We start from the raw sequence: 57671 nt of genomic DNA on the forward strand, positions 1-57671 counted from the left end.
TACTCATTACTTATAATCTGCCTAGCCCTGATAGGAATGGTTACCCCGCAGCAGGTGTTGGAGCGTGGGAGAGTTTGAGGGTGGGAGACGCTGGCGCGAGGAGTAAAAATGTATAGCAGGAAATAGCTCCTGAAAAGTTTGAGAGTCAGAGTGTGGGAGAGTTGGAGAGTTTGAGAGTGATACCTTATAAAGAAAAGGAAAGTAACAATCACAAATCTTAACTACTTCTAGTAATGGTTTTCTTTTTATGATTCAAGTTTTCAACTATAAGAATAGATGTAATAATGATAAAAAGAGACTGACATTTTTTTTGATTCCTTACATTTGCAGTGCATTCCGGTTTCTAAGGAATGAAATGAGTTTATATATGGCAGACAGAAAATATAAGGAAACAGTTCATACAGATAATAACCACTACGAATATATTACAGTAACAAGCGACGAGAACAGCGTCAGAATCTATACTTTGAAGAATGGATTAAAGGTTTTTCTTGCTCAGAATTTTGATGCTCCGAGAATACAGACCTTTATTCCCGTAAGAACAGGAAGCAACAATGACCCTGCTGATAATACAGGACTGGCTCATTATCTGGAGCATATGATGTTTAAGGGGACTTCAAAAATCGGAACCCAGAATTGGGAAAAAGAAAAGGAACTTCTTGATCAGATCTCAGCATTATATGAAGAGCATAAAGCAGAGCAGGATCCTGAGAAAAAAAAGGAAATCTATAAAAAGATAGATGAAATCTCACAGGAGGCCAGTCAGTATGCCATTGCCAATGAGTATGACAAAGCAATTTCTTCTTTGGGAGCAAGCGGAACCAACGCACATACCTGGTTTGATGAAACGGTTTACAAAAATAATATTCCGAATAACGAGCTTGAAAAATGGCTGAAAATAGAAAAGGAAAGGTTCTCTGAAATTGTACTTCGTCTTTTCCATACTGAGCTGGAGTCGGTATATGAGGAATTCAACAGAGCACAGGACAATGATACGAGGCTTGTGAATTATGAGCTGATGGATGCTCTTTTTCCTACCCACCCTAACGGACAGCAAACTACCCTTGGAAAACCGGAGCACCTGAAAAATCCTTCAATGAAGGCTATTCACAAGTATTTTGACGAATACTATGTTCCTAATAACTATGCCATGGTATTGGTTGGGGATCTTGATTTCGAAAAAACGATTCAGTTGATTGATCGGTATTTCGGTACTTTACCTTATAAAGAACTTCCTAAAAAGAACCCTGTTATTGAACAACCTCTAACAGAAATTGTCACAAGAACAGTAAAAAGCCCTACTACTCCACGGACTCAGATTGCATGGAGAACGGAAAGCTATGGGACAAAAGAAGCTATGCTGGCCGATATTGTAGCCAATATACTCAGCAACAGAGGGGAAGCCGGATTATTGGATTTACATATCAATCAAACGCAGAAAATGCTATGGGCACAGGCCTTTTCTGTTGGATTAAGACAATACGGCTACTTTTCCATTGTTGCTGTTCCTAAGGAAACACAAACGCTGGAGGAGGCGAAGAATATGGTACTTGATGAAATTGAACTGATCAAGAAAGGAGATTTTCCGGATTGGATGCTGCCTGCTATCATCAATGATTTTAAACTTCAGAGAATGAAAGGGCTTGAAACCGCAGAAGGACTCGCCACTACACTTTATGATTCTTATATAAAAGGAAGAACCTGGGAACAGGAACTGAATGAAATGGATGAATACGCCTCTTTCACCAAGGAAGATGTGGTGAATTTTGCCAATGATTTTTTCAGGGAAAATTATGTTGTTGTTAATAAAGAAAAAGGGGTAAACGATAAATTGATCAGAGTTGAGAACCCCGGCATCACTCCTGTTAAGATCAACCGTGATGTTCAGTCTGAATTTTTAAAAGAGATTCTGGCAGATAAAACTGAGGATATTAAGCCTGAATTTATCGATTATCAGAAGGAAATCATCACTGATCAGCTGAATGGCAAAAAATTAAGTTTTGTAAAGAACAAGTACAACGATATTGCACAGCTGCATTTTATTTTTCCTATGGGAAGTGATCATGACAGAGATTTAGGAATTTCAACTCAACTGCTTCAGTATTTGGGAACCGATACGCTTTCGCCGGAAGACCTGAAAAAGGAGTTTTTCAAAATAGGAATCAGCAATGATTTTAAAACAACGAATGATCAGCTGACCATATCTTTAAGCGGACTGGAAGAGAATATTGAAAAGGGAATTGCCCTTCTTCAGCACTGGATGCATGATGTAAAACCTGATCAGGAGATCTATAATCAGTTTGTAGGAACAGTACTGGAAAACCGCCAGGCTGTCAAGAAAGACAAAAACCGTATTATAACGGCTCTGAATAACTATACAAAGTTGGGAAGCAATTCACGTTTTACGGATGTTATTTCTAAGGAAGAACTTGAAAACAGCAATGCGGAAGTTTTTACAGACAGAATGAAAAAACTATTCAAATATCCTTACCAGGTATTTTTCTATGGTAAAGACTTTGAAAACTTCAAGGGATATATCGGAAAGTATGTAGAACCTGAAAGTCTTCAGATCCCTGATGCCAAGCAATATCCTGAACCTGCAACAGGAGGAAACGTCAATTTCATCAATTATGATATGGTTCAAATGGAAATGAGCAAGATCGGGAAAGGAAACGAGGTGAACCCCAATCATTTTGGAAAGATCAATGTATTTAATGAATATTTCGGAAGAGGATTGTCTTCGATTGTGTTCCAGGAGATCCGTGAAAGTAAAAGTCTCGCCTATTCAGCGTATGTTTCCTATGCAGCGAATTCTGAGCTTAACCATCCTGACTACGTGACCACTTATATCGGCACCCAGCCGGACAAACTGATGATTGCAGTGGATACTCTGAATGAACTGATGACAGAACTTCCTGAAGTACCTATTCAGTTTGAAAATGCAAAGAACGCAGCCCTGAAACAGATTGCATCGACAAGAGTTACCCGAAACAATATATTTTTCAACACCTTAAGATTGAAAAAGCTGAATATTTATCATGATTTCAGAAAGGATATTTATGAGCAGATCCAAAGCCTGAAATTTGATGATATCAAACATTTTTATCAGACAGAAATAAAACCGGTACAATTTAATACGGCCATTATCGGAAAAAAAGAAAATCTCGATATGGAAGCCGTCAATAAAATGGGAACATTCAAAGAAGTAAGTCTGAAAGATATTTTCGGACATTAAAAAACAATCGCCTGGTAGTATTATCAGGCGATTGTTTTTTTAATAAATGATGATCGATAATTGATAAGTTATAATACCTTATTATTCTACTTACGTCATCATACAATCTCCATCGCCATCCTGATAGTTTGGGTTAAAATTATCGGGTAATAATGCCAAAAGGTTCGTATGGAAAAGATATTCTCTTCTGAAATCACGCTCGTAGATATGGGAAAATACTTTTGAGTTTTGTATCGCTTTGTTTAATCCGGTTTGATAAGAGGTGAAGCCTTTCACTTTATGGGTAATGATGAAGTAATTTAAAAAACGGACAACCTCATCTGAATTACTATCCGTAAAAAGATAAGGTATTTTAAGATAGCCATCACGGAGCTGCAACAGAAAACAAGATGTAAGTTTATTGGTTTGATCAAAGATTTTAATCCAGAAGTATTTAAATGTCCCAGCAAAACTCGAAAAAAAGTATTGGTCATCTTTTTTGCCCTCCAGCACCCAGGGGTTGTCTATAAAGATGTTGATCTCATCTGCGTTCCGTCTGTTAGGAAATCCATTAATAAAAACAGCACTTTCCTGATCGATTCTATCCAGCATTTCATACTTGAAATCCGGTTTTTGTGTGGAAAGATTTTTTATTGAAATCAGCCCATTGGCTGCAACATCCAGCAATTGAAAAAGTGGCTTCAGGGATTGCGTTCCCGGTTTTTTTTCGGGAATCATTTTAGCAGCATCTGTTCTGAAATAATAGCGCTTTCCTTCTTTAGGAAAGACATACTCAAACACTCCCATAATATTGTAAAGTGCTTCTGCTTCTTTGGTAAATTCTGTAATGGCAATTCTTCCTTCGTACTCTTCAAAAACTTTTTTCAATAATGCTTTTGCTGGTCTTTTCTTTCTGTATTCCGGATTTACATACAGCGTACTGAGCCATGCATAGCGGATTTTTTTTCCATCAATGTCAAAATGATCCGGAAAACATCCTACATAACCCACCAGTTTTTCTTCATAGAAAGCCAGAATAAGAAGTGTGTCTTCAGCTGATGCTTTTGGATTCTGAATATGAGACAACGCACGATGCCTGGTAACCGGAAGAAAATCATATTGCTGAAAATCTCCGGATGATATAAAATCTCCCAGTTCTTTTCTGTTGTATGTTTTCAGTGTTATCATTTTCTCACAATCGTATTTTTATTGATCAGCTTTTTCAGCCTGAAATAAGCGATTTCCTTTTTCAATATCTGTGCCCCGCTCTCTCCCATTTCCATCGGAATTCTTTGAAAATTTTTCTTTACACTGTCGAGCTTTATGCCGGCACATCCGAAGCTGCAGTAAATTTCTTCATTTTTATAGAGTTCATCAAAAAAATCTTTCCGCACTCCAAAATCGGTAAACGGGAATGCAAAACTTTCATACAGGAAACCATTTTCTTTTACATAAGCAAAAGCTTTATCTGTTGTTTCCATCTGTTCTTTCAGAGATAAATCCCCGTATTTCGGGTGGTCCCAGCTGTGCGATGAGATTCCAAAGCCTTTGCGGGTAAGGTCTTTTAATTCTTCAGTACTCAAATAAGGTTTATAATCTTTGGAGTAAGCTTTAAAGTCTACCTCAAGTTTTTCCGCAAGCCAGTCCAGGATATCTTTTTCCTGATAATTAACCGATAAAATTTTCTTTTGTAAAATGTGTCTTTCAGTATTTTTAAGTGATAAGGTAAAATAAATTTCAGGATCTATGGTTTTTATTTTTTCAACAGCATCTGCCAGCAGGCTTGCCTTACACCTGAACATCATTCCTTTATTATCAATGAAAGCAGGATTGATAAAATTACAGGCATAAATTCCTTTACGTTCCAAAACGGGAGCAGCTACCTCATAAAACTCCCTGAAACCGTCATCAAAAGTAAGCAAAGCAATCTTTTTCGCAGGTTTAAAGTTCCCTGACATAAAATCTTTGAACTCCTGCCAGTTCACAAACTGAAAATTCTTTGAGAGATGGTCCAGATCTTCTTCAAACTGCCTGGTATTCTTATAGCGGATCACGTGCTTTAAATGAGGAAGTTCCCTGTCTGAGACACTATGATAAAGAGGCAGACAGTAATCCAGCGGAAAAGATTTTCCGATATTCTCAGATCCGAAGGCTGCCAGTACATTGATGATCCTGTCTTTCATCTTATTTAAAATAAAAAAGAATCTATTCAAAACTCAATTCAAATAGATTCTTAAAGGTATAACTTTTAAATTATTTTATAATTTTCATTTCATCAATAAGCCACTTTGAGTCAGCAAACTTATCAATGATGAAAAGGATATATTTCGTGTCTACCATGATATTTCTGCTGAAACGCGGATCATAGTTGATATCACTCATAGTCCCTTCCCACTGCCTGTCGAAGTTAAGTCCGACAAGGTTTCCGTTGGCATCCAAAGCAGGACTTCCTGAGTTTCCTCCGGTGGTATGGTTTGTCGCAGTGAATCCTACAGGAACATCACCTGTTTTATCTTTATAAATTCCGTAGTCTTTTTTGTTGTAAAGATCAATCAGCTTCTTTGGAACATCAAATTCATAGTCTCCCGGAACATATTTTTCCATTACTCCTGCCAGGTGGGTCTGGTATCCGTAAGAAACGGCATCTCTTGGTGTAGATCCTTTTACTTTACCATACGTCACACGAAGCGTTGAGTTGGCATCCGGGAAGAACTTTCTGTCCTTATCCGTCTGCATCTGCTGGGCCATGAACGTTTTCTGTAAAGCATCGATTTTTGCCTGCATTGAAGTATATTGAGGATCTGCAGTTTTCATATAGGTTTCCTTCATGGCAACATACAGCTGATACATCGGATCTTTCTTTAAAGTTTTAATCAATTTATCCTGGTTGGAAAACGCTTTATCAATATCTGTAGTCAATGTTGCTCCGTTGACAGCAGTTCTTCCTGTGATGACAGAGTTTTTAGACATATCTTCCACTACAGGAATGTTGGCATTCTCATCTTTATATTTGCTGAATCCTGCCGGTAAAAACTGTGGTGCTGTTTTATTAACGTATAATGCCAGTAATTTTGCTGTTACTTAGCATCAAGTTCTGCACTGTAGTCTTTGTAGAAAGAGGTTAATTTTGATTTTAATTTTGTAAGTTCCTTTTCATCCATTCTTCCGGCTTCCACAGCAGCTACGAAATCATAATAGTCTCCCGCAAGCTTTAAAGTCTCCGCATTTCTGGTCACTTCCGTATAGTAAGCATTGTTTAATGCATAAGGAGCCTGATCATTGTACAGTTTATTCAGCTGGTCCAAAGTATTCTTGATCTCAGGATTTTTAGCAACCAAAGAGCCTTCGTACATTACTTTCTTTTCTACAGCGTTGGATTTTTTCAATCCTTCTACTTCACCAATCCACTTTTTCCAGTAATTGGCTACTGAAGCATATTTTGAGGCATATTTGATACGTGTTTCATTATCAACGCGCATTTTCTCATCCAATGTTTTTAAAGCAACATCACGTACGGCAATTTTTGCAGGATCAATATCTTTCATGATCTTCTCTACAGCAACGGCAGGAAGATATTCCGTAGTTCTTCCCGGGAATCCGAATACAAAAGTAAAATCGTTTTCGTTTTTATCTTTTATTGAAACCGGTAGGTAGTGCTTAGGTACGTAAGGTACGTTGTCTTTTGAATATTCCGCAGGTTTGTTGTTTTTGTCTGCATAGATTCTGAACATAGAGAAATCTCCGGTATGTCTTGGCCAAACCCAGTTGTCCGTATCACTTCCGAATTTCCCGATGCTTTGAGGCGGAGCTCCTACAAGCCTGATATCTTTATAAGTTTCGATGGTATAAGCATAGTATTTGTTACCATAATACATAGGCTTTACCATGATCGACTGGTAAGATTCGATTTTCTGAGCGTTTTTATATACCTCAATATTATTATTGATCTTTTTGGTAAGTTCCGGTTCTGTAAGATGATCCGTACCTTCTAAAATTTGATCCGTAACTTCTTTTATATCTACAATAAAATCTACTTTTAGTCCGGGATTAGAAAGTTCCCCTTCTGTATTTTTTGCCCAGAATCCGTTTGAAAGAAGATCATTCTGAACGGTAGAGTGCGCCTGAATCTGACCGAAACCGCAATGATGATTGGTTAAAAGCAGCCCTTTAGGCGAAATAATTTCCGCAGTACATCCGCCGTTAAACTGTACTACTGCATCCTTAATGCTCGGTTTCTGAGGGTTGAAAATATCTTTTGCAGAAATCTTCATTCCCAAATCCTTCATTTCCTTTTCATTCAGCTCTGTAGGAATCCACATTCCTCCATATTGTTGTGCAAATGCCATTGCAGCTGGCAAAAGAAATACAGATAAAAGTATCTTTTTTGTCATAATCAAAATTTTGCCCCAATTTACGAAGAAAAATATGAACAGGCTTTATAAAACAGATGGAAAAGTTGTTAAGAGTAGGATTTTGAAAATAAGGATAGTCAAAGTGAATTTTGCTTCGCAAGTGAATAGTGAATTTTTATAATCAAACGATAAGTAATTTCATTAAGAATTGACAAGCAAAGCGAATTGACTATTCACCATTCCTTAGATCTGCTGTTTAATGCTCTTCTGGCTCAGTTTTTGTTGATTGGAAGTAACTTTATTATTAAAAACATACTTAAATCTATTATTATGATGAAAAGCAAAATGCTCATGTTGGGAATGGGAGCCGCTCTGTTACTTGCTTCATGTTCTAAAAAGGAAACGACTGAAACAACGGCGACAACAGATTCTGCTGCGGCTGTTCAACCAGCAGCAACAGACAGTATCATAAAAGCAACTCCTACTGCTGTCGGAGATACTTCAGAGAATGCACTGGACTGGGCCGGAACTTATGAAGCCACTGTTCCATGTGCGGACTGCCCGGGAATCAAGACTTCTTTAACGTTGAACAATGATAAAACATTCAGCATTACAGAAGAATATCTTGACAGGAATTCAAAGAATCAGGATAAAGGGACTTTTACATGGGATGCAACAGGAAGCATAATCACTTTAAAAGGTAAATCTGCAAACTACAAATATAAAGTGGGTGAAAATATACTGATCCAGCTGGATATGGAAGGAAAGGAAATAGACGGTCCGAACAAGGATCTTTATGTATTCAAGAAAAAATAAAAATAAAGGCTCCGGCCTTTATTTTTTTGTTCTTACAGCGTCTAGAACTGATAAGCAGTAATTTTAGGATCATTTATCAGACTCCGTATTACTTCTTCATGGTGCCTGTTTTTTCCCACAAGCCTCCAGATAACAGTAAAACTGTCCTGTGAATACTGCTGTTTAATCATCTGATATCTTAAATGATGTTCTTTAAAGATATGCTCACAGTAGCTGATGTCTTCTGCCCTGGTTACAGCAATTCTGTATTCCCTTACTTTATTATAATCATCAATAAAATTCTGAAGATAGGTTAAGGCACTCAAAACGATCAGTACCAAAGCGGTTCCCAGCAGGGCAATATAAACATATCCTGAACCAACTGCCATTCCTATAGAAGCTGTAGCCCAAATGGTTGTAGCGGTGGTAATACCTTCAATTTTATTATCTCCTTTGAAAATAACTCCTGCTCCCAGAAATCCGATTCCGGTAATGATATTGGCAGCAAGGCGGTCCGGGTTTTCAACTCCTATTTTTATAGAAAGAATGGTAAAAAGACAGGCTCCGAAACAGACCAGAATAAAAGTTCTGAGGCCGGCAGACTTATTCCGGTATTCACGTTCAGCACCAATGAACAGTCCCAGAATAACAGAAATGAGGATCAGCAGTAATTCATTTTTGACAATATAATGGTCCTGAAGGAAATCCATAGCTTTTTAATTTAAACCAGGAATAAATTTACAATAAAATACAATTAAAGAACTACTTTTGCCACTCGGATTTTGTCTTGTACATTAAAAAAATATTTCACGAAAAACTTTTGTAATATTACACCTTAACAGCAACAATTCTTGAGATAAAGAATTACGAAGATAATCAACGGCAAATTCGCTCAAAAAAGATCAAAAAATAATACTTATATACATTATGGATAAAGAAATTTCACACTTCTGGTTAGGATATTTTAAAAATGAAGAAGACTTTTACAGTTTCGTGGAAGAAGACGAAAATTATTATATCGAAGAGGAAAGCGAAGATCAGTACGTTTCCAAGTTTGCAGAATCACAGAACATTAAATGGTTTGATGATGATTTTATAGAATATGGCTTCGAAGATGAAAGCCTAAGTCTTTATGACAAGTTTGCAGAATATTCTTATGCTGACCAGTGGCTCCCGATCCTGGAAAGAAAACTGAATGAATTAAGCCTGGATACACCTGTAAATGCCATTATTTTTGCTACAAGATTTGTGATTCCTAATCCTGTTTCTGTGGAAAATGACGATTTTTCGCTGCATTATGTGGGAGAAATAGAGTACGATATTTAATATCAACTTCAGTTCGGGGATATTTGGATTTTACATTATCAGGAAATAAAAGCTAGATTTGTATTTTGTAAAAATAAACACCATTGAAAAAAAACATTTCTATTTTACTTTTTGCTTCTTTAATTGTTTATTCATGTAATAAAACCAAAACAGATGCACCGAAAGCTTCTTTGACGGTAATGAAAAAAGATTCAGTGCAAAACATTATACAAGGAAATCAAGAACTATCAAAAATAGGAAAACAAGTGTCAGATTTTGTTTCCAAGGAGTATGAAATCCAATATGAAACAGAAGGTGACCTCAACCAGGATGGATTTCCCGATAAGGCTCTGGTTCTCAGAAAAAAAGAAGACACTTTAGCACAGAGAACAATGATTGTTCTTTTAAAGAATCCTGATAAAACCTATCGGTTATTTAAAACCTCAGAAGAAGTACTCCCCGCCGAATATAATGATTCAGGTTATAAAATGCATGATCCGGAAGACATCAGTATTGAAAAAGGAACACTGAATATCAATCTCTATGACATCGGACCTTACGGCAATCAGTTCAGTAAATTCAAATATATGAATGACAACAACCTCGTTCTCACCTATATTGAAACTTATAATATGGGAGCTGGTTCTCACTCTGCCCTCTATTACGAACCAATGAAAGGTAAAGTAGCACTTGAAACGGTAAATACTATGGAAGAAGCAATGCCTTCAAAAACTAAAAAGGTATTTGTAAAGAAAGAAAGATTCTTATTTGAAAACATTTCTCCTGATAATGTTGTCACCAATGCTTATAATTCTGTAGAACAAGAGTAGGCTGCCACAGTTCTAATAAAATAAAACTTCCGCCTAAAAAGACGGAAGTTTTTTATATTAAGGTATTATTTTAGCCTGATTAATGCGCTTCCAGCCAGTTATCTCCTACTCCAATCTCCACCAATAACGGAACCTGTGTTTTTAAGGCATTTTCCATTTCTGTTCTGATCAGTTGGGAAGCAGATTCAATTTCATCCGTCGGGGCTTCAAACACCAATTCGTCATGAACCTGAAGAAGCATTTTTGTTTTCAGTTGCTGCTCTTCCAATTCCCTGTCAATTTTAATCATAGCAATCTTAACAATATCTGCTGCGCTTCCCTGAACCGGAGCATTTACAGCATTTCTTTCAGCATGACCTCTTACCACAAAATTGTTGGAGTTAATGTCTTTCAAATGACGTTTTCTTCCCAATATTGTTTCTACATAGCCTAACTGACGTGCTTTATTCACCTGTTCTGCCATGTATTCCTTCAGCTTCGGATAAGTCTCGAAGTAGGCTTCGATCATCTGCTTGGCTTCTGTACGGGATAACCCGGTTTGTTCTGCCAATGCAAAAGCTCCCTGTCCATAGATGATCCCAAAGTTGACGGTTTTGGCCTGGCTTCTCTGGGTTTTGGAAACTTCAGCTAATGGAATTTTAAACAGCTTCGCGGCTGTAGAGGCGTGAATATCCTCTCCATCCTGGAAGGCTTTGATCATGTTTTCTTCTCCTGAAATTTCAGCAATCAGACGAAGTTCAATCTGTGAATAATCGGCAGAGATAATCTTTTTTCCTTCTCCGGAAACAAAAGCTCCACGAATCTGCTGTCCTCTCAGAGTTCGGATCGGGATATTCTGCAGGTTCGGGTTTACACTCGCCAGACGGCCTGTTGCAGCTGTAGTCTGTGAGAAATTGGTATGTACTCTGTTATCATCTTTATCGATCTGCGACGGTAAAGCGTCTACATAGGTTGATTTCAATTTCTGGTAAGTTCTGTACTCCAGAATATGTTTGATGATCTCATGTTTTGAAGAAAGCTTCTGAAGAACATCTTCTGAAGTTGCATATTGCCCGGTCTTTGTTTTCTTTGCTTTCGGATCCAGCTGCATTTTTTCAAAAAGGATTTCTCCCAGCTGCTTTGGTGAATTCATGTTGAACTCTTCTCCTGAAAGTTCAAAGATTTTTGCTTCTAATCCTTTCAGGTCGTTTTCAAGATCCACACTTTCCTGTGCCAGCCATTTTTCATCCAGGGAAATACCGGCCAGTTCAATTTTGGCAAGTACTTCCATCAGAGGCATTTCGATATTGTAGAAAAGTTCTTCCAGGTTTTCTTTTTTAAGCTGTGGTGCAAAAAGTTCGTACAACTGGAATGTTACGTCTGCATCTTCTGCCGCATAATCTGTCTGGGTTCTGAGATCAGCATCTCTGAAGTTCCCTTGCTTTTTTCCTTTCTTTCCAATGATGGTTTCAATGGATACCGGCTTATAGTTCAGGTATACTTCAGAAAGATAATCCATCCCGTGTCTTCCGTCCGGATTCAGCAGGTAATGGGCAATCATGGTATCAAACATGGCCCCTTTCACCGTAATATCGTATTGTTTTAAGACTTTATAATCAAATTTGAGATTGTGCGCCACTTTCAGCAGGTCTTCCTTTTCAAAAACCGGTCTGAAGATCTCCAGGGTCTGCAAAACTTCTGCCCGGTCTTCGGAAAGCGGAATATAATAGGCAAGCCCTTTCTTATATGAGAAGCTCATTCCTACCAATTCAGCTTCCAGCTCGTTCAATGAAGTGGTTTCCGTATCGAAACAAACCACTTTTTGCTGTAAAAGGTTATCTACAAGCTTTTTCTGAGCTTTCGGATTATTGATAAACTGATACAGATGATCGTTATGCTCAATGGTTGATTTTGTAGAGGTAGCCTGCTCCAGTTCTTCAAAATTAGCGAAAAGGTCAAGCTGCATTACCTGTCCTTTAACTTCTGTTCCAGCCGGAGTCTGTTTTACTTCTACCTCGCTTACGACAATAGTTTCTGCCGGCGCCGGAGCAAAAGCTCTGTAAAGGTTTTCGTACAGCCTTCTGAATTCTATTTCATCAAAGACTTCTTTTACTTTTTCAAAATCCGGAGTTTCAAGATCATATTGTTCCTGATGGAATTCTACCGGAGCGTCACAGATAATGGTTGCCAGTTTTTTAGACAAAATCCCACGTTCTGCGGAGGCTTCTACTTTTTCCTTCAGTTTTCCTTTCAGTTTATCCGTATTGGCTAACAGGTTTTCAATGCTTCCGAATTCTTTAAGGAACTTCATTGCCGTTTTTTCTCCTACTCCTTCCAGTCCCGGAATATTATCTACCGCATCTCCCATCATGGCAAGAAAATCGATAACCTGTTTGGGGTCTTCAATTTCATATTTTGCCTTTACTTCTTCTACTCCGAGAATTTCGATATCACCTCCTTTTAAACCTGGCTTATAAATTTTAATTTTATCGGTAACCAGCTGTGCAAAGTCTTTATCTGGTGTCACCATATAGGTGGTATATCCTTCTTTTTCTGCTTTACAGGCAATGGTACCTATTACGTCATCAGCTTCATATCCTTCTACTCCAAGAATAGGAATATGCATTGCTTCCAGAATTCTGTGGATGTATGGAACAGCAATCTTGATCGCTTCAGGAGTTTCGCTTCTGTTGGCTTTATAATCTGAGAAATCATCCGTTCTTACGCTGGCTTGTCCTACGTCAAAAACTACGGCCAGATGAGTTGGTTTTTCTCTTCTGATCAGTTCAATCAAAGAATTGGTAAAACCGAAAATAGCAGAAGTATCCAGCCCTTTGCTGGTGAGTCTCGGATTCCTGATTAATGCGTAATATCCTCTGAAAATCATCGCATACGCATCGATGAGAAACAGCCTTTTATCTTGTGTTGCGTCCATATTATCTATAATGAACAAATATAAGAAAATAGGAGTAAAAGTTGATAGTTTGAGGAAGAGTTTCGGGAATGGAGATTCAGGGTTCGGGGATGCGGGTTGCGGGTTACGGGATGCCGGGTTAAGGTTTCGGACATGTGATATTACAATCACTTTTAGCAGCTATTTTTTTCAAAACTTATTTGTTCATTCTTATTTCAACAGCTTTCCATTCTTATGACAGCTATTCTTATAAAACAAAACAGCATACCCAAGGGCATACTGTTTCTTTTTTTATTTAAGTTTATGGGATTATTTACCAGATGTAGGCCATAGTCCTGCGTACTGAGAATTACCGTAATCAATGGTTTCAGCACTTACTACGAAGCTGATCAGCATACTGTTGCTGTCAATAGCATCAAAGTCTACTTCGTGCTGGATTACATATCCGTTCTCCCATTTCAGAGTGATCAGTGTTCCTTCTTCATGAGATTTGTTGAAGGTGATTTCTCCTACGGTCGGTTTGTATTTACCATTTAATAAACTTTCAAGGATGTCTGATTTTTCAGTAGCTTCTACCGTAACCTTGATGAGTGCATTGGAAGGATCTGATGCTACACGTCCTGATACGTCTGTAGATCTTGATACGCTGTAATTCATTTTTAACAGCTTCTGTCCTTCTCCGTTGTTGAATTTTAAGATTCCTCTTGAATTTCTTTCGGCCATGATTGTAAATTTTAATCGTTAATATTTTGTGATTCAGTGATTGTATAACAAAGATAGAGGCTCTTTACTGCTAAAAAAAACTTTTAAATATAAATCTGAAAAAGTGTAGTAATTCTACGATTTATTGTCGTAATTCTACGACATTAGATTTATACATCATATTAAAATACTGTTTATAAGCATATTACACAAATAAAAGAAGAATCGTAAAAACAAAACATTTCACATATAAAAGACAAATAACATCCGGAAAACCATATGATTAACCTTTATTATATTATTTTCCTTTAATTCTGTTCAAATCTTCCTGATAAAGGTTTTCTCCGTAACTTTTTTTGAAATTTACCGATAGTTTATCTTTAGGGCTTAACGATTCATATTGTTTTATTCTGAGTTTTGCTTCTTCCAATGTGTCCTTCTTATATGGGAACGAGACATTATATTTCTCAACCAGCTGTTTTTTAATTCTGAATAATTTTTCATAGTAAGGAGAATCAGGCAGATTACGTTCATTTTTCTGCTTTTCCTTATACTGAATATAATCTGCGATCGGACAAAGGTTCGTTCCTTTTATTTTAGGCAATCCTCCTTTAGTTAAAAAGTATTCCGCCATATCCAGATCGTCCCTGGCAGCGCTTTCCATAATGTTGCTTCCGTTATAAGAAACATTATTGATGTCAGCTCCATTCTGAAGTAAGTAATCAATCATTTTCTTTTCGGTACTTTCATCCCCTCCAAGGGTCATTGCATCAGATAGCGGGGAATTTCCTACAGCCGGGTTAGGATTGGCTTTATATTTAAAAAGCAATTGCAGCATTTCGTAATTATTAAGTGCGACGGCATGATTCAAAGGAGATTCAAGACCTTCATGAGGCACTATGATATTGGGATCAGCCCCCAGCTCCAAAAGCTTTTCCATTGCTTTTAAATCTTCAATAATGGAAGCATACATCAGTAAGGTATATCCTGTATTTTCCTGCAATTTATTGATATCGATATTTTTTTCCTTAATCAGTTCTTCCATGCCTTTAAGATCTCCGTCAAACATTTTCTGGGCAGCTGATAAAGCGTCTCCCGTAAACATTCTTGAAGGAGGATATTGATTTCTATTTTCGTTTTTACGCGATCTAAGATTAAAATCTGAACAGGAAAAAAGTGTCATGATGGAAAATATTATTAAAATAATTGGTTTCATATTATGTATTATTAGCTACAACATCAGTATTTATAGTGGCCAGCATCGCCTGAAACGCATCATTATATGCGCTATGTCCGCTTCCAATGGTTTTAATTCCAAGCCCTTCATTATCATCAATGTATCCGAAGATTTCATGCTGTTGTCCTAAAGCCCTTGGAACTCCTCCCGTAAGACCGCCAAAAATCGCAATTTTATTAAGCCCCGGAATTCTGGATAAAGCCAATGTAGAGAGCAGACCTTCCCTGTTATTTTGCAGCCCGTTAAGAATATCATTACTTGTACTGTAATTGATAATGTTTGAAGTTGATTTTACGGCACCTTTTTTATCAAGATAATCAAGTGTATTGCCATGTACTCCTCTTGCATTGAAGGTATATCCCGGAAGACCGGTATAATAGGAAGCCATGGCACTGTTTCCTCCTCCTAATGAGTGTCCTGTAAATTTCACTTTTCCTCCGGTAGCATTATCCATTTTTTCAGCGAGCATTCTCGTTTTTTCTATCTGAGGGGTTGCAAAGCCAAGAGCCTGCCCTCCATCTTCAATAAGCCAGTCATGATAAAACTGCATTCCTTTAGGCTCGGATCCCCTGAATGCTACAAAATAATCTCCTGTTTCTTTGTTATAGTATAAAGAGGAAAAGAAACCGTTATCTTTATTGGTGTTGAAATCTTTGCTGTTCAACACTCCGGGACCGAACAGCTTATCCAGCTCAGCCTGATCATCTGTATTGATTCTTGTATACCCTTCAATGTTGGTATTCTTCCCGTTATCTTCGTAAGAATCCTGAGCCATTCTACTGGCAATAGAGGCCTCCTGCAGCTGGGCAACAGGTAAATGAAAGGTAATTTTACCTCCTATGAAACAGTGTAAACTGGAATTTTGCAACAGAGGTTTTTTATTTTCAATTTTTACTTTGGGATGGGTATTTTGCCAGTCGCTTCCCTTGCATAAAAATGAACAGATATTGAGGCAGTCATCTATGAGGGCACTTCCTGCCCAGGCTGCCGCAGCCAAAACAAAAAGACCTCCGGAGAAAGCTGCCGCTACTGCCACACCTGCTAATGCTCCTGCCATCATCATTTCAGGACAAATAAAATTGTCTTTAAACCGGTCCTTTTCCGTAGCCATCAGCTTAGCTCCTTTTTTCAATTTTACTGAAGACTGGGAACTGACTCCAATTCCTATAAGTCTCCGGCCTTTACTACAAGTAAGCGGAGTATCCTGTGCAATATATAATTGACTCATAGTGATGGTATTAATTGTTATTTTTTATTTAACTTTATATGGTACCTGCAAACATAGATCATCTTTTCATTCAGTTCTTCTTTCATATGAAATATGACCTCTGATAATACAGAATCTTCATTATAAACATACTCTCCCTCAATGGCGTACTTATATTCCAGAGCATTTCCAAGTGTTCTCTGATATTTATCTTTATAAATACTTTCAAAACGGGACTGGTTCCCTTTACTTTCGCCATCCAGTTTAACAGTGAAACCTCCATCTTTATTGTTTGAAATTCTGTATAAGGAACTGTACTCAAGTTCTTCCCCCGGGAAAAGGGTTGACAACGTTGTTCTTACAGGAATTTCATCTGTAAAACTTCCTCCGCTGAATACAGGTAAAGGATAAAACATGATCTGATACAAAAAGTTTTGTCTGATATTACGATCTATATTGTTAAATTCCTGATCATAGATCTGAATAAATACTTTATAACTTTCTTTTACCAGCTCAAAAAAATGAAGATCCTTTTTTATCTCTTCCCACCTGCTTACAATTTCATTTTTATTGGTTACTTCATGAATACTTTTATCGGTATTTAAAGATAATTCAACAACCTCCGTCGCTTTATTTATTTGTTCAAGGATCTCATAAAACGGCTGCATCTGTCCGTCTGCCTGAATATATCGCTGGGTAGAAGACTGTATGGTAATATGATTGTATTCTCCCGGCATTACTACCCAGTCTTCTTCTATTTCTGTCTCGTTAGCCTTCCCTGTACCTAAAGTAAGATAGGATTTGATATTGATATGATATTCTCCTTTTTTATACCAGGCATATTTAAATCCTGACAACTGGTCATTTTTTTCAACTTTATTCGGGTCCAAAGTCATGTTTTAATACGTTTTAGAATACATTCGCGGCATCAGTTAATATCAACATTACTTCCGGTAATAAATATATCTCCCGTAGCATTCATTGAAGTGACTGCTTTACTGTGAATACTCAGATTATCCTGTGTTACCAGTAATGCATTTTTTAATGAATTCAAATCCAGCATTCCTTCTTTGGCAGATATAGTAATGCCTTCTTTAGTAATTGTGATACTGTTTTGACCTACCCTTATTTCAATTTTTGTTTTTCCTTCCAGAGAAATATTTCCGTCTGCATCCATTGTCAGGACTGAATTGGCTGCCCCACCTTCTTTTCCTCCGACATTAATGGAATTTGTACTGCCGGCATTTACCGTATTATTATTTCCTACGTTTACCGTTTTATTGTTATTGGCATTGGTCTGGACATTTCCTGCTCCGTCAAACTTCATATTGGCCCCGCCCTGATCCGTTAGAAATACCGAGCCTTCACCATCATTTAATTCTAATTTATTTCCGCTTCTGCTGCTCAGGCTTTTTATATTGTTACCGGCTCCGCCACCACCACCTATTCCACCATGGAACATTCCTCCCATCACAAACGGACGGTCCGGGTGCTGATGTACAAAATTGACAATAACCTGGTCGCCGACTTCCGGAACAGCCATAAATCCTCTGTTCTTACTTACTTTATCACTACTTCCGGCATCCGGGGTCATTACGCGGATAAATTCAGTAGTATCTGGTCCGCTTTGCCAATCAAACTGCACCCGTACTCTTCCCTGGTTTAAAGGATCTGTATTTGAAATTACTTTTCCAAACTGGGCTTCTGCTTTTGGCATCTGAAATTCGGGACGCGGGATAAATCCTGTATCTGCGGCAATTGCTTCAAATTTACCATCGTAATAGCCTCTGGCATCTACTTCGTGAGTAACTTCAATAATCATCAGCTTGGTAAAATAAGTCGTTTCATTACTCCCGGATTTGCGCATTTCGATATCTGCGGTACATCCCGGATATAAGAAAGGAACTGTTGTGGTTCCCGAAGTAACGAAGACTTCTGAAGCTTTGCTTCCTGCGGTTCCCTTCTGGGAAGCATCAATATCCATAAAGGAAGAAGCTTTGATAGGAGCAACTCTCAAAGAAGGGGTTGTAAAAGTTTTTTCTGATATTTCGTAAGCTCGTCTTGCAATATCTGATGTATGGTTAATTTTTGAACTGCCAGTTGTCAGCTTCTCATTTTTACTGCTGTTATAGCCATAAAAGGTAGGACTTACATGCTGGGCCTTCATTTTGATGGCAATATCACTTACACTGCTTCCATAAGTAAGCCTTACAGGCTTTTCCTGAGGCGGCAGTTTCCCGAAGTGCAGAACTTCACCATCATAATAAAACTGCTCTCCATAGGCTTCGGCCATTCTGGCGAGATAATTATAATGGGTTTCTTCATATTGTGAGCTGTAGGATATATTTCCATGTTGTGCATCTACTCTGAAATCGAATTTATGCTGTCCCAGTCCTTCTTTAATTACCTGATCAGCAATACTGTTCAGACTTACAGGCTGGCTTCCTCCAAAGCTCTGAATATGAGGAGCAGCATCTAAAAGTACAGTTGGGCTGTAGCCTTTGATCATAATATTTCCAAGACTTCCTTTTTCCTGGCTGAATCCCACTTCTGTAACCACTCCTACAAAATTACGTTCAGCTCCTTTTTCAATATCTTTATATTTGAAAACAACTGTGATTCTTTTTCCTAAAAATTTCTGAGCTTCTTCCAGATTGTGGTTTTCCGGTTTACCCAAGGTATCATGGGCCAGCATCAGACTGAATTCATGGTGCCTGGTAGCACTCTGCACCAGCTTAAAATGCTTGAAATGATTAATGATCTGTCCTTCAATAATGACATCGAGCCTGATAACCCGATTGATTCCTGCTATATAACTCTGAGAAATAGCTTCTGCATTATGTATTTTTGAAGTAGGCTGCTTGGCCCACACTTTTGTCTCAACAACGGAAGGATCATTGGAAACCAGCGTTTGATTCAGAAACTTACCTGTTTCTTGTACCGGGTTTAAATGTTGCGCAGTTTCTGCTGTTTTTTTTATTTTATCCCCTGCTTTGTGTACCTTTTCCTCTGCTTTTGCAACCGCATTTTCCTGTGCAGTTTTTTTGATTGTCTCTTTATCCTGGCTGATAGATTGTTGAGAATTCTTTACTTTAATTTTATCATCTTGAAACATAGTGTTGCGTGTTTAAGTTAATAAATATTGAATTGAAACTGTAGGTATTATTACCGGCTCTGTAAATTTCAGATATGGTTTCTATTGAGTGATTATTTATCTGAAACTTATTTTAAAGCAGAAAACAGAACAGCGTCTCTTGCCCGCTGTCCTGTACCAATTTTATTTTTACTAAGATGATGAATAGGCTTATTTACCTGCTGAAGGCCATAGTCCTGCGTACTGAGAAGTACCGTAGTCAATGGTTTCAGCACTTACTACGAAGCTGATCAGCATACTGTTGCTGTCAATAGCATCAAAGTCTACTTCGTGCTGGATTACATATCCGTTCTCCCATTTCAGAGTGATCAGTGTTCCTTCTTCATGAGATTTGTTGAAGGTGATTTCTCCTACGGTCGGTTTGTATTTACCATTTAATAAACTTTCAAGGATGTCTGATTTTTCAGTAGCTTCTACCGTAACCTTGATGAGTGCATTGGAAGGATCTGATGCTACACGTCCTGATACGTCTGTAGATCTTGATACGCTGTAATTCATTTTTAACAGCTTCTGTCCTTCTCCGTTGTTGAATTTTAAGATTCCTCTTGAATTTCTTTCTGCCATGATTGTAAATTTTAATCGTTAATATTTTGTGATTCAGTGATTGTATAGCAAAGATAGAGGCTCTTTACTGCTAAAAAAAACTTTTGAATATAAATCTGAAAAAGTGTAGTAGTTCTACGATTTATTGTCGTAATTCTACGACATTGGATTTAATAAATCTATTCAATACACGATTACTAAAGGATTTCAACACATTTAAAAGGATAAATAAAATCAACAATTTTCCACATTATTGAGAAATATTAAGATTCTTTTAATAAAATTAATATATTTTTAACAGGTAATGAAAAACGCAGCAAGTAAGAAACCTGCTGCGTCTTTTTATTCTATTCGATAGTATCTACTGTTGAGCCTTTCCGCCTTCTTTTATGGAACGAACCAATATTTTATTTTTTCTCAGCAGAAAATCAGGCATCAGATCAACCGGAAGATAGAAAGGGCTTTCCCCTTTTTTCTGCAGTTCTTCTACAATTCCCGGATTCCAGGCAAGAATTTTATCTACTCCTATATTCAGTTCAGCCGCAACAACATTCAGATTGAATCCGGCATTGATTTCTGTTTCTGAAAGTGCAGCAGCAGTCTCTTTCCGGTCTCCTTCAAAAAATACCTTATTGATTCTTGATGAATTATAGTTATTCAGGACACTCTGAAGTTCTCCGGTAGCATAACATGCATTCAGGTATTTCTTCACGTGATTAATGGTTTCTCCTGGAAGATATTTATAAAATTCATGATATTGAGAGGAACCTGCAGCTTCCATTGCCTTGGCTATATTTCCTTCGCCACAGTTGTAAGCAGCGACTACTGTCACCCAATTATTATACTTTTTATAGAGGTTACTTAAAGAAATAGCCGCTGTTTTGGTACTTTTATAAAGATCCGTACGTCCCTGCTCAGTAAGCCCGTACTGATTGGCATGTGCAGTCATAAACTGCCAAACCCCTACTGCTCCGGCTCCTGAAGTGATATTTCTGTCAAAATTAGACTCAATCAGAGCCAGGTTTCTCAAATGTTTGGGAAGTCCTTTCTGAAGAAGTAACTGCTCAATAAATTCTACCAGATCTTTATTGGCATTAATGATACTCCTGTACTTTTTCACACTGCTTTCCGAAGTATCGGAAGCGGCAAGAAACTGTCCGTTGATCATGATAACGGATCCTAATAATAGAAAACCTGTAAAGATATTTCTGACAATCGTTTTCATTTTAATTTTATTTATAAGCAAAAGGCAAAAAAACGGTTTGCAGATCTGCCTTTTTACTGTATACTTAATCTACTTTCCAGCTTAGTTTTTCTTCTTCTTTATTCCAATCTACATGTATAGTTTGTCCGGATTTTACTTCTTCTCTGACAATCATTTTAGAGATAGGTCTTGCAAGCTGTGCACGGATTACTCCAGAGATCTGTCTTGCTCCGTACTTACTGCTGAATCCACCTAATGCAAGGTTTCTCACAGCATCATCACTTATTTTTAAAGTGATACCCAGCCTTGTTAATGAAGTATGAAGTGATTTCAGTTGAATATTAAAGATTCTCTCCGCGATGGATTCTGTGATCGGTGCAAAAGGAATGATCTCTGTAATTCTTGCCAGGAACTCAGGTCTGAACCGTCCTGAATTTGACATAATCTGCATCAGTGAAGATGATTCCGGAATTTTCCCTTCTTCAAACTGTTTTACAATTTCTTCACTTCCGATATTGGAGGTAAACAGGATCAATGCATTACTAAAATCTCCTTCTTTCCCTAATTTATCATGAACTTTTCCTTCATCCATAATCTGAAGGAAGACATCAAAAACAGAATGGTGGGCCTTTTCAATTTCGTCAAATAATACAACAGTATAAGGCTGTTGTCTAATTTTATTTACCAGCATACCTCCTTCTTCATATCCTACATATCCCGGAGGCGCTCCATATAGCAATGCTGCGGAATGCTCTTCTTTAAATTCTGACATATCAAAGCGTACCATTGCCTTTTCATCGTTGAAAAGTAATTCTGCCATTGATTTTGCCAGCTCTGTTTTACCGGTTCCTGTAGGTCCCAGAAGGAAGAAAGATCCGATGGGCTGTCCCGGCTTATTCAATCCGCTTCGGTTTTCAACAATGGCATCGGAAAGGATTTTTAATGCATGGTCCTGTCCTACCACTCTGTTCAACAGAAGGGATTCCATATTCAGAAGTTTTTCTTTTTCCTGGGCCTGGATTTTCCCGATTGGAATATTGGTTTTGGCAGCCATTACCGCGGCCAGTTCCAATCTGTCTACTTTTTCTCTTTTCTTAGCTGCATGCTGTAAAAGCTCTGCGTAGGTATCTTCAATAATCTTCTGAATCTGATCTACGGGCATAGAGTTGTCAATCGAAGGCTGTTCACTCAGTGATCCCCACAGAATCGGGCTTATTTTATCTCTCAACAGATTGTAAGTCCAGATCAGCTCATCTGCTTTATCTTTGCTGTCAGCATATTCTTCCTTCAAAATTGCATCATAACTTTCTTTCCAGCTTTCAAGTTCTTTTTCGGAAAGTTCATCAAGCATTTTAATCGCAGCCATTGTTCTGTCTAACAAATCGATAGCTGCATCCGGTAATTTTTTACCTTTGGCATATCTTTTGGCAAGACGTACACATTCGGGAAGGGCTGTTTTTTCCACTTCAATACCGTGGTGTTTTTTGTACCCTTCAAGAAGTACATCTATCATTTTGACGCAGGTTTTCTCGTCCGGTTCAAGAACGGTTAACACTTCAAAACGACGGTTGAAAGCCTGCTCCGGCTCAATAATTTTTCTGTATTCTTCCTGTGTAGTAGCTCCGATTACGGTAATTTCACCTCTGGCAAGCTCGGGCTTCAGGAGATTGGCAACGTTTCCGATACTTCCTTTCGGGTCTAAAAGGGTATGAATTTCATCAATGAAAAGAATGGCTTTTTCAATTTTCTTACATTCATTGATGACTTTTTTCAGGCGGTCTTCAATTTCACCTTTATAAGAGGTTCCTGCCAGTAATGCTCCGGTATCCAGTTCTAAAAGGGTACCGTTTTTAAGCATTTCAGGAACATTTCCTTTAATAATTTCTGTAGCAAAGCCTTCTACCAAAGCTGTTTTTCCTACTCCCGGCTCTCCGATAATGATCACATTCGTTTTGCTTCTGCGGCAAAGAATTTCCACCAGCATTCTAAGTTCTTTATCTCTTCCGATAATATTTTCGATTTCTCCTTTTCTTGCCTGTGCCGTTCTGTCTACGCAGTAACTTTTAATGGAAGGAAAGGAAGTATCTGAATAGTCTGAACCATTTGAAAATAATGATGAGAAGTTCCCATCTTCTGAAACAGTAAACGGAGTATCTTTTCTGTACAGATTAAAGATTTCATGTTCTCTCAACGGAAGTGATTTTAACTGCTGAAGAGAGAATACAACCTGTGGTTTTACAATGGCTGTAAGGATGCAGATCGGAGTAATCTCATCCAGTCCTAATTTTAAGCGGATATCGTCAGCCTCTTCAATAAGGGTATCCACTGCATCATCCTGCCCTACTTCATCCGGAAGATGACTGGTTTTCGGGTATTCTTCGATTCGGACATCTGCCCATTCATAGAAGTAGCCCGGATCTTTATCTATGCTTTTCAGGAATTCATTAAGTCCGATATCTTTATGCATTAAAGCCTGCAGGATATGCGGGCCACCATAAGTTCCATTATAATTTTCCTTCGCTATTGACTGAGCAATGTGAAATAGTTGCTTTACTGTTTCGTTGGTTACTAGTACTCCCATTTATAATTTTCTTATATTAATATATTTGCGTTCTGTTTTATGTGCTGATTTGATGGTTTCGATCTATATTTTCCATCCCTTTTATAAGGGTATAAAAAATTGTTTCTTTTTGTGATGCTAAAATTAGTTATTTTATTCTAAATGATATAAAGATAGTTAATTCTTCAAATAGAGAAGAAACATGGTTTTTTGTTTTACCCTCATGACCTCTATTGGATTATTACCTAAAAGAGGTTATTAATATTGCTGAATTAATGAATTCACCCATAGGATAAGCTATAAATTTAATTATTAGTTAATCCAGATTTAGAAAAAAGAATATTCTTTTCAAAGCATTTTAATATTAACTGCTCACAAACGGAACCATTTTTTTCTCCAGTTCTGCACCTGATTGACCATCTAAAACAACTTTTTGAATATCTCCGTCCGGGATAAGGTATTCTATTACCCAGACCTTTTTACCATTGAGAACATCTTTTCTAACCCGGGTATAAACCCCGGAATCATGATACCCTTTCGGAAGCTCAATTTTATTCTTTTCACAATACCTCACTACCTTTTCAGGAGTAAAACCATATCCTTCATCTGTATTTTCTTCTCTAATAAGCTTACCTGATTTATCAAAATAATATAACATTCCTACGGGAGAACCCATGTTAAATGACAATGATTTATTTTTTTATGTAACCATTTTATAATAGAATTTATCTGATTTATAAAAAGAATTCTCATAGTAAATACTTAATCCATATCCACCTTTAGAAGCAGAAAAGATTTCTTTTCTTTCTTCCGGAGTTTCAATACATCTGTCATCCTCTTTTTTCTTAGAATTCTGTATAGTAATCTTTTCAAATTCATTAGTAATTTTTGGAATCATTGTTTTTTGTAATTCCTGAGATCGACATTGTAGAAAAAAAACCAACAAGAATACTACGAATAGTTTTTCTATAAATCTTTTATCAATCATGTAATTATGGGTTATAAAAAGGTACTGTCTTCTTTTGAAGTTCTTTTCCTGTTTTACCATCCAGAATGATTTCTTCTATTTTGTCGCCTGCAATTTGGTGAGAAATCCTCCATACTTTTTTGCCTTCAAAATCCTGTTTTAATACTCTGGCCTGATAACCAGAATCATGGTAGCCTTTAGGCAGATCAATTTTATTCTTTTCACAGTATGCAATAATATCTGCAGGTTTAAAGTCGTAGCCTTCATCTGTGTTTTCCTCTTTGAGGAGCTTACCAGATTCATCATAGTAGAACCATATACCTATTTCAGTACCATTATTGAACGTAATTCCTTTTTCCTTAATTTTTCCAGTTGGGTAATATAGGACAGTATGACAAAAGATATCATCTTTCTTGTATACCTGTTTTATAAATCCATACGATTGCTTATCCTCTACAACAGTAGCATCATTAGACTTTACAATCAAGGTTCCTCTTACAGAATTTTTTAGAAAATTTTCAATATCAAATTTTTCATACTTATTATCAACAATTGGTATCATATATTTATCTATTTTTTGAGATTGGCATTGTATAAATATACTCAACCATATTAACACTATTATTTTATTCATAACTACCTATTTTATAGATAAATTGGCCTTTCTCCATTGCCAATAATATAATGAACATCGCTTATTGTCATTTCCTCCATGATGCGAGTAATCCAATAAATTATCTGTCTTTCTATACTCATACGTATACAATGCGTGAGAAGATGCCTCCTTATTTGCAAATGTATGGGCTAAATTCATAGAATGAAGAAATTCATGTGCTGCTGTCTGATCGTTTTTGCTTTTAAATACGACCACATAATCTGCTCCATAATTTGAATACCCGGAAACATGTCCCCCTACATCGTAACCATGCTCAGCAAAATAAAATGCTTTGAAATGCTTTGTGTATTTCTTAGGATAAGCTTTTTCCAATTGAACTTTCAAATAATCCTGAAGCTCTTTTCCTCCGCTCTTTTTATCAGGATCTACCTCACCATTGGTTACAAAATCAATAAAATTTTTATCTGCTGTTAAATCTAGCTCAACAATATCAGAATCATCTGATAATTTGATATATGCTTGCTCAAGATATTGATTAATCCTATTTTTTTCATCGTTTATTACTGGCTTTTCTTCTTTTTTTGAAGAAATAGCAGGAGTCTTTATTTCAACAAATACAACATCTTTTTTCTTCTGTTTTGTATTATCATTGGCCCAGACATTTATTTTTCCGGCAATTGATTCAACGGTTGCACCTGCTTCAGTTTTAAAAGCTTTTAACTCTATAGTCTGATTACCTGTAAACTCTTTTATGCATTTGACTGTCACTTCATAATCGTTCAAAGCTATTTTCTTTTTACCTTTTATTTCTATTTTGTCAGGAGTAAAAATAAAATAATCAGATTTGGTAAACTCCAAATAATCAGCTTCCTGTTGGATTTCTGCAAAAAAAGTAATCTTAACTTCTTTATCTTTTAGGATGGATAGCCACGGTATAAAATATTCTTCAGGAACATCTTTTCCTGTTTTTTTATCTTTTTTTGTTTTCCATGCAACAGAGAAAGGATTATACTCTTTTTTAAGGTTATTAAACATTGTTTCATTAACCTCAAAGTATCCATCATATTTATTGTCATTTTTTACTTTTGTAGTAAACTTTGCATCTTCATACTGATAAGCTACAATATCCTCAAATTTTTGATCATTAAAAAGGCTCGTATCTCCTATTCTCATCCAATCAAAGCCAAACTCTCCTTTCCAGTTTTTATTCGGCCTGAATTGTACAATCAATTGTATAAGCTGTTGTAGTGGTGGAGATTGCGGCGTATTATGGCTCACCCCTTTAGCATTACCCTTTTCAGAAATCCATTTCATGGCACGTGAAATAATACTCTCCTGAGAATACATATTATGATTTTCATGTGAGATTTTGTTGTAGGTGCCTTTTACAATTCTCGTTCTGCTCATGGCTAATGTGCTTTAGATTTCTCACCGCTGTTATTTTGAACTTCCTGCTGGGCATGTTTGTTAATGGAAGCGTTGGAAGTAATGTTGATTTCCTTCTCCGAAATCTCATTTCTTTCCTTCTTTGTTTCGCTGTGTACATCTCCCTCAATGATCTCAGTAAGCTTTCCCGTAATAAATGTACTCACATTTCCTATGACCGAAGTAAGTTTCATAGCGCCTACAGTCTCGGTATTATTTAATCCGATACTATCAGACTTATTCATTCCCACCGTCGTAGTCATATTCTCCCCTACATTGATGTTCATATTCTTACAGTTCAGGGTCATGGTTTCCGGTGCTGTAATATTGATATTGCTTCCTGTAGTATCCAGATGGATCTCATTACCGCTTTTATCAGTAATAATAATACTTTCATCTTCAGTGAAAACTATTCTGTGGCCGCTTCTTGTCTGGATAGATTTTATACGGTTGTCTGCTCCACCGCCAAGACCTATTCCTCCATGGAACATTCCTCCCATTACGAAGGGTCTGTCGGGATGACTATGAACAAAATTCACCATTACCTGATCTCCTACTTCAGGAATTGCCACATACCCGCGGTTCTGAGTAATCTGATCGGTTCCTCCTGCATCCGGACTCATAACCCGGACAAAGTGAGTGGTATCATTCATCTGCCAGTCGAATCTTACCTGAACCCTGCCCTGGCCTTCTGGATCAGCGTTTGAGATTACTGTTGCTATCTGCGGTTGGGCAGCAGGTATTGTAAATTCCGGTTTGGGTAAAAAGCCTGTATCAGCCGCTATGGATTCAAAAGAGCCTGTGTAATGGCCAATTGTATCAATCTCATGAACGGCTTCAGTAACCATCACCTTTGTAAAATAGGAAGTTTCATTACTATCCGGCTTTCTCATATGAATATCCGCAACGCATCCCGGATGCAAAAACGGAACAGTTGTAGAACCTGAAACAGAAAATACATTGACCGCTTCGCTGCCTGATGTACTTCTCTGGGAGTGCTCTACATCCAGATGTGTGGTTGCTTTGATGGGTGCAACCTGTAATGCGGGAGTTTTATATATTTTATCGTTATGACTATATGCTGTACGGGCCAGATCCCCCAGATGGCTGACCGGCGTTTCACCTGAAGTCAGTTTTTCATTTTTACTGCTGTTATATCCGTAGTATTGAGGTTTTGTATGAACAGCTTTTAACTCTACTCTGATATTGTCTGCATTACTTCCGTATATCAGCTTTATAGGTTTATTTTGCGGCGGAAGTTTTCCAAAATGCAATACCTCACCATCGTAGTAGAATTGTTCTCCATACGCTTCTGCCATTCTCGCCAGATAATTGTAATGGGTTTCGTTATACTGGCTGCTGTAAATAATCTGAGAATAATCGTTGGTATCCACTCTTATATCAAACCGTTCTTTATCCAGTCCCTGTTTGATTACTTCTTCTGCAATGATTCCCATATTCACAGGCTTTCCACCGCCAAAACTTTGAATATGAGGAGCTCCATCCAGCAAAATGGTCGGACTGTATCCTGAAAGCACAATATTGCCAAGACTCATCTTTTCCTGGCTGAATCCTACTTTGGTAATAACCCCAACGAAGTTTCTTTCAGGGCTATTCTCAATATCTTTGTACGACATAACGGCTGTCAGACGTTTTCCAAGGAACTTATTAGCTTCTTCAAGAGTATGGCTTTGTCTGTCTCCCAGCGCATCATGAGCAAGGATAAGATTGAATTCGTGGTGGTGACCCGCTTTTTGTTTGAGAGTGAAATGTTTATAGTACTTAATAATTTTGCCTTCTACAACCAGTGACAATTTAACCAGCCGGTTGATGCCCGTATGATGATTCTCGGATATTCCGTCTGCATTTTGTGACGGACGGAAAGAAGATCCTTTTGTCTTTGATTCGGTTTTCATATGCTTTGTGTTTGTGTTGGTATTAAAGATAACAATATTTTACATAACAGACATTATATAAGCCTGTTGTAGAATAAAAATCCTTTGAATTAGTTTTTATTCAGGCAAAAAAAGACCGCCTTTAATAGGGACAGTCTTTTCTCTTATGAATGTTGATAATGTGTGTAATATTAGCTTGACGGCCATAGTCCTGCATACTGAGAAGTACCGTAGTCAATGGTTTCAGCACTTACTACGAAGCTGATCAGCATACTGTTGCTGTCGATGGCATCGAAGTCTACCTGATGCTGGATTACATATCCGTTTTCCCATTTCAAAGTGATTAATGTTCCCTCTTCGTGAGATTTGTTGAATGTGATTTCTCCTACTGTCGGTTTGTATTTGCCGTTTAGAAGGCTTTCAAGGATGTCTGATTTTTCAGTAGCTTCTACTGTAACCTTGATAAGTGCGTTGGAAGGGTCTGATGCCACACGTCCTGATACATCTGTAGATCTGGAAACGCTGTAATTCATTTTTAACAGCTTTTGTCCTTCTCCATTATTGAATTTTAAGATTCCTCTTGAATTTCTTTCGGCCATGATTAGTAAATTTTAATCGTTAGTAATATTTTGTGATTCAGTGATTGTATAGCAAAGATAGAGGCTCTTTGCCGCTAAAAAAAACTTTTCAGTACAAATCTCAGAAATTGTAGTAGTTCTACGATTTGTTGTAGTAATTCTACGACAATGGATTTAAACTGTACCTTATAACTCCCACCAATGAAGCATTTTAAGTTAAATCCCGTTTTTAATACAAATAATTTTTTTACACATAAAAGAGAAATAATGAGACTGAAAGTCTAATTTCAAAGTATAAAATTCAAGGGTTATTATAAAACAGAGAGGTTAATTACAACACAAAAAAAGCAGAAGTAAATACTCCTGCTTTTGATATCATTAAAATAAGATTCTTAATGTTTTGTATATTCCGGCTGTTCTGTTGGAATTCTTGATGGGGTAAAGTATTCATTAAGCCAATAGAAAGTTTGTCCGTTCTGCTGAATTTTTACCGCCGGGTTATTTCTGTTCGCAAGCATTCTGTCTGCCAGATTTTTATAGTGGTAAAAATAGTTTTTCACTGTTTCATTAGGAACAACTTTTGATTTCTTCCAGCCTTTCAGTTTATACTTAGCCATCAATTCTTCTTCAGAAAGATCAAATCCTGTGCTCATTCCGATAGCATAAGACATAGGCAGCTCGTAAAGCGCTCCTTTGTCTAAGAATTTTATCGTAGGATTATATTTCTTAAGCAGCTTAACGTATTCTTTGATAGCTCTTGCCTGGTTGAAATCTGCACGGTCAGCCTGAGTATTTCTGTATACTTCCGTATAGAACGCTTTCAGGTTATCATATTCCGATTCGGAAATAAGGATTCCCTTTTCTATTGCCGGTGTAAATTCTTTCAGATCTTTTGGAATATATCCTTTCACAAGGAACGGGCTTCCGTAATTGATCAGCTGTGCTGCAATGCCTGCAGAAACCGGATTGGTAAGTCCCGGATACAGATATTTATATTTCAGATCAACATCTGTTCTTCCTGCTCCTACTGATGAATGGAAATATTCATTAAGGGATTTATCAACCGTCTGATTGTCCAAAGTAACCTGTGCAATAAGGCTGTCAACCGATTTTTTCAGGAATCCCGGAGTCGTAATGTCTCCTTTTTTAGGGAAGATAACGAATCCCTGGGACATACTCTGTTTAGGATAAGCTAAAGAGAAGAATCCGGCATCACCTTCCACAAGGCTGAAATTATTCTTGGTCAAAACATCATTTTGGTCTATGATCTTTTGTTTTTTGAGTTCAGCAATATTCTTAGCCGTATTGGTAACTACATTTTCCGCCATCAGTACAAAATCATTGTAGGTATCTGCAGATCTTGCACTGGTCTGGAACATGATCAGTCTTGCCTGAGCCTGAGTCAGTGAACTGATTACGCTGTACATATTCCCACTCTGGTTGGCAGAAGTTCCTACAGTTACAACAATATTGGTTTCATCAGGAACATTTGAAAGAAGGTTTCCGGCTGCAGTAAGAGCTTCTCCTACCGGCTGATAACCGTTATTGCTTGCGCAGTTCATTTCATTCGTTTTCTGATCAATAAATGCAGTGATCTTACTGTAGTCTGTGCTTAAGTTGGATACTGCCACATTATCTCCACAAGGATTATTCTTGTATAAAACCGCTCCATATTTAACATTGTTAAAATATGATGGTTTTTCGAATCTAAGCTGAAGATCCTGCAGCAATGATTTTACAATAGGTGCATAAGGCGCATTGGCAGCACTCACATCCAATGCAAACACAATATTGATATTTTTATCTTTTTCCGTGATCTCTCTGTAACGGTCAAAATAGATAGGCTCTCCCAATACGTTGGATACAAAGTTTTTGCTGTAGTCTAAAATATTGGTGAAATATTTTGTCTTGGTATCAGGAGTCGGGGTTTCTTCTAAAGGAAGGTTTACCGGGTAAATATTTTCCAGAGGTCTTCTCTTGTTTACATCGGTAAGAAGAATTGCTGTTTTATTAGTTGCATCTGATGCCGATCCGCCAGGGTACCCTTCATGGATTCCCAGTGTTGTATCGTTAATCCCTGTTGTATTTTTAAGTTTGATGGCAGAACGCTCTCCCCAGGTAGAAATTACATTTGAGCTTACCCACCCGTAAAGTCCCTTGCTGATACTGTCCATATCAACAGAAGGTTTTTTACCTACCAGGAAACGTTTGTTATTCTCAGCCATCTTGTATACGTATACAATCTGTCCGTTAGGGATTTTCACATTGGCTTTTTCAATAAGACTTGGTGAGTTAAACACCATAATAGAGTCATTTTTATAGTACCTTTCAGCATTTCTGATGACTTCGCTGTTATTGGGTACTACCGCTACTCTTACAGGATAACCTGTTTTTTCACTTTTTAAGGCGTTATTCCAGAGAAGAAGGTCAGATTCCGGAATCCAGCCATATGTTTTAACCGATTTTGACGAAACTTTTTTCATTAAAGCATCCGGAACATATTCCGCTACTTTTACCATTCCGTCTCTATGTTTGAGAACCATTAAAGGTTCAAGGAATTTTACTTCTTTGTAAGACTTCTCATCATCTTTGTCCAGGTAAGCCGTATTTCTTGATCTGTCTGAAATAACGATCCATGGAACTGATTTTTTTGGATATCCGTTAACGACAGGGGAAGCATCCACCTGCCCATACTGTGAAGGCTCCGGGGTTTTCTTTGACGGCAGTTTTACCTGGCAACTCGTCAATAATACTGATAACCCTATATAATAGGCTGCTAGAGGAAATTTATTTTTCATCCTATTTAATCTTTTTATGATTGGTACATCCGTAAGGCCGGACGAAATTATTTGCTTTGATTGATATCTACTTTCGTTACACAGTTCTGGGTGTCATCCAGGTTTACTTTTACAGTCTGGATCACCGTATTCTTGTCAAACTGAAGGCCTGCACAATACATGTAGAAGTTGTTTACTTTACTGTCATTTACTTTTACCACTGTATTTTCATTGTTACACAGGTAAGTTTTCAACAGGTAATTGTAATGCATATTGAAACTGTTTCCGTTAGCAATCTGCTGCAGATGATATTTGAAATCGTTGTCAACTTTTGCGTAAGAATCTTCCACAGAAATCTCATCTTCTGCAAGAGCATCATAAGCAGGAAGAATTTTAATACGGTGATAAACAGGGTCTTCGCTTTCTTCTGTATAAAGCGTTACAAGATAATCACCGGGTTTTTTATAGGAATAGATTGTAAATTTATCTTTAGCATCCGTGTTTCCGGTTTCTCCGAATTTCCATGCAAAACGTTTTGCTTCAGAAACAGCACGGAAAGGTACGTTTTCATTTTGCATAGCCTGTGTAGGAGCTTCAATTGTTGTTGTAATCTTGGCTGTATCCTTTGGCTTCTGAACGCTTCTTGCGCTTACCATTACAGGGAAAGATTTCGTATACTTATTGTCTACGATCAAACTCACCTGATAGTATCCCGGTTTATTATAGAAGTGAATACCACTGTTTTTATCTGAAGTTGTCCCATCTCCGAAATTCCATCTTTTGGTTTTGGCAAACTGGGTTTTATCTTCGAATAAAAGTGTGTCTCCTACCGCCAGTGAAGACGGATAAACCACCCCAACAATATCATCTGCCGAATGTATTACCTTTTTCTGCAGCCACAGAGCAACCAATGCTGCAATCAGCAACGTTGCAATAACACCGATAATAATGTTTTTCTTGTTCTTTTGAAAATAATTCATAGTTAGTAATTGTGATGTGTTTTATTTATGTTCCTAGTATTTATTTGCTTACTGCATTCTTGCTTTCAGATCCTGCTCGCGCTGATAGAGCTTATTCTGCTTATCTTTAAATCCGATTCTGCATTCATCTACCTGCTTCTGGAAAATTTTAATGTCTTCAGAGGCTGTTGAAAGAACTTTTTTGTCTTCAAAATACATTTTATAGAATTTTGCGATCTGAGGATAGGCATCCTTACGGATATCCACAACGTCTGTACTGTTGAAATAGCTGTTAAGGTCATTAACGCCCAGCTGAATATTGTTTTCGATGAAAGGTTGTGGACCGTCATCGGTAAGTTTGCTGATCATGGTATAGGTACTGTCCATGATAGGAAGAACAATTTTCTGGTGTTTTTCAAAAGCAGCTTTCTGTTCAAGATTCTGAATACCTCTTACATCTTCATCAGAAAAGGGAGACTGGAATCCTTTTAAAAAGATCACTCCCAAAAATAACATGGCAGTCACCAGCATCAGTATTAAATAAAAAAACTGATAATGCCTTTCTTTCTTAGATAATGTGATTTGTCCCTGCATATCTTTTCTTTTTATCTTCTTCTTTTACTTCCTGTGAAATTTCTTGTAGGATCTTTTCTGAGCTCATTGTTGGTCACTTTTATCTTACCCATACATTCATCCAGATCCCTTATAATACTTTTCTTCTGATACTCTACCTCAATGATCTTAGCTTTCAGATTCATCATAGGTACAATCTGCTTCATGAGTACGGCATAATGCTTAAAGCTCTCCACACTGTCTTTACCCATAATGTTTTTGGCATCTCTCACATTATCCATAATATTGGTTCTGAGAAACACTTCATTCTCCACCTTATTAATACTAAGCTGGTTCATTTTGTCGTAAATATCATCAATGTGATCTTTCAGTACGTCACTTCGAAGCATCAGTTCTTTATAGGCTTCAGCTTCACGGCTGATCCCTTCCCGCTGTATATCATAACTCTTAAAGAAGAGAAATAAGCAAGCAAAAGATACAACCGACAAAACAACAAATGACAGAATAAACTTCCAGATGCCCATTCTGACGTCAGATTTGTTCAATTTTTTTTCCCTGTTAGAAGACATAATTTGCGATTTGTTTGGCCTGTGAAAATATAAAAAAAAAAAAAATTCATGCACAATACGTAATTTCCCCAACGCCATTCCGTGGAAACCCTGATTAAATTAATATTAATTTTCACTTTGATAAGTTTTTCATAAATTAGACCTCTGAATTTTAAATATCATTCGCCAAATCGATATTAAGAATGAGCAAAATATTATCTAATACCGTACGTTTTTCCATTGCTGACAATGATTTTTATTTTAAGAAAATAATGATCAAAACACTTATGGAAAACCCTTTCTATATGCTTCTGAATGATTGTAATAACGGACATGAACTGGTAAACAGAATCTATAGAAGACAGGAAGACGTGTTCATTATTGAACTCTTTATGCCGGTATTAAGCGGGATTGAAGCAATCAAATATATCAGAAAAAATAATACAGAAACTCCTATTATCACCTACTCCGGCACTTATCAGGAAGATATGGCTGAAATCCTTTCAAGGATTCCCAATATATACTACTGTCAGAAAAAAAGTACCATTATAAAGGATATTATTAAAGGAAGTATTGCTTCTGATGACTTCGACTATCAGGCCTATTCCAAAGAATGGGAGCAGCAGCCTCTTGCCGTACAGGAATATATGGACAGGCAGAAGAAAGGACAGGAAGAGCTTTCACCGGCTGAAATACAGCTTATGAGGTTCTGTTATGAAGGATTCAGCAATAAGGAAATTGCAGAAAAGCTTAACCTGAGTACCAGAACTATTGATACCTATATCAACCGGCTTACAGAAAAGCTGGGATTAAAGACCAAACTTCACCTTATACGTTTCTGCGTAGAAAACGGATATTATAATTCCAGTCTGTAAAATTCTGATTCATAATAAAAATTTAAATTCCGGCTAACAAAAGAGGTAAGCAGGCATTCTGTTAGTGTCTTTTATAAGACTACAAAACCCTGCAGAGCCATCCAGATCCGCTATTTATTAAGTTTTGTTCATGTTTTTTCTGCACCCTTATCCTGCTGCATTATTTTATTATTAAATTATCATAACACTGCCTTAATATAGTGTATACACAAAAAGCCCGGCTCTTTAAATAAAAATATTTTGTCACTAATTTGCTAGTATTCAATTTTTTTTAACTAAATTTGCACACCTAAAATTTAAAATTAAAATAAGGAAATGACAAAGGCAGAATTGGTAAACACCATCTCAAATAAGTTGGGAACAGAAAAGAATGAAACACAGAAAGTTGTAGAAGCTTTTATGCAGGAGATCAGAACTTCTATGTATAATGGGGATAACGTTTATCTAAGAGGTTTTGGATCTTTTATCATTAAAACAAGAGCTGCTAAAACAGGAAGAAATATTTCTAAAAACACTGCAATTGAGATTCCTGCTCATAACATTCCTGCTTTCAAACCTTCAAAATCTTTTGTTGAGAAAGTAAAAACTAAAGTTGCAGTAAAATAAGAACATTAACTGAATATTAACTAGTTACTAAAAAATTAAAATTATGCCAAGCGGAAAGAAAAGAAAAAGACACAAGGTTGCGACTCACAAAAGAAAGAAAAGAAGAAGAGCAAACAGACATAAGAAAAAATAATCTCTTTTTCTCGAGATTTACAATATAATAATATAGTTGGTGGATTTAAATTTTTAAAGTTCACTGACTATATTTTTGTTTGCAACTATAAGATTCCGAGGAAAACGGATGGTTTCAAATATTATTTTAACAAACATATAATGGTTTTCATTCAAAATCCTTATATTTAATAGATGAATTAATCGAAAAAACATCCACTTCCTATAATCTTAACAATTTTATCTTATTAAAAAATGAAGAAAGAACTAATAGTTTCGCATGAAGATGATCTTACAAAGATTGCGCTGCTGGAAGACGGAAGACTATGTGAACTTCATGAGCAAGAAGACAAAAGCGATTTTATAGTTGGAGATCTGTTTATAGGAAAAGTAAAAAAACTGGCACCCAATCTGAATGCGGCATTCGTCAATATCGGATATGACAAGGATGCATTCCTGCATTATCAGGATCTGGGACCGCAGTACCTTACGTACAGAAAGTTTTTAAAAGATACTATTTCCAAAAAACAAAGCACTTCGAGCTTAAAAAATTTCGAGATACAGCCCGAAATAGACAAAAACGGAACAGTAGACAAAGTAATCGCCAAAGACGATCTGGTTCTGCTACAGATTACCAAAGAACCAATTTCTACCAAAGGTCCCAGGATTTCTACCCAGATTTCATTAACAGGACGCTTTCTGGTTTTAATTCCTTTTGACAATAAAGTTTCAATTTCCAAAAAAATCAGAAGCTCTGAGGAAAAAGAAAGACTGCGAACCCTTATCGACAGCATTAAGCCTGAAGGATTCGGGGTTATCATCAGAACAGTAGCAGAAGGAAAAAAAGTAGCCGACCTTCATAATGACATGAACCAGCTGGTTCAGAAATGGGAAAGCACTTTTAAAAATATCCAGAGAAATAAAGTTCCGTCTAAAGTTTTAAGCGAAGAAGACAAAGCTTCAGCTATTTTAAGAGACAATTTTAACCAGGACTTCGTGAATATCATCTGTGACGATGAACAGATGGTGAACGAAATGAAGAATTACATTGAAGTAATTGCTCCTGAAAAGAAAAATATTGTCCAGTTTTATGATTCTCATATTCCACTTCTGGAATATTACAATGTTGAAAAACAGCTTAAACAGAGCTTTGGAAAGCACGTAAACATTCCAAGTTCTAAAGGAGCCTATCTTGTTATTGAGCACACAGAAGCCCTTCACGTCGTTGACGTCAACTCCGGAAACAATATTACTACCGGAACGGCTGTCAATAAAGAACACGCACTGAAAGTGAACAAAATGGCGGCTACTGAAATCGCAAGACAACTTCGCCTCCGCGATATGGGAGGGATCATCGTTATCGATTTCATAGACATGCCGAATTCTGATCACAGAAGAGATCTTTACGAGCATCTCAAAGAGGAAATGAAGCGCGACAAAGCCCGCCACAAAATACTTCCTCCAAGTAAATTTGGTCTGATCCAGATCACCAGACAAAGAAACCGTCCGGAAAAGCAGATCGAAACCAAAGAAGAAAACCCGAACAAAGACGGAGAAATTGTAGCTCCTATTGTTATCGTGGAAAGAATGGGTGAAACCTTAAGAAACATCCTGCAGAAGGAAAAAGGAAAAGTCTACCTGCATGTACACCCGTTTGTGGAAGCCTACCTTACAAAAGGCATTAAAAGTATCCAGATGAAATGGTTTATCAAATACAAAAAGTGGGTAACCATTGTTCCAAGAGATTCTTTTAAATATTTAGAATACAAAATCTACAATGCTAAAAAAGAAGAATTAATAGAATTCTCCAATTAAAAAATTTAAGGCCTTCAGTTGTACTGAAGGTCTTTTCGTTTTTGTAATTTATTGATAAGAACAGAACATGATTGACAATTTAAGTTTTGGCTGAAGCCAATGGATATTTTTTGGTCAGGTGGGCTAAAGCCACTCCTATTGAATTTTAACAAAAAAACTTTTTACTTTTTACATATGAAAACTCACCATTACAAAACCACCATCCAATGGACAGGAAACAAAGGTTCCGGAACCAGCAGTTACAGAGATTATGAAAGAAGCCATACCATTTCAGCAGAAAACAAACCTGTTATTGAAGGATCATCTGATCCGGCATTCCGTGGAGACCGAACAAAATATAATCCGGAAGAAATGCTTTTATCTTCCCTTTCCTCCTGCCACATGCTCTGGTACCTGCACTTCTGTTCTGAAGCCGGTATTATTGTGACAGAATATACTGATGAAGCTTCGGGCATAATGGCAGAAACAGCCAGCGGAAGCGGTCATTTTACAGAAGTGATCTTGCATCCCAGAGTGACCGTTGCAGAAGCATCAATGGTTGAAAAAGCAGAACAGCTTCATCATAAAGCGAATGAATATTGCTTCATTGCCAATTCGGTTAATTTTCCGGTAAAACATATTCCTGCTGTGTTAGTTAAATCAGAAAAATAAATTCAAAAAAATAGCAGTAAAATTGAAAATTCAGCAATAATAACTATTGCTGCATAGCTAATTTGCTTCGTTTGTCAATTTTTGTGACAATAACAATTCACTATCCACTTGCGAAGCAAAATTCACTATTGATGAACTTTTCCTATTGGTTAATTAATGTTAAGGGCCCTTATTTCTTCAAGATATATTGCTAAATTTGAGCTATGGAAAATTTTGGAAAAGATTTATTGAGAAAAATAAAAAGTGTGGAACTTCCGGGTGAGCACGCCCATGGAGTCTTCTCACCTCCCTACCGTCCCGTTTTTACTTATGATGAAGTATTGGCAAAGAATCCCAAATTTGCAGCAGTCAATATTGTTTTATATCTGAAAGACAACGAGTGGTATTTTCCATTGATTCAAAGGACTATTAATGAGCACGACAGACACAGCGGACAGATATCACTGCCCGGGGGAAAGCGTGAGGAAATGGACAGAGACTTTGCAGAAACTGCAGTTCGGGAAACCTCTGAGGAAATAGGGATAGACAAGCATTATGTAAGAATCATCAGAGAAATGTCCCCTATTTATATTCCGCCAAGCAATTTTTACGTATATCCTTATATTTCCTATACTAAAAAAAATCCTGCCTTTGTTCTTCAGCAGACGGAAGCAGTGGAAACGATCGAATTTCCGATCACATCTTTTCTCAATCTTTCAGACACGCCTGAAATTATGGCTCTGCCGAGTGCAGGCGGACATGAAGTGCCGGTCATTAATTTCAACGGATACATTATCTGGGGCGCTACAGCAATGATATTAAGTGAATTCAGCCAGTTGCTGAAAAAAATGTAACTTTGCACTACCGTGTTTAATTGAGAAATGGCGAAGAAAAATATTTTCACCGATGCATTCGGAACACCTTATTTTTTGAAAAGGTTTATTATTTTTATTTTAGGTATTGTATCCTACAGAAGGTTCAATGGCTTTAATAAACTGAAGATTACCGGCACAGAACACCTTGTGGATCTTCCAGATTCCAATGTATTGTTTGTGTCTAACCACCAGACCTATTTTGCAGACGTAGCAGCAATGTACCATGCTTTCTGTGCTGTAAACAACGGATACTTAAACACGATAAAAAACCCGATCTATCTGCTAAACCCAAAGATCGATTTTTACTATGTTGCTGCCGAAGAAACCATGAATAAAGGTATTCTTCCCAAGATTTTTAAAATTGCAGGAGCTGTAACGGTAAAAAGAACCTGGAGATCTGAAGGAAAAAATGTCAACCGAATGGTAGACATGAGTGAGGTAGACAATATTATGAAAGCATTGGACAATGGCTGGGTAGCTACTTTCCCTCAGGGTACTACATCAGCTTTTGCACAGGGACGAAGAGGAACGGCCAAATTGGTAAAAAATCAGCGTCCTATTGTGATTCCAATTAAAATAAACGGATTCAGAAGAGCTTTTGACAAGAAAGGACTCCGCGTGAAGGTAACCGGTGTGAAACCTACGATGGAATTCAAAGCTCCTTTGGATATTGATTATGATAACGAAAAAGCACCGGAAATCCTGTTGAAAATCATGACTGCTATTGAGCAGACAGAAGATTTCAATCTTTTACACAATTATGATGAAGAACTTAAAGCTAAAAAATTAGAACAAAAGGATTCAAATAATTAAGTAAATTAAAAATTATGAACAAAATACTTGGAATATTATTCGCAATCATAGTATTAGTTTCATGCAACAGCCAGAAGGTATATTCGGATTTTGATATCAGCTATTCGAAAAGCGGAGGCTATGCTCCTGTTTATGAAAACCTGCTTATAAAAGGTAATAATGCACACTATTCTTTTGAAGGCCAGGGAAAAAAATACAAACAGGATTTTAAAATTTCTGATGAAGATTTAAAGAAACTGGACCAGGTTCTTTCTCAGAATAATTTCAGGAGGATACAGGAAGACCGTAAAAAATTGTATGACAATATTTCGACTTCCATCAATGTTAAGAAAGGTCCCAATGAAGGCAGTAAAACGGATGCCAGCATGATCATTCCGAATTACCAGACCAACTGGAACAATATTCTTGAAGCTTTCCAGCAGATCATTAATATTAATGTTAAAAAACAGTAAAGACAATTGAAAACCCACTTCATTGCCATTGGCGGAAGCGCCATGCATAATCTTGCCATCGCATTAAAAGACAAAGGATATCAGGTAACCGGTTCTGATGATGCTATTTTTGAACCTTCAAAATCCCGACTGGAAAAGAAAGGAATAATGCCCCAGGAAATGGGCTGGTTCCCGGAAAAGATCACTCCGGATATTGATGCTGTCATTCTCGGGATGCATGCACATCAGGATAATCCTGAGCTGGCAAGAGCAAAAGAACTGGGCCTGAAAATATATTCTTATCCTGAATTCCTTTACGAACAGTCTAAAAATAAAACCAGAGTTGTCATTGCAGGATCACATGGTAAAACAACCATTACCTCAATGATTCTTCATGTGCTGAATTTCCATCAGAAAGACGTTGATTTTATGGTGGGTGCCCAGCTTGAAGGTTTTGACTGTATGGTAAAACTGACCCAGGATAATGACTTCATGGTGCTGGAAGGTGACGAATACCTTTCCTCTCCTATTGACCTTCGCTCAAAATTTTTACTGTATCAGCCGAATATTGCTTTAATGAGCGGTATTGCATGGGACCACATCAATGTATTCAAAACTTTTGATGATTATATTGAGCAGTTCAGAAAATTTGTGGCAAGCATTACTGCAGGCGGGGTTCTGGTATACAATGAAGAAGACCCGGAAGTAGTAAAAGTAGTGGAAAATGCTGAAAATTATTTCAGAAAGATCCCTTACAAAACTCCCGAATATGAAATCAGTAACGGTAAAGTATATTTAAAAACTGAAATGGGAGATGTTCCGCTTTCTGTTTTTGGAGCACATAACCTGTTGAACCTTGAAGGAGCAAGACATATCTGCCAGCAGCTTGGCATCATGGATGAAGATTTCTATGAGGCGATCATGAGCTTCAAAGGTGCCTCCAAACGTCTTGAAAAAGTGGAAAGACAAGATAAAGGAATCCTTTACAAAGATTTTGCCCATGCACCAAGTAAGGTAAAAGCTGCCGTAAAAGCATTCTTAGAACAGTTTAAAAATGATAAGAAGCATGGATTTCTGGAGCTTCATACTTATTCAAGCTTAAATCCTGCTTTCCTTGAGCAGTATGACCACGCTATGGATGGCCTGGACGAAGCTGTGGTTTTCTATTCTGAAGATGCTTTGAAGATTAAAAGAATGGAACCTATTTCTCCTGAATTCATCAAGGAAAAATTCAGAAATGACAATTTAAGGGTTTTCACCAATGCTGAAGATCTTCATGCCTACTGGAATACATTAGATAAAACGGATGGTGTTTATTTAATGATGAGTTCCGGAAACTTTGGCGGATTGGATTTAACGAAATAACTCAATAAAAAAGCTTCAGAAATATGATCTGAAGCTTTTTTATTGATGTTTGTTTATCTTTTTTCACACTGGCTGATTAAATTTTTCAGAATATCTTCTGTAGAACGTTCACTATACTGATGAATGGATTGTCCGACCCAGATTCCCACAAACTCCGGATTTTGCAGAGATTTTGCAGCTTTACGTAAGGCATTGGTCAGTTTATTCTGATAGGGATACGGTAAAATATATTCTGAGTTTTCAACGGTTTCTATAAATTTATTTTTTACTCCTCTGGCATATCTTCCGGAGAAGCTCTTCGTTAAAACAATTTCTTCTTCTCTTACTTTTTTCAATCTTTCTTTTTCAAACGGCAGCAAAGCACTTTCTCGGGAAGCTAGTAAAAGGTTACCAACCTGAAAGCCCTGTGCCCCTAAATCTTTAACAGCCTGCAATGTTCTTGAGCCATAAATTCCTCCTGCATAGATCAAAGGAGCATTTACCTGATCATATATCTGTGACAATAAAGATAAACCTCCGATCTGCGGAATATCTTCGGCTTCGAAACTTCCCCTGTGACCTCCGGCTTCTATCCCCTGAACACAAATAATATCAATCCCCGATTTTTCAAGAATTAAAGCTTCATTTACAGAAGTGCACGTACCAATAAGGATAACATCGTTTTCTTTTAATTTCTGAATACTCTGAGGATCCAGATTTCCAAAGGTAAAACTCAGAATCTTGCAGCCTTCCTGAATAATAGCATCCACCTGTTCATGATAACTGTTAATACCGATCGCATCAAGGCCCGGAAGATGTACTTCTATATTATTTTCTCTGGCCAGCTGTTCTATAAACCGCCTGGTTTTACTATATTTTTCTTTTAAAGCATCTGTCAGTGCAGGAATGTGATGGACAAAAATATTGGCAGCAAAAGGTTTATCTGTCAGTTTTTTTGTCTCTCTGATCAATTCAACAGACTGGTCTGCAGAAAGATCAGCCAATGCCAATGACCCCAGACAGCCTGCCTTAGCCGCTGCTGCAGCCATTTGTACCGTGCTGACTCCAAACATCGGAGCCTGAATTACAGGATATTTTATCCCCAGTTTTTTACTGATTGTATCCGGCCAAAACATAAGAATTATTTTAATTAAAAGGTACAAAAAATAGGAACAGCTCATTTTCAACAGGATATGATATTCCTCATCCTGAATAAAAATACAATTCCCACAGATCTCAGAGAAAACACAGATTGTAATCTGTGAAACAGTGAAAGCTGTGGGAATATTCTTAATTTCTGATTTCTATTAAATATCTGCTACAGAATTTAACATCTTTTGTTCCCATGCAGGGTCCTTCGGATCAAAGAATAATCTTTTTCCCGTATCTAAGCTACGAACGACATTCATCTCATCTTCTGTAAGCTCAAAATCAAATACATTAAAATTCTCCTCAATTCTGGACGGAGTCACAGATTTTGGAATCACCACAAATCCTTCCTGCAGATGCCATCTCAGAATGACCTGTGCTACGGTTTTACCATATTTTTCTGCAATTGCTTTCAGGTCAGGATTGCTTAAAAGATCCGCATTACCATTTCCAAGCGGGCTCCATGGCTGTGTTATGATATTATTTTCCCTGTCATACACCTGCAGTTCTTTTTGCTGGAATACAGGATGCAGTTCAATCTGATTGATTACCAGTAAAACTGCTGAATTTGCTTTCAATTCTTCCAGTTTCTCAACTGTAAAATTACATACTCCGATAGCTTTGATTTTCCCCTCCTGATAGAGTTCTTCCAAAGCTTTCCATGTTCCCAGAAAATCTCCATAAGGCCAATGGATAAGATACATATCAAGATAATCCATCTGCAGCCTGTCCAATGTTCTCTGAAAAGCTTTTTTAGCTTTTTCATATCCGTGATCCTGAACCCAGACTTTTGATGTAATAAACAGTTCATCCCTGTCTACACCACTATTTTTTACGGCAGCACCTACTGCTGTTTCATTCTGGTAAATAGCAGCAGTATCAATCATTCTGTATCCTGTCTGGATAGCTTTGATGACTGCATTTTCGCATTCCTTCAGATCATCCATCTGCCATACTCCAAAGCCTAAAGCCGGAATATCCACTCCATTATTTAAAGTTACCACAGGCTGTCCTGGATAGGTTTTCTTTTGCATAAGTCTTTATTTTAATGATTAATATAAAGTGATAAACAAATTTGCAATAAAAAAATGAAAATCCTGCCTACCATTTTTACTGTTTCTGTTAAAAGATTCTTATTCATAAGGTTTTTAAGATGATGTATAAACGACCCCTTCAAGGAAGGGGAATGAGTAGTCGATAAAACCAACCCTCTACACTTCTAACCTCTAACTTCCATCTTCCATCCTCAAATCTTAACTCCTGCTGGCATTCCTCCTCAATTTTCTTTATTTTTGTTCAAATTAAAAATCATGTCACAACACATCAGACTGGCTCATGCAGAAGATTATCCAAGAATTATGGAAATATGGGAATCGGCCGTAAAAGCAACCCACGATTTCCTTGCAGAAGAAGATTTCAATTATTTTAAAGAAGCTATTCCAAGAGACTATCTTCCTAACCTTGATGTTTATTTAATTACAGAAAATGATAACGCTAAAGGTTTTGCCTCCGTAGCAGAAGGTAATCTGGAAATGCTTTTTATTCATAATGATGCCCGTGGAAAAGGCTATGGAAAAACGCTTTATCAGTTTATGAAAGAGAAAACCGGATTAACTAAAGTGGATGTTAATGAGCAAAATCCTCAGGCCATCGGGTTTTACGAAAAGATGGGTTTCAAAAAAATCGGAAGATCTGAAAAGGACGGTTCTGGAAAAGATTATCCGCTTATTCATATGAGTCTGTAAATGGGAGATTTTATTTTTCATCAATTAAGTTCCGATTTGGAAATACCTTATCATCTCCTGTTATTGGCCGATGAAACCAAAGAAGCCATTGATCAGTATATTTTCAAATCTGACGTCTATCTTTTACATGATGGCATAGAAGATATTGCTGTAATGGCATTATGCAAAATCAGTGAGACCGAACTGGAAATAAAAAATGTTGCTGTAACTGAAAGCTACAGAAGCAAAGGAATCGGAAGTATCCTGATGAACAAGGCCAAAGAAATTGCCAAAGAAAATCATTATAAAACACTGACCGTTGGAACGTCGGATACCGGCTTCCAACAGATCAGGTTTTATGAGAAAAACGATTTCATAAAAACCGGAATCCGGAAAAACTTCTTTATTGAAAATTATCCAACTCCTATTTATGAAAACGGTTTACAGATGTGGGATATGGTTTTACTTACCCATCACCTGACGGAATAAGCCTTTAATATGCTCTATTTCGGCCTGATAATTCGTTTTCTTGCGACATCCGAAATACAGTGTATTTTCCAGCTTTTTCTTTCCTTCCCAGATCATTTTCACGTCACCGCCTTCAATGTCGTTTTTACATAGGAAATCAGGGACAACAGCCAATCCTGTTCCTCCCTTCAGACAGCGGATAATTGAATTCAGATTGGGAACGATATAATTCGGCCTGAAATTCGGTTTATGCCCAAAATTCAAGGTCCAGAACTGGAAAAGATGTTCCATATCTCCGGTAGTTCCATACCATTTTTCGTTCTTCAGCCATTCCTCTATCTGCTCAGCATCTTTTGTTTTTAAAACTTTATTGAAAGCGGCAGTATCTACATCCTTCCCTCCAACCAGAATGATCTGCTCAGAAGAGAATGCTTCATGTTCTATATTGGGTGAAGAGCCTTTTTTAGGAGTAATGATAAGGTCCAGAATTCCTTTATCCAGCTGATCCAGCATTTCGGGATATTCACCAAAACTGATAATCAGGTTAAAAGGCAGTGATGAAACATATTGTTCCAGCGTAGTCTGAAAAGTCTCAAAACACATTCCCACACTGATTGTAGGTGTAAGCTTTTCTGTGGATTTCTGAAAATTTTTCTCTACATCTTCCAGTTTGGTAAGAGGCTCGGCTACTGCATTAAACAATACTTTACCTCGCTCTGTCGGGATCATTTTTCTACCGGTTCTGTCAAACAGTTTATATCCTACATAAGCTTCCAAAGAGCTTAAATGCAGGCTTACTCCCGGCTGTGATATGAATAATGCATCTGCTGCGCCTGTCAACGTCCCGGTTTTATATATCGCCTTAAAAGTCCGATACCATTCTAAATTAACCATGACTTAATTATTAATATTCTGATGCAAATTTACAAAATAATTATAATATTGATACAATTTTATTCTCCAGAATATGGCATAATAATCCGGAATACCGCTTTCACGTATCTGACGGGCAGTTTCATCAACCGGATAGGATAACTGTACAATTTCAGGGATAATCTTTTCTTCGTCCAAAGTCAATACCAGATAAGAAGCCAGTCTGTTTTCTTCTTTGGAACGGCCTACAGAACCGCAGTTGACAGCCCATGTTTGGTCGTCAAACTGTTTTTTAAATGATAAATGGGTATGTCCCATCACAACCAGATCAGCATCCGCACTTTCCAGCATCATCCTGAAAACTTCATCATTTCCTGATTCGTACAGGTAGGTATCGTTACTCTCAAGGCTCGAGTGAACCAGCTGAATATTCCAGTGCCTTTTTCCTGTCTTATAATTGAGTTTTAAATGAAAAGGAAGTTCAGCGAGAAACTTTTTATTCTGTTGTGTAATATGTTTTTTAGAATGATCTATCGCAATAAAGCGGGCATTGGTTTCTTCTTCTGAATGCTTGGACAATGGAACAACAGGAAGATCAAAGGCAATTCTTTCATCATGATTTCCCATCAGGCAAGGAATGTTCAGACTTCTTATTTTTTCAATCACTTCATTTCCCCAGGGTGCAAAATCTACCAGATCTCCCAGGCAGAATTTCTGGCTGATTCCCCTCTGCTCAATATCCTTCAACACCACTTCCAATGCAGGAAGGTTTCCGTGTACATCACTAAAAACAGCTATCTGTATCATTATCCTTCAATTTGTTAGACAAATTTACCTGTCATAACATAATTCCGGTTTAGGGATGATATGATATTTTACCATGAAAAGAGAAAAAGTCAAAAATCAATCGTCAATTTTTGCTTCGCAAAGTCAATAGTGAACTGATATATTCTCAAAAATTCACAAGCGAAGCGCATTGACCATTCACCATTCACTATTCTCAACCTTAAACTTTAAACCAAATTGCTGAACTCAACAAAATATAATTTAAATAATACTTTCATATAATTTATATTATTTTTATTATACAAACATCCATCCTAACTTTGCAGAGTAAAATTTAAACAATCATAAAAAAATGAAAAAAGTACTAATCATCAACGGAGGACAGAGTTTCGGACATTCCGGAGGAAAATATAATCAGACTATCGCAGAAAATACATTGGCAGTTCTTAAAGAATTTGACAACGTAGAAGTAAAGGTCACCAATGTAAGCGAAAATTATGACAAACACGAAGAAGTTCAGAAGTTTGTATGGGCAGATTACATTATTTACCACACTCCGATCTGGTGGTTCCAGCTTCCGAACGGATTGAAAAAATATATTGATGAAGTGTTCACTGCAGGCCATGCCAAAGGAATTTATATGAGTGACGGAAGAAAGGCTGAAAACCCTGAAATCAATTATGGTACAGGAGGAATGCTTGGCGGCAGAAAATACATGCTTACTACAAGCTGGAATGCTCCTTCAACCGCTTTCACGCTACCCGGAGAATTTTTTAATGAAAAAAGCGTGGATGAAGGACCATTGTTTGGGTTCCACAGAATGAATGCTTTTGTTTCTATGGAAAAAATGGAAAGCTTCCACTTCCACGATGTGGAGAAAAATGCCAATATAGAGCGCGATATGAAGCTTTACAGAGAACATGTAAGAAATGTTTTTGAAAAAGAATTAAAATCTGAACTGGTATCATGAAAAAAATACTGATCACCGGTATTACCGGCTATATTGGCGGTAGTATTGCCCAAAAGCTCCTTGAGAGGAATTATGAAGTGACAGGACTGGTCCGTAATGAATCCCATGTACAGGAACTGGAATCATTGGGAATCAAAACAATTATTGGAAACATTCACAATGAAGGCCTTATCAAAGCAGCTGTTGCCGGTGTTGATGCCGTCATTCACAATGCTGATTCTGCTGATGATGCTTATGCTGTGGATAACTTTATCAAAGCTCTGGAGGGAAGTCATAAAACCTTCATTTTTACTTCAGGATCTGCCATTTTTGGAGGTAAAGAAAATGGTAAAAGGAGTGATTTTGTGTATACGGAAGATTTTCCTTTGACTCCAAGACTGGAAATGGCATCAAGAGTACTTATCAATAATTATGTACTTCAATCTGTTCAAAAAGATATAAGAAGCATCGTTATTGTTCCTACCATGGTGTATGGGGAAGGTCTGGGCATAAAAAAAGACAGCATCCAGGTTCCGGCCCTGATTAATTTTTCCCAGAAAAAAGGACACGGTGTTTATTTTGGCGAAGGTGAAAATATCTGGTCGAATTTACACATTGAAGATCTGGCAGACCTGTATGTGCTGGCTTTGGAAAAAGCAAAAGAAGGCTCTGTGTATTACGCAGAAAATGGTTCATCTTCTCTGAAAAACATTGCAGAAATCATCAGTAAAAAATATAACCTGGAACCGGCCAGATCTTTAAGCGTACAGGATGCTGTTGATAATTTCGGGCCTGCAGGCGGCTATTTCGGTTTTGCATCCAACAGTATATGTAGTGCAGATAAAGCCAGAACAGAACTGGGATGGAAACCAATCTATACTTCAATTGAAAATTATATTTAATTATGAAAATTCATTTAACAGCCATTATAAAAACCAAAGAAGAACATCAACCAGAAGTATTGGAAGTTCTTCAGAATATGGTAAAAGAAACAAGAAAAGAAGAAGCATGTGAGCTTTACAGCTTACATCAGGGAATTGAAGACAAAAATGAATTTGTTTTCTACGAAATATGGAAAAGCAAAGAAGGGCTGGATCAGCACAACCAGCAACCTTATATCCAGGCTTTCGGAGCTTTGGTGGATGAAAAGCTTCAGGAAAAACCACAGATTTATACCACCCATATCATATAAGTATGAAAAGATTAGCGTTTTTAATGCTTGCAGTCTTTACCATAGGATTCGTTCAGGCTCAAACCAAGAAATCAAAGAATATGAAAAAGAAAATATTATTCGTTGTTACCAGCCATGATAAAAAAGGAAGTACCGGTGAAGATACAGGATATTATCTGGGTGAAGTGTCTCACCCGTGGGAAGTTCTTCACAAGGCAGGATATGAAATAGACTTTGTAAGCCCGAAAGGCGGCACTCCTCCGGTAGATGGTTTCGATCTGAAAGATCCGGTAAACAAAGAATTCTGGGAAAACACAGAATACAAAAACAAGATTGATCATTCTATGATGCCGTCACAGGTAAATCCTAAGGAATATTCAACCATTTTTTATGCAGGAGGACACGGAGCCATGTGGGATTTTGCAGACAATAAAGAACTGTCAGATATCGCTTCCAAAATTTATGAAAACGGAGGTATTGTAGCCGGAGTATGCCATGGTCCTGCAGGTTTGGTGAATATCAAACTGAATAACGGGAAATATCTTGTGGACGGAAAGAAAATCAATGCTTTTACCAATGAAGAGGAATCTGAAGTTAAATTAACAGATGTTGTTCCTTTCTTACTGGAAGATAAGCTGAAAGAAAGAGGAGCAAAATTTGAGAAATCAGGACTCTGGCAGAATCATGTGGTAGCAGATCAGAGAGTGATTACAGGACAGAATCCACAATCTGCAAAAAGTGTGGGAGAAGCAATTTTAAAGGAATTAAATAACAAATAATTTTTAACCACAACAAAATAATCAATAAACTGATTGAAATTATCTCAAAAATCAAATTATTTGAACTTTGTCATTCTGACGAAGGAAGAATCTCATTAACAATCAATCATCTGAGATTCTTCATTACATTTCATTTCATTCAGAATGACATTTTAGCAAATAAAAGGTTTGACGGGGTGGTAAATAAACAAATCAATTTTAAAACAAACAAAATGGAATACAGAAAATTAGGAAACACTGATTTAGAATTATCAACAATCACACACGGAGCATTTGCAATCGGTGGAAATATGTGGGGTGGTAATGAAAAGCAGGATTCTATCAACTCTATTCACGCATCATTGGATCACGGAGTAACATCTATCGACACGGCACCTTTTTATGGTTTCGGGCTGAGTGAAGAAATGATTGGTGAAGCTATCAAAGGAAAAGACCGTTCAAAAATCCAGCTTTTAACAAAATTCGGATTGGTATGGGACGGAAGCAATAATGGCAAAGGAGAATTTTTCTTTGATGCTGAAGACGAAGGAAAAACTCTTCCGGTTTATAAACTGGCTTCTAAAGAAAATATCATCAAAGAAGTTGAAGAGAGTTTAAAAAGATTAGGGACAGATTATATCGACCTTTTACAGCTTCACTGGCCGGACAGCACTACGCCAATCTGCGAAACTATGGAAGCTATGGAATTATTGATCCAACAGGGGAAAATCCGTGCTGCAGGGGTAAGCAACTACAGTGTGGCTCAAATGGAAGAAGCTAACAGAACGTTAAAACTTGCCAGCAACCAGGTTTCTTACAGTATGCTGAACCGTGCTATTGAAAATGATCTTGTTCCTTATTCTTTGGAAAACAATTCGGGAATTATCGTTTACAGTCCGATGGAAAGAGGTCTTTTAACCGGTAAATATTTCAAAGAAACCCAATTGAAAGATAACGATCACAGAAACGGATATTTCTCTCAGTTTGATTTGAATAAGGTAAAAACTTTCCTGGAAAAAATCGGACCTATTGCGCAGGAAAAAGGAGCCAGCCTTTCTCAACTGGTATTAAGATGGACAACTTTACAGCCGGCAATTACCGTAGTATTGGCAGGAGCAAGAAATGCCCAGCAAGCCATCGAAAATGCAAAAGCAATGTCTATTGACCTTTCCCAGGAAGAATTGAACTTCATCAATTCGGCTTTAAGCGAGATATAATATAAAGCTGGAAGATGGAGGCTGGAAGATGGAAGTTATTGATGTCGGATAATAAATAGATTGGTTTACAATTTAACTTCAATTGTCATTCCGACGAAGGAGGAATCTCTTTGTTACATGCAGAAAAGTGTAATATAAGCCTTCTGATTATCAATACACTAATAAAACTTCCCTCTCCCAGCTTCCGGCTTCCTTTCTTTTAACCTCAATCCTTATAAAAAATGAAAAATAATCTGATCAAAGTGTTCGGGTTAGCAACACTATTGACTATCAACAGCATTAGCATAAAGGCTCAAACATTAGTTAATCCGGAAGACCAATCATGGTATCCTTCTGCCTATGGCTCAAAAGATGAGATCGGAGCTGCCAATTTATTGACTCCTGAAGTTGTAAAACAGGCATTAGGACTCGTGAAACAGGGCAAAACGTTAGCGCTTGCCGTTCCGATTGATAAAAACCTTCCTGCTTTCAGACACAGAAGTTTTAATTTATATAATATCCAGCCCGGAGAACAGGGCGGAAAAAGCATAGGACCAAATAAATTTACCTTCAATGATGAATTGGTCAACGGTTGGACCGGAGTGGGAACACAGCTCAACGGAATCGGGCACATCGGTATTGATAATACTTACTACAACGGAAACAAAGCAACAGACTTTGTAACCGTAGAAGGTGTCAAGAAACTGGGCGTTGAAAAAGTGCCACCTTTTGTAACCCGTGGTGTAGTGCTTGATATGACTGCTCATTATGGAAAACCAATTGTACCTGGCGGAACAGAATTTACTATAGAAGACATTAAATCTGTTTTAAAAAAGCAGGGTCTTACCCTTAGAAAAGGTGATATCATCCTTTTCAACACCGGATGGCTTGAATTGATTGGTAGAAACAACCAGCAATTCCTTGAAACAGAGCCTGGAATCGGAATGGATGCCGCAAAATGGCTTGCCGATCAGGGAATCGTAGCTTTTGGAGGGGACACCTGGGCTTCTGAAGTCTATCCAAATCCAAAAAGCAAAGAAGAATTTCCCATCAATCAGTTTATGCTGGCCAAAAAAGGAATCTATAACCTGGAACTGATCGACAGCCGTCCATTGGTGAAGCAAAAAATCTGGGAATTTTTATTTGTATTGGGACAGCCTTTATATGTAGGCTCTACCCAGGTGAATGTAAATCCTGTAGCGATTTATTAATTTAAATACTTACAGGATGAAATTGTTTAAACTTTTATATTCATTATTTTAACCACAAAAGGAACAAAAGTTTTAAACACTTAAGTGTTTTCAGAAACAAGCCTTATGCGTAATAAGTACACCTAAGTTTTATGTAAATCTTTGATTTTCATCTTATGTGAACTTTTCTGCGGTATCATTTTAAACTTACTTAAATGAACTCAAGTGTTTTAAATTGAAACCTTTTGTGACTTTTGTGGTTGGGTAAAGTTTAAGCAATTTTTATATCTGAGAAATGAAGTGACAATGTAATTCCGTTTAAAAAATAAAATTAACCTTAGAATTTATTTTTAGAATTAATACCAGACTGTTTACATTATCACTTTGAATCCTGTATTAAAACACGGCCTTTCAAATTTGAAAGGCCGTGTTTTAATAAGTAAACATCCGTAAATTATGCAGTCTTCATTGACTTCCATCTTCCATCTCCCCGCTCCCGGACTTCACTATTTTGCAATCGGAAGATGAGTACTTATTGCAATTCTGTTCCATGCATTAATGGTTACAATAGCCATAATGATCTGGGCAATCTGGTTATCATCAAAGAATTTTTTAGCCTTTTGGAAGGTTTCTTCTGTTAATCCGTTTTGGCTGATCAGTGTAATTTCCTCTGTCATTGCCAAAAGCACCTGTTCTTCTTCGGTGAAAAATTCTTTTGCCTCTGTCCATCCATTCAGAATAAAAATTCTCTGAGGGGTTTCACCGTATTTGATGGCATCTTTGGTGTGCATATCAAGGCAGAAAGCACATTTATTGATCTGTGAAGCCCTGATTTTAATTAATTCTTTCTGAATATGGGTTAAAGAAGTGGTCTGTAAGTATCCTTCCAATCCCATCATCGCTTTGTAAACTGCCGAATCTACTGTTGCAATATTTAATCTTGCGCTCATAATATTATTATTTTTTGGTTAATTGATCTATACTTAAAGAATAACGTTGTTGTACCGCCAGTAAAAGTGCAGCAGCACTTCCCACCCATACCGAGTAATTCAGCGGGGCTTTCGGTCCTGATGCAATGGTCATGGATACCGCAAAAACCAGCAGCAGAATACTGCTTCCATACGCTGCAATTCTGGTTTTAAATCCAAAAATCAGCATCAGAGGGAAAAAAATTTCCAAAAAAGTAGCGGCATACGCTGAGAATGTGCTTAAAGATTCCGGAAGGAAATAGGTAAGCTGTCTTGTATATTCTTTGAAACTTTCCATATTCCCCCATGACGAATTTTCCTTGCTCCATAATCCGAACCGGTCTGCAACAGCAGAAAGCATCGTCACTGCAAGAGCCAGCCTTAAAAATAGCTGCGGAAATTGATTATTGGTATCTGTCATTGCATTGGCTTTTAATTACATGACAAATTTCCGGGTTCTGATCCGTAAAAAACTTAAACTGGTTTAAGATCGTAACTTTGCTCTGATTTCACTCAGATATTCCGGGGTAAGATTCAAAAAGGAGGCTATAAGATATTGAGGAATCCTTTGGATAAACCATGGATACAATGTACTGAAATGCATATAAAGTTCTTCTCTGGACATTTCATACAAATACCGGATTCTACGCTCTGAAGCAGCATACGCTCTTTGATAAATCATGCGGAAATAGCGTTCCATTACTGGATGTTTTTTCAACAATTCTTCCTGACGCTCAAGATCAATCACCAGAATAGAAGAATGTTCCACTGCCTGTATGGAGAAATCTGTTGGTATCTGTCTTTCATAAGCAAATGTATCGGTAATCCACCAGTTTTCAATGGCAAATTCTGTCGTCTGCTCTACTCCTTTTTCATTGATAAAGAACTTTCTCAGACATCCCTTCACTACAAAATACATGGTCCGGCATATCTCCCCTTCAAGCATCAGGTTCTGCTTCTTCTTTACCTCCATCACCCTGAAAAATGATACAATAGAAGTATATTCCTCATCGGTTACGGTAATGAATTTATTTAAATGTGCTTTGAACGGGTCCATTGTAAGAATTAATGCTCAAACTTAACTTTATTTTTTTAGTTTTACAATGAGAAAAATATTGAATCATGGAAATCGTTGCTAAAATTCTGATCGCTGTCGTTGCACTGGAACACCTTTATATCCTTTGGATGGAAATGTTTGCCTGGGAAACCAAAGGGAAAGAAGTTTTTAAAGCAGCCCTGCCTCCGGAAATGTTTAAACCTACCAAAGGACTTGCTGCCAATCAGGGGCTTTACAACGGTTTTCTGGCTGCCGGATTGATCTGGTCATTTTTGATTAAAGACCCACAATGGCAGACGAATGTAGCTTTATTCTTTTTAGGATGTGTTGCTGTAGCCGGAATTTATGGAGCCGTTTCTGCCACTAAAAAAATATTTTTCGTTCAGGCGTTACCCGCTATCCTTGCGATTATTGCCGTTTTACTGAAATAATTTTACAAGCTATTCGTAAAAAATTTCTTTCCAATCAAGATTCTCTTACTTTCATGATAAGAGAAAAAATCATCATGAAAATATTACTTCACAACAGTATTGAAAATCAACAGTTTACCCATACAAAAATCCATTTAATATAAAATTCGTAAATTTGCATCGTCATAAAAAATTGATATACAGTTTTTTGATGCTGGGAGGCATTTTGATTAAATGTAGCCATTCAAGTTGTTCAGTACACATATCTGTAATTACCTCATCAGTAATTTAATTATAGAATCTATGTAAAAGATTAACTTCTTTTTGCATAATGCACTCTTTTTCTAGAGTATAATCTATTGAAATATTTAAAATAAACATAAGGCCATCAGGTCTCTATGCTGTTATTTTTTTGTTTGGAGCTTTTATTATTAAAGGCCTGGCAAATTATTTTACTCTATCGTCAGCAGCAGAACAACTAAAGCTAAATGTATATAATAAACTGGTGTGCAGTTTTTATATCAAATTATTAATTGAAAAATTCTGAATATGGAAAAAAATGAAAATGCTAGAAAAGTAAAACTTAAGGTTGAAGACCTGACCATGATCTTTGGCAAAAACAAAGAAAAAGCACAGGAACTTTTAGACAAAGGTTTTTCCAAAAAGGAAATTCTTGAAAAAACAGGCTGTACCATAGGAATCAACAAAGCCAGTTTTGAAATCTATGAAGGGGAATTCTTTGTGATCATGGGGCTTTCCGGAAGCGGAAAATCTACTTTATTGCGCTGTCTAAACAGATTAAATGAACCTACTTCAGGAAAAGTATACATCAATGACGATGATATTACCAGTAAAAACAACAAGGAACTTTTAGAAGTAAGGAGAACGGAAATGAGCATGGTATTCCAGAAATTCGGATTGCTGCCTCATCACACCATTTTTAGACAATGCAGGTTTCGGACTGGAAATCAGGGGAGAAAGCAAGGCTTCCCGGGATAAAAAAGCACAGAAAGCACTGGATATCGTAGGATTAACTGGTTTCGAAAACCAATATCCTTCACAACTTTCAGGAGGAATGCAGCAGAGAGTAGGATTGGCAAGAGCTTTGGCCAATGATCCCGAAGTATTGCTGATGGATGAAGCTTTCTCAGCTCTGGATCCATTGATAAAATCTGAAATGCAGGATCAGATGCTTGAACTGCAGAACACCTTACAGAAAACCATCGTCTTTATTACCCATGACCTGGACGAAGCCATTAAAATCGGAGACCGTATCGTCATCATGAAAGATGGAGTCATAGAACAGATAGGAACAGCGGAAGAAATTTTAACCAATCCTGCCAGCGATTATGTAAAAGCGTTCGTAGAAAAAGTAGACCGTAAAACCATTATCACGGCCAGATCTCTGATGTTTGATAAAGCGACAGTGGTTCGTTTCAGAAAAGATGGTCCCGAGGGAGCTTTAAGAAAAATGAGAGCCACCGGATTAGAAAACTTACCTGTGGTCGATTTTCAGAATAAATTTCTTGGATTTGTTACCCTTAATGATGTGGTCAGAATTGCCAAAAAGAAAGAACCTACGGTGGAATCTATTATCAACAGTAATGTTCCTTCGGTGTATCCTGAAGTGACGGTAGAAGAAATGCTGCCATTGATCTCTGAAAATAAGTCGTCCATTGCCGTGATTGATGAAGACAATAAATTTTTAGGTCTTGTTACCCAGTTATCTCTGGTCATAGAAGCCACAAAGTTTAACGAAGAAGAAATTATTGAATTAAAAGAAATCGCAAACAACCAATAAGATGAATAAAACTATAGATATAGGTCAATATGTAGAAACTGCAATCAATTGGCTCACAGAAAACGGAAAACCTGTATTCGATGTTATAAAACACTTAGGAAATACCTCTATCATGGGGATTGAATGGGTATTAACAAACACTCCTTTTTATGTAATCATTCTCTTTTTTACCCTTCTGGCACTGTGGAAAGCCGGAAAAGCCATCGCTGTGGTAACCGCAGCCGGATTAAGCTTAATATTTTTAATGGGATTATGGAAAGAAACCATGGAAACCCTGGCACTTATTTTTGTGTCCACCATTACAGCTCTTATCCTTTCTATCCCTCTGGGAATTCTGGCTGCTAAAAGCAAAATAGCTGATAAAATCATCCGTCCTCTACTGGATTTGATGCAGACCATGCCCGCATTTGTTTACCTGATTCCTGCGGTACTGTTTTTCAGTATTGGTAAAGTACCCGGTGCTTTTGCAACCATTATTTTTGCCATGCCTCCTGCTGTTCGCTTAACGACATTAGGAATTGAGGCTGTTCCGAAAGATATTGTAGAAGCGGCAAGAGCTTTCGGAGCTACCGGCCCTCAGATTCTATTCAAAGTAGAGCTTCCTTTGGCCATGAAAACGATTTTAACAGGGATCAATCAAACCATATTATTATCCTTATCCATGGTTGTGATTGCAGGAATGATTGCTGCAGGCGGTTTGGGAGAGAAAGTACTGGAAGGAATTAATAACCTGGATATCGGATTAGGATTTGAAAGTGGATTATCCGTTGTGATTTTAGCCATTATCCTGGATCGTATTACTCAGGGATTTATAAAGAAAAAGCAATAAGATGAAACAATTAAAATACCTGTTTTTCCCCGTTTTAATGTTACTATTTACAGCATTAAGTTCGTGTGAAAACATAAAAAACTCTAAATATATTACCATCGGAATGGTAGACGGCTGGGCAGAAGATGTTGCGATGACACACGTTGCCAAAGCCATTCTGGACGAGCAGGGATATCATGTTATTATTCAAAAAGCCTCTACGGATATGATTCTGGCTTCTATGAATAATGAAGATACAGATCTTTTCATGGGAGTATGGCTTCCATACACTCACGCAAAAAAGCTGGCTAAATTTCCCGGATTAATGCATCTTGGAACCAATTATAACAACGGCCGTATAGGTTTGGTGGTTCCGGAATATGTTCCTGTAAACTCCATTGAAGAGCTCAATCAGCATAAAAATCAATTCAATCACAGAATTATAGGAATTGAAAAAGGAGCTGGATTAACCACCGGAACAGACAAAGCAATCATAGATTATAAACTGGATTATCATCAGATCAACTCC

At 37.3% G+C, this 57671-nt stretch carries 54 protein-coding genes and 1 pseudogene (1 of these 55 running past the window's edge); 25 read left to right on the forward strand and 30 right to left on the reverse strand.

Features of this window, described 5'->3' with window-relative positions; genetic code table 11:
* Positions 1–367 precede the first annotated feature (367 nt).
* Positions 368–3235, forward strand: a complete 2868-nt coding sequence (locus tag ACE3RB_RS11175; RefSeq protein ID WP_374464287.1) for a M16 family metallopeptidase — start codon at positions 368–370, stop codon at positions 3233–3235.
* Between the two features lie 90 nt (positions 3236–3325).
* On the opposite strand, the gene ACE3RB_RS11180 is transcribed toward ACE3RB_RS11175, so the two are convergent.
* The 3 genes and pseudogenes from ACE3RB_RS11180 to ACE3RB_RS11190 all read right to left on the reverse strand — a co-directional run bounded on the left by ACE3RB_RS11180 (position 3326) and on the right by ACE3RB_RS11190 (position 7605).
* Entirely contained in the window at positions 3326–4402 is a 1077-nt protein-coding gene (locus tag ACE3RB_RS11180; protein ID WP_374464288.1) for a GNAT family N-acetyltransferase, read from the reverse strand.
* On the reverse strand, positions 4399–5397 hold the full coding sequence (locus tag ACE3RB_RS11185) for a polysaccharide deacetylase family protein (protein ID WP_374464289.1): 999 nt from the start codon (positions 5395–5397) through the stop codon (positions 4399–4401). The genes ACE3RB_RS11180 and ACE3RB_RS11185 overlap by 4 nt, the downstream gene beginning before the upstream one ends.
* Before the next feature lie 70 nt (positions 5398–5467).
* Positions 5468–7605: pseudogene (locus ACE3RB_RS11190) on the reverse strand (S46 family peptidase).
* A gap of 291 nt (positions 7606–7896) precedes the next feature.
* Here ACE3RB_RS11190 and ACE3RB_RS11195 point away from each other — a divergent pair.
* A complete protein-coding gene (locus ACE3RB_RS11195; protein ID WP_374464290.1) occupies positions 7897–8382 on the forward strand; it encodes a copper resistance protein NlpE in 486 nt (161 codons plus the stop codon).
* Between the two features lie 41 nt (positions 8383–8423).
* On the opposite strand, the gene ACE3RB_RS11200 is transcribed toward ACE3RB_RS11195, so the two are convergent.
* A complete protein-coding gene (locus ACE3RB_RS11200; RefSeq protein ID WP_374464291.1) occupies positions 8424–9071 on the reverse strand; it encodes an MgtC/SapB family protein in 648 nt (215 codons plus the stop codon).
* A 217-nt stretch (positions 9072–9288) separates the two neighbouring features.
* Here ACE3RB_RS11200 and ACE3RB_RS11205 point away from each other — a divergent pair, with 217 nt between their 5' ends.
* Together ACE3RB_RS11205 and ACE3RB_RS11210 are read left to right on the forward strand one after the other, a co-directional pair.
* Positions 9289–9687: an immunity 22 family protein gene (locus ACE3RB_RS11205; RefSeq protein WP_002984151.1), complete on the forward strand. Its 399-nt coding sequence runs from the start codon at positions 9289–9291 to the stop codon at positions 9685–9687.
* A gap of 83 nt (positions 9688–9770) precedes the next feature.
* Positions 9771–10496: a hypothetical protein gene (locus ACE3RB_RS11210; protein WP_374464292.1), complete on the forward strand. Its 726-nt coding sequence runs from the start codon at positions 9771–9773 to the stop codon at positions 10494–10496.
* A 79-nt stretch (positions 10497–10575) separates the two neighbouring features.
* Here ACE3RB_RS11210 and polA read toward each other — a convergent pair whose 3' ends face one another.
* The 19 genes from polA to tssO all read right to left on the reverse strand — a co-directional run bounded on the left by polA (position 10576) and on the right by tssO (position 34355).
* Entirely contained in the window at positions 10576–13410 is a 2835-nt protein-coding gene (gene polA / locus ACE3RB_RS11215; protein WP_374464293.1) for a DNA polymerase I, read from the reverse strand.
* 288 nt (positions 13411–13698) lie between these two features.
* Entirely contained in the window at positions 13699–14112 is a 414-nt protein-coding gene (gene tssD, locus ACE3RB_RS11220) for a type VI secretion system tube protein TssD (protein WP_002984162.1), read from the reverse strand.
* A gap of 277 nt (positions 14113–14389) precedes the next feature.
* Complete coding sequence (locus ACE3RB_RS11225) at positions 14390–15274, reverse strand: ankyrin repeat domain-containing protein (protein WP_374464294.1); 885 nt, start codon at positions 15272–15274, stop codon at positions 14390–14392.
* A gap of 34 nt (positions 15275–15308) precedes the next feature.
* Positions 15309–16556 (reverse strand): PAAR-like protein, encoded by a 1248-nt coding sequence (locus tag ACE3RB_RS11230; protein ID WP_374464295.1) that lies wholly within the window; start codon positions 16554–16556, stop codon positions 15309–15311.
* 17 nt (positions 16557–16573) lie between these two features.
* Positions 16574–17431 carry a hypothetical protein gene (locus tag ACE3RB_RS11235; protein ID WP_374464296.1) on the reverse strand — a complete coding sequence of 286 codons (858 nt, stop codon included), beginning with the start codon at positions 17429–17431 and terminating at the stop codon, positions 16574–16576.
* Between the two features lie 32 nt (positions 17432–17463).
* Positions 17464–19650, reverse strand: coding sequence for a type VI secretion system Vgr family protein (locus tag ACE3RB_RS11240; protein ID WP_374464297.1), 2187 nt, complete (start codon positions 19648–19650; stop codon positions 17464–17466).
* Between the two features lie 189 nt (positions 19651–19839).
* On the reverse strand, positions 19840–20253 hold the full coding sequence (gene tssD, locus ACE3RB_RS11245) for a type VI secretion system tube protein TssD (protein WP_053328223.1): 414 nt from the start codon (positions 20251–20253) through the stop codon (positions 19840–19842).
* Between the two features lie 340 nt (positions 20254–20593).
* Positions 20594–21457 (reverse strand): lytic transglycosylase domain-containing protein, encoded by an 864-nt coding sequence (locus ACE3RB_RS11250; RefSeq protein ID WP_374464298.1) that lies wholly within the window; start codon positions 21455–21457, stop codon positions 20594–20596.
* A gap of 64 nt (positions 21458–21521) precedes the next feature.
* Positions 21522–24017, reverse strand: a complete 2496-nt coding sequence (locus ACE3RB_RS11255) for an ATP-dependent Clp protease ATP-binding subunit (protein WP_374464299.1) — start codon at positions 24015–24017, stop codon at positions 21522–21524.
* A 343-nt stretch (positions 24018–24360) separates the two neighbouring features.
* Complete coding sequence (locus ACE3RB_RS11260; protein ID WP_374464300.1) at positions 24361–24684, reverse strand: hypothetical protein; 324 nt, start codon at positions 24682–24684, stop codon at positions 24361–24363.
* 12 nt (positions 24685–24696) lie between these two features.
* Positions 24697–24894 carry a hypothetical protein gene (locus tag ACE3RB_RS11265; RefSeq protein WP_374464301.1) on the reverse strand — a complete coding sequence of 66 codons (198 nt, stop codon included), beginning with the start codon at positions 24892–24894 and terminating at the stop codon, positions 24697–24699.
* Between the two features lie 94 nt (positions 24895–24988).
* A complete protein-coding gene (locus ACE3RB_RS11270; protein ID WP_374464302.1) occupies positions 24989–25597 on the reverse strand; it encodes a hypothetical protein in 609 nt (202 codons plus the stop codon).
* A gap of 6 nt (positions 25598–25603) precedes the next feature.
* Positions 25604–26926, reverse strand: a complete 1323-nt coding sequence (locus tag ACE3RB_RS11275) for a hypothetical protein (protein WP_374464303.1) — start codon at positions 26924–26926, stop codon at positions 25604–25606.
* A gap of 62 nt (positions 26927–26988) precedes the next feature.
* Entirely contained in the window at positions 26989–28920 is a 1932-nt protein-coding gene (locus tag ACE3RB_RS11280; protein WP_374464304.1) for a type VI secretion system Vgr family protein, read from the reverse strand.
* Between the two features lie 170 nt (positions 28921–29090).
* Positions 29091–29498, reverse strand: a complete 408-nt coding sequence (gene tssD, locus ACE3RB_RS11285; RefSeq protein WP_002984198.1) for a type VI secretion system tube protein TssD — start codon at positions 29496–29498, stop codon at positions 29091–29093.
* 371 nt (positions 29499–29869) lie between these two features.
* A complete protein-coding gene (gene tssR, locus ACE3RB_RS11290) occupies positions 29870–32275 on the reverse strand; it encodes a type VI secretion system protein TssR domain-containing protein (RefSeq protein WP_374464305.1) in 2406 nt (801 codons plus the stop codon).
* 47 nt (positions 32276–32322) lie between these two features.
* The gene (locus tag ACE3RB_RS11295; protein ID WP_374464306.1) at positions 32323–33234 is read right to left on the reverse strand and encodes a PKD domain-containing protein; all 912 of its coding nucleotides are present in this window, start codon (positions 33232–33234) and stop codon (positions 32323–32325) included.
* A 48-nt stretch (positions 33235–33282) separates the two neighbouring features.
* Positions 33283–33807: a type VI secretion system transmembrane protein TssO gene (locus ACE3RB_RS11300; RefSeq protein ID WP_374464307.1), complete on the reverse strand. Its 525-nt coding sequence runs from the start codon at positions 33805–33807 to the stop codon at positions 33283–33285.
* Positions 33808–33818: 11 nt separating this feature from the next.
* The gene (tssO, locus tag ACE3RB_RS11305) at positions 33819–34355 is read right to left on the reverse strand and encodes a type VI secretion system TssO (RefSeq protein ID WP_374464308.1); all 537 of its coding nucleotides are present in this window, start codon (positions 34353–34355) and stop codon (positions 33819–33821) included.
* Between the two features lie 182 nt (positions 34356–34537).
* Here tssO and ACE3RB_RS11310 point away from each other — a divergent pair, with 182 nt between their 5' ends.
* The 8 genes from ACE3RB_RS11310 to murC all read left to right on the forward strand — a co-directional run bounded on the left by ACE3RB_RS11310 (position 34538) and on the right by murC (position 41855).
* Positions 34538–35209 carry a response regulator transcription factor gene (locus ACE3RB_RS11310; protein WP_374464309.1) on the forward strand — a complete coding sequence of 224 codons (672 nt, stop codon included), beginning with the start codon at positions 34538–34540 and terminating at the stop codon, positions 35207–35209.
* Positions 35210–35524: 315 nt separating this feature from the next.
* The gene (locus ACE3RB_RS11315; RefSeq protein WP_002984212.1) at positions 35525–35815 is read left to right on the forward strand and encodes an HU family DNA-binding protein; all 291 of its coding nucleotides are present in this window, start codon (positions 35525–35527) and stop codon (positions 35813–35815) included.
* 366 nt (positions 35816–36181) lie between these two features.
* Positions 36182–37741: an Rne/Rng family ribonuclease gene (locus ACE3RB_RS11320; RefSeq protein WP_374464310.1), complete on the forward strand. Its 1560-nt coding sequence runs from the start codon at positions 36182–36184 to the stop codon at positions 37739–37741.
* A 174-nt stretch (positions 37742–37915) separates the two neighbouring features.
* On the forward strand, positions 37916–38392 hold the full coding sequence (locus ACE3RB_RS11325; RefSeq protein ID WP_374464311.1) for an OsmC family protein: 477 nt from the start codon (positions 37916–37918) through the stop codon (positions 38390–38392).
* Between the two features lie 203 nt (positions 38393–38595).
* A complete protein-coding gene (locus ACE3RB_RS11330) occupies positions 38596–39225 on the forward strand; it encodes a CoA pyrophosphatase (RefSeq protein ID WP_142726461.1) in 630 nt (209 codons plus the stop codon).
* Between the two features lie 27 nt (positions 39226–39252).
* Entirely contained in the window at positions 39253–40059 is an 807-nt protein-coding gene (locus ACE3RB_RS11335) for a 1-acyl-sn-glycerol-3-phosphate acyltransferase (RefSeq protein WP_002984229.1), read from the forward strand.
* 14 nt (positions 40060–40073) lie between these two features.
* On the forward strand, positions 40074–40511 hold the full coding sequence (locus ACE3RB_RS11340) for a hypothetical protein (RefSeq protein ID WP_332386093.1): 438 nt from the start codon (positions 40074–40076) through the stop codon (positions 40509–40511).
* Between the two features lie 6 nt (positions 40512–40517).
* A complete protein-coding gene (gene murC / locus ACE3RB_RS11345) occupies positions 40518–41855 on the forward strand; it encodes a UDP-N-acetylmuramate--L-alanine ligase (protein WP_374464312.1) in 1338 nt (445 codons plus the stop codon).
* Positions 41856–41908: 53 nt separating this feature from the next.
* On the opposite strand, the gene ACE3RB_RS11350 is transcribed toward murC, so the two are convergent.
* Together ACE3RB_RS11350 and ACE3RB_RS11355 are read right to left on the reverse strand one after the other, a co-directional pair.
* Positions 41909–42970, reverse strand: a complete 1062-nt coding sequence (locus ACE3RB_RS11350) for an NAD(P)H-dependent flavin oxidoreductase (protein ID WP_374464313.1) — start codon at positions 42968–42970, stop codon at positions 41909–41911.
* A 171-nt stretch (positions 42971–43141) separates the two neighbouring features.
* Positions 43142–44017, reverse strand: a complete 876-nt coding sequence (locus ACE3RB_RS11355; protein WP_374464314.1) for an aldo/keto reductase — start codon at positions 44015–44017, stop codon at positions 43142–43144.
* Between the two features lie 276 nt (positions 44018–44293).
* Between ACE3RB_RS11355 and ACE3RB_RS11360 the strand changes: the two genes are divergently transcribed.
* Together ACE3RB_RS11360 and ACE3RB_RS11365 are read left to right on the forward strand one after the other, a co-directional pair.
* Positions 44294–44728 carry a GNAT family N-acetyltransferase gene (locus ACE3RB_RS11360; protein ID WP_374464315.1) on the forward strand — a complete coding sequence of 145 codons (435 nt, stop codon included), beginning with the start codon at positions 44294–44296 and terminating at the stop codon, positions 44726–44728.
* 36 nt (positions 44729–44764) lie between these two features.
* The gene (locus tag ACE3RB_RS11365; RefSeq protein WP_374464316.1) at positions 44765–45196 is read left to right on the forward strand and encodes a GNAT family N-acetyltransferase; all 432 of its coding nucleotides are present in this window, start codon (positions 44765–44767) and stop codon (positions 45194–45196) included.
* Here the strand turns inward: ACE3RB_RS11365 and ACE3RB_RS11370 are convergent.
* Both ACE3RB_RS11370 and ACE3RB_RS11375 read right to left on the reverse strand, forming a co-directional pair.
* A complete protein-coding gene (locus ACE3RB_RS11370; RefSeq protein WP_374464317.1) occupies positions 45170–46069 on the reverse strand; it encodes a LysR family transcriptional regulator in 900 nt (299 codons plus the stop codon). The two genes, ACE3RB_RS11365 and ACE3RB_RS11370, sit on opposite strands and share 27 nt — an antisense overlap.
* 3 nt (positions 46070–46072) lie before the next feature.
* A complete protein-coding gene (locus ACE3RB_RS11375) occupies positions 46073–46855 on the reverse strand; it encodes a metallophosphoesterase (RefSeq protein WP_374464318.1) in 783 nt (260 codons plus the stop codon).
* Positions 46856–47186: 331 nt separating this feature from the next.
* Here ACE3RB_RS11375 and ACE3RB_RS11380 point away from each other — a divergent pair, with 331 nt between their 5' ends.
* From ACE3RB_RS11380 to ACE3RB_RS11405, 6 genes are all read left to right on the forward strand, one after another.
* Entirely contained in the window at positions 47187–47804 is a 618-nt protein-coding gene (locus ACE3RB_RS11380; protein ID WP_374464319.1) for an NAD(P)H-dependent oxidoreductase, read from the forward strand.
* Positions 47801–48685 (forward strand): NAD-dependent epimerase/dehydratase family protein, encoded by an 885-nt coding sequence (locus ACE3RB_RS11385; protein ID WP_374464320.1) that lies wholly within the window; start codon positions 47801–47803, stop codon positions 48683–48685. Before ACE3RB_RS11380 ends, ACE3RB_RS11385 begins: the two co-directional genes overlap by 4 nt.
* 2 nt (positions 48686–48687) lie before the next feature.
* Positions 48688–48975 carry a putative quinol monooxygenase gene (locus ACE3RB_RS11390; RefSeq protein WP_374464321.1) on the forward strand — a complete coding sequence of 96 codons (288 nt, stop codon included), beginning with the start codon at positions 48688–48690 and terminating at the stop codon, positions 48973–48975.
* Positions 48976–48977: 2 nt separating this feature from the next.
* On the forward strand, positions 48978–49733 hold the full coding sequence (locus tag ACE3RB_RS11395) for a type 1 glutamine amidotransferase domain-containing protein (RefSeq protein WP_374464322.1): 756 nt from the start codon (positions 48978–48980) through the stop codon (positions 49731–49733).
* 212 nt (positions 49734–49945) lie between these two features.
* Positions 49946–50929, forward strand: coding sequence for an aldo/keto reductase (locus ACE3RB_RS11400; protein WP_374464323.1), 984 nt, complete (start codon positions 49946–49948; stop codon positions 50927–50929).
* Between the two features lie 221 nt (positions 50930–51150).
* Positions 51151–52119 carry a cyclase family protein gene (locus ACE3RB_RS11405; protein ID WP_374464324.1) on the forward strand — a complete coding sequence of 323 codons (969 nt, stop codon included), beginning with the start codon at positions 51151–51153 and terminating at the stop codon, positions 52117–52119.
* A 485-nt stretch (positions 52120–52604) separates the two neighbouring features.
* Here ACE3RB_RS11405 and ACE3RB_RS11410 read toward each other — a convergent pair whose 3' ends face one another.
* The 3 genes from ACE3RB_RS11410 to ACE3RB_RS11420 form a co-directional block, all read right to left on the reverse strand.
* Positions 52605–53048 carry a carboxymuconolactone decarboxylase family protein gene (locus ACE3RB_RS11410; protein WP_374464325.1) on the reverse strand — a complete coding sequence of 148 codons (444 nt, stop codon included), beginning with the start codon at positions 53046–53048 and terminating at the stop codon, positions 52605–52607.
* Positions 53049–53055: 7 nt separating this feature from the next.
* Positions 53056–53487, reverse strand: coding sequence for a DoxX family protein (locus ACE3RB_RS11415; protein ID WP_374464326.1), 432 nt, complete (start codon positions 53485–53487; stop codon positions 53056–53058).
* Positions 53488–53550: 63 nt separating this feature from the next.
* Positions 53551–54123, reverse strand: a complete 573-nt coding sequence (locus ACE3RB_RS11420; RefSeq protein ID WP_374464327.1) for a Crp/Fnr family transcriptional regulator — start codon at positions 54121–54123, stop codon at positions 53551–53553.
* Between the two features lie 65 nt (positions 54124–54188).
* Between ACE3RB_RS11420 and ACE3RB_RS11425 the strand changes: the two genes are divergently transcribed.
* From ACE3RB_RS11425 to ACE3RB_RS11445, 5 genes are all read left to right on the forward strand, one after another.
* Positions 54189–54554, forward strand: a complete 366-nt coding sequence (locus ACE3RB_RS11425; RefSeq protein ID WP_374464328.1) for a DUF1304 domain-containing protein — start codon at positions 54189–54191, stop codon at positions 54552–54554.
* Positions 54555–55082: 528 nt separating this feature from the next.
* On the forward strand, positions 55083–55532 hold the full coding sequence (locus ACE3RB_RS11430; RefSeq protein ID WP_374464329.1) for an ATP-binding cassette domain-containing protein: 450 nt from the start codon (positions 55083–55085) through the stop codon (positions 55530–55532).
* 22 nt (positions 55533–55554) lie between these two features.
* Complete coding sequence (locus ACE3RB_RS11435; protein ID WP_332386350.1) at positions 55555–56334, forward strand: CBS domain-containing protein; 780 nt, start codon at positions 55555–55557, stop codon at positions 56332–56334.
* A gap of 1 nt (position 56335) precedes the next feature.
* Positions 56336–57163 (forward strand): ABC transporter permease, encoded by an 828-nt coding sequence (locus ACE3RB_RS11440; RefSeq protein ID WP_374464330.1) that lies wholly within the window; start codon positions 56336–56338, stop codon positions 57161–57163.
* A 1-nt stretch (position 57164) separates the two neighbouring features.
* Positions 57165–57671, forward strand: partial view of a glycine betaine ABC transporter substrate-binding protein gene (locus tag ACE3RB_RS11445; protein ID WP_374464331.1) — the 5' portion only. The gene runs 348 nt beyond the window's last position; only the first 507 of its 855 coding nucleotides appear in the window; the start codon lies at positions 57165–57167; its stop codon lies off the right edge, out of view.

Source organism: Chryseobacterium sp., from assembly GCF_041914225.1.
In the GTDB taxonomy this organism is placed as follows: Bacteria; Bacteroidota; Bacteroidia; order Flavobacteriales; family Weeksellaceae; genus Chryseobacterium.

Coding starts and splice junctions, on each gene's coding strand:
- ACE3RB_RS11270 (WP_374464302.1), bottom strand. CDS start 25,597: ATGAATAAAATAATAGTGTTAATATGGTTGAGTATATTTATACAATGC.
- ACE3RB_RS11295 (WP_374464306.1), bottom strand. CDS start 33,234: ATGAATTATTTTCAAAAGAACAAGAAAAACATTATTATCGGTGTTATT.
- ACE3RB_RS11275 (WP_374464303.1), bottom strand. CDS start 26,926: ATGTATTCTCAGGAGAGTATTATTTCACGTGCCATGAAATGGATTTCT.
- ACE3RB_RS11280 (WP_374464304.1), bottom strand. CDS start 28,920: ATGAAAACCGAATCAAAGACAAAAGGATCTTCTTTCCGTCCGTCACAA.
- ACE3RB_RS11375 (WP_374464318.1), bottom strand. CDS start 46,855: ATGATACAGATAGCTGTTTTTAGTGATGTACACGGAAACCTTCCTGCA.
- tssD (WP_053328223.1), bottom strand. CDS start 20,253: ATGGCAGAAAGAAATTCAAGAGGAATCTTAAAATTCAACAACGGAGAA.
- ACE3RB_RS11180 (WP_374464288.1), bottom strand. CDS start 4,402: ATGATAACACTGAAAACATACAACAGAAAAGAACTGGGAGATTTTATA.
- ACE3RB_RS11430 (WP_374464329.1), top strand. CDS start 55,083: ATGGAAAAAAATGAAAATGCTAGAAAAGTAAAACTTAAGGTTGAAGAC.
- ACE3RB_RS11410 (WP_374464325.1), bottom strand. CDS start 53,048: ATGAGCGCAAGATTAAATATTGCAACAGTAGATTCGGCAGTTTACAAA.
- ACE3RB_RS11395 (WP_374464322.1), top strand. CDS start 48,978: ATGAAAAGATTAGCGTTTTTAATGCTTGCAGTCTTTACCATAGGATTC.
- polA (WP_374464293.1), bottom strand. CDS start 13,410: ATGGACGCAACACAAGATAAAAGGCTGTTTCTCATCGATGCGTATGCG.
- ACE3RB_RS11250 (WP_374464298.1), bottom strand. CDS start 21,457: ATGAAAACGATTGTCAGAAATATCTTTACAGGTTTTCTATTATTAGGA.
- ACE3RB_RS11370 (WP_374464317.1), bottom strand. CDS start 46,069: ATGGTTAATTTAGAATGGTATCGGACTTTTAAGGCGATATATAAAACC.
- ACE3RB_RS11415 (WP_374464326.1), bottom strand. CDS start 53,487: ATGACAGATACCAATAATCAATTTCCGCAGCTATTTTTAAGGCTGGCT.
- ACE3RB_RS11230 (WP_374464295.1), bottom strand. CDS start 16,556: ATGAGTCAATTATATATTGCACAGGATACTCCGCTTACTTGTAGTAAA.
- ACE3RB_RS11420 (WP_374464327.1), bottom strand. CDS start 54,123: ATGGACCCGTTCAAAGCACATTTAAATAAATTCATTACCGTAACCGAT.
- ACE3RB_RS11235 (WP_374464296.1), bottom strand. CDS start 17,431: ATGACTTTGGACCCGAATAAAGTTGAAAAAAATGACCAGTTGTCAGGA.
- ACE3RB_RS11205 (WP_002984151.1), top strand. CDS start 9,289: ATGGATAAAGAAATTTCACACTTCTGGTTAGGATATTTTAAAAATGAA.
- ACE3RB_RS11425 (WP_374464328.1), top strand. CDS start 54,189: ATGGAAATCGTTGCTAAAATTCTGATCGCTGTCGTTGCACTGGAACAC.
- ACE3RB_RS11405 (WP_374464324.1), top strand. CDS start 51,151: ATGAAAAATAATCTGATCAAAGTGTTCGGGTTAGCAACACTATTGACT.
- ACE3RB_RS11310 (WP_374464309.1), top strand. CDS start 34,538: ATGAGCAAAATATTATCTAATACCGTACGTTTTTCCATTGCTGACAAT.
- ACE3RB_RS11240 (WP_374464297.1), bottom strand. CDS start 19,650: ATGTTTCAAGATGATAAAATTAAAGTAAAGAATTCTCAACAATCTATC.
- ACE3RB_RS11400 (WP_374464323.1), top strand. CDS start 49,946: ATGGAATACAGAAAATTAGGAAACACTGATTTAGAATTATCAACAATC.
- ACE3RB_RS11300 (WP_374464307.1), bottom strand. CDS start 33,807: ATGCAGGGACAAATCACATTATCTAAGAAAGAAAGGCATTATCAGTTT.
- ACE3RB_RS11360 (WP_374464315.1), top strand. CDS start 44,294: ATGTCACAACACATCAGACTGGCTCATGCAGAAGATTATCCAAGAATT.
- ACE3RB_RS11330 (WP_142726461.1), top strand. CDS start 38,596: ATGGAAAATTTTGGAAAAGATTTATTGAGAAAAATAAAAAGTGTGGAA.
- ACE3RB_RS11195 (WP_374464290.1), top strand. CDS start 7,897: ATGATGAAAAGCAAAATGCTCATGTTGGGAATGGGAGCCGCTCTGTTA.
- ACE3RB_RS11355 (WP_374464314.1), bottom strand. CDS start 44,017: ATGCAAAAGAAAACCTATCCAGGACAGCCTGTGGTAACTTTAAATAAT.
- ACE3RB_RS11315 (WP_002984212.1), top strand. CDS start 35,525: ATGACAAAGGCAGAATTGGTAAACACCATCTCAAATAAGTTGGGAACA.
- tssD (WP_002984198.1), bottom strand. CDS start 29,498: ATGGCCGAAAGAAATTCAAGAGGAATCTTAAAATTCAATAATGGAGAA.
- ACE3RB_RS11225 (WP_374464294.1), bottom strand. CDS start 15,274: ATGACACTTTTTTCCTGTTCAGATTTTAATCTTAGATCGCGTAAAAAC.
- tssR (WP_374464305.1), bottom strand. CDS start 32,275: ATGAAAAATAAATTTCCTCTAGCAGCCTATTATATAGGGTTATCAGTA.
- tssO (WP_374464308.1), bottom strand. CDS start 34,355: ATGTCTTCTAACAGGGAAAAAAAATTGAACAAATCTGACGTCAGAATG.
- ACE3RB_RS11385 (WP_374464320.1), top strand. CDS start 47,801: ATGAAAAAAATACTGATCACCGGTATTACCGGCTATATTGGCGGTAGT.
- ACE3RB_RS11340 (WP_332386093.1), top strand. CDS start 40,074: ATGAACAAAATACTTGGAATATTATTCGCAATCATAGTATTAGTTTCA.
- ACE3RB_RS11350 (WP_374464313.1), bottom strand. CDS start 42,970: ATGTTTTGGCCGGATACAATCAGTAAAAAACTGGGGATAAAATATCCT.
- ACE3RB_RS11255 (WP_374464299.1), bottom strand. CDS start 24,017: ATGGGAGTACTAGTAACCAACGAAACAGTAAAGCAACTATTTCACATT.
- ACE3RB_RS11380 (WP_374464319.1), top strand. CDS start 47,187: ATGAAAAAAGTACTAATCATCAACGGAGGACAGAGTTTCGGACATTCC.
- ACE3RB_RS11200 (WP_374464291.1), bottom strand. CDS start 9,071: ATGGATTTCCTTCAGGACCATTATATTGTCAAAAATGAATTACTGCTG.
- ACE3RB_RS11440 (WP_374464330.1), top strand. CDS start 56,336: ATGAATAAAACTATAGATATAGGTCAATATGTAGAAACTGCAATCAAT.
- ACE3RB_RS11185 (WP_374464289.1), bottom strand. CDS start 5,397: ATGAAAGACAGGATCATCAATGTACTGGCAGCCTTCGGATCTGAGAAT.
- ACE3RB_RS11265 (WP_374464301.1), bottom strand. CDS start 24,894: ATGATTCCAAAAATTACTAATGAATTTGAAAAGATTACTATACAGAAT.
- ACE3RB_RS11325 (WP_374464311.1), top strand. CDS start 37,916: ATGAAAACTCACCATTACAAAACCACCATCCAATGGACAGGAAACAAA.
- ACE3RB_RS11390 (WP_374464321.1), top strand. CDS start 48,688: ATGAAAATTCATTTAACAGCCATTATAAAAACCAAAGAAGAACATCAA.
- ACE3RB_RS11175 (WP_374464287.1), top strand. CDS start 368: ATGGCAGACAGAAAATATAAGGAAACAGTTCATACAGATAATAACCAC.
- tssD (WP_002984162.1), bottom strand. CDS start 14,112: ATGGCCGAAAGAAATTCAAGAGGAATCTTAAAATTCAACAACGGAGAA.
- ACE3RB_RS11335 (WP_002984229.1), top strand. CDS start 39,253: ATGGCGAAGAAAAATATTTTCACCGATGCATTCGGAACACCTTATTTT.
- ACE3RB_RS11320 (WP_374464310.1), top strand. CDS start 36,182: ATGAAGAAAGAACTAATAGTTTCGCATGAAGATGATCTTACAAAGATT.